The organism is Rhodopseudomonas palustris (genome assembly GCF_003226555.1).
Lineage (GTDB): Bacteria > Pseudomonadota > Alphaproteobacteria > Rhizobiales > Xanthobacteraceae > Rhodopseudomonas > Rhodopseudomonas palustris_I.
The window spans coordinates 1,171,316-1,227,139 of the sequence record NZ_QKQS01000023.1; the positions used below are offsets into that span (position 1 = coordinate 1,171,316).

General features: G+C 64.9%; 55 protein-coding genes, 1 tRNA gene and 1 other RNA gene (2 of these 57 only partly in view). 32 read left to right on the forward strand and 25 right to left on the reverse strand.

All coding sequences use genetic code 11. The annotated features are described in order from the left end of the window. Positions 1-253, reverse strand: partial view of a TetR/AcrR family transcriptional regulator gene (locus DNX69_RS17940; RefSeq protein WP_110787277.1) — the beginning only. The gene continues 428 nt to the left of window position 1, outside the view; the window shows 253 of its 681 coding nt (coding positions 1-253); it begins with the start codon at positions 251-253; its stop codon lies off the left edge, out of view. A 95-nt stretch (positions 254-348) separates the two neighbouring features. Here DNX69_RS17940 and DNX69_RS17945 point away from each other — a divergent pair, with 95 nt between their 5' ends. Next, complete coding sequence (locus DNX69_RS17945; RefSeq protein WP_110787278.1) at positions 349-2,022, forward strand: isovaleryl-CoA dehydrogenase; 1,674 nt, start codon at positions 349-351, stop codon at positions 2,020-2,022. A 153-nt stretch (positions 2,023-2,175) separates the two neighbouring features. Here the strand turns inward: DNX69_RS17945 and DNX69_RS17950 are convergent, their stop codons facing one another. Both DNX69_RS17950 and DNX69_RS17955 read right to left on the reverse strand, forming a co-directional pair. Beyond that, positions 2,176-3,516, reverse strand: a complete 1,341-nt coding sequence (locus tag DNX69_RS17950) for a S41 family peptidase (RefSeq protein WP_110787279.1) — start codon at positions 3,514-3,516, stop codon at positions 2,176-2,178. 163 nt (positions 3,517-3,679) lie between these two features. Further along, a complete protein-coding gene (locus DNX69_RS17955; protein WP_110787280.1) occupies positions 3,680-6,481 on the reverse strand; it encodes a [protein-PII] uridylyltransferase in 2,802 nt (933 codons plus the stop codon). 223 nt (positions 6,482-6,704) lie between these two features. Between DNX69_RS17955 and argJ the strand changes: the two genes are divergently transcribed. Then, positions 6,705-7,946, forward strand: a complete 1,242-nt coding sequence (gene argJ, locus DNX69_RS17960) for a bifunctional glutamate N-acetyltransferase/amino-acid acetyltransferase ArgJ (protein WP_110787281.1) — start codon at positions 6,705-6,707, stop codon at positions 7,944-7,946. Between the two features lie 184 nt (positions 7,947-8,130). After that, positions 8,131-8,532, forward strand: a complete 402-nt coding sequence (locus DNX69_RS17965) for a (deoxy)nucleoside triphosphate pyrophosphohydrolase (protein ID WP_110787282.1) — start codon at positions 8,131-8,133, stop codon at positions 8,530-8,532. 102 nt (positions 8,533-8,634) lie between these two features. Here the strand turns inward: DNX69_RS17965 and DNX69_RS17970 are convergent, their stop codons facing one another. Both DNX69_RS17970 and DNX69_RS17975 read right to left on the reverse strand, forming a co-directional pair. Beyond that, positions 8,635-9,465, reverse strand: coding sequence for a methyltransferase domain-containing protein (locus tag DNX69_RS17970; RefSeq protein WP_110787283.1), 831 nt, complete (start codon positions 9,463-9,465; stop codon positions 8,635-8,637). Between the two features lie 29 nt (positions 9,466-9,494). Next, the gene (locus tag DNX69_RS17975; RefSeq protein ID WP_110787284.1) at positions 9,495-9,797 is read right to left on the reverse strand and encodes a hypothetical protein; all 303 of its coding nucleotides are present in this window, start codon (positions 9,795-9,797) and stop codon (positions 9,495-9,497) included. A 147-nt stretch (positions 9,798-9,944) separates the two neighbouring features. Between DNX69_RS17975 and DNX69_RS17980 the strand changes: the two genes are divergently transcribed. The 5 genes from DNX69_RS17980 to DNX69_RS18000 all read left to right on the forward strand — a co-directional run bounded on the left by DNX69_RS17980 (position 9,945) and on the right by DNX69_RS18000 (position 13,001). Next, positions 9,945-10,703, forward strand: a complete 759-nt coding sequence (locus DNX69_RS17980) for a ComF family protein (protein ID WP_110787693.1) — start codon at positions 9,945-9,947, stop codon at positions 10,701-10,703. Between the two features lie 42 nt (positions 10,704-10,745). Next, entirely contained in the window at positions 10,746-11,021 is a 276-nt protein-coding gene (grxC, locus tag DNX69_RS17985) for a glutaredoxin 3 (protein WP_110787285.1), read from the forward strand. Continuing rightward, positions 11,018-11,893, forward strand: coding sequence for a carbon-nitrogen hydrolase family protein (locus DNX69_RS17990; RefSeq protein WP_110787286.1), 876 nt, complete (start codon positions 11,018-11,020; stop codon positions 11,891-11,893). The genes grxC and DNX69_RS17990 overlap by 4 nt, the downstream gene beginning before the upstream one ends. Beyond that, positions 11,890-12,384 (forward strand): DUF1178 family protein, encoded by a 495-nt coding sequence (locus DNX69_RS17995; RefSeq protein ID WP_110787287.1) that lies wholly within the window; start codon positions 11,890-11,892, stop codon positions 12,382-12,384. Before DNX69_RS17990 ends, DNX69_RS17995 begins: the two co-directional genes overlap by 4 nt. Before the next feature lie 179 nt (positions 12,385-12,563). Continuing rightward, a complete protein-coding gene (locus DNX69_RS18000; RefSeq protein WP_110787288.1) occupies positions 12,564-13,001 on the forward strand; it encodes an EamA family transporter in 438 nt (145 codons plus the stop codon). Here DNX69_RS18000 and DNX69_RS18005 read toward each other — a convergent pair whose 3' ends face one another. After that, the gene (locus DNX69_RS18005; protein ID WP_110787289.1) at positions 13,002-13,901 is read right to left on the reverse strand and encodes an EamA family transporter; all 900 of its coding nucleotides are present in this window, start codon (positions 13,899-13,901) and stop codon (positions 13,002-13,004) included. It abuts the gene before it with no gap. 163 nt (positions 13,902-14,064) lie between these two features. On the opposite strand from DNX69_RS18005, the gene DNX69_RS18010 reads away from it, so the two are divergent. Further along, positions 14,065-14,886, forward strand: coding sequence for an MBL fold metallo-hydrolase (locus DNX69_RS18010; RefSeq protein ID WP_110787290.1), 822 nt, complete (start codon positions 14,065-14,067; stop codon positions 14,884-14,886). 105 nt (positions 14,887-14,991) lie between these two features. On the opposite strand, the gene ubiG is transcribed toward DNX69_RS18010, so the two are convergent. Further along, positions 14,992-15,753 (reverse strand): bifunctional 2-polyprenyl-6-hydroxyphenol methylase/3-demethylubiquinol 3-O-methyltransferase UbiG, encoded by a 762-nt coding sequence (ubiG, locus tag DNX69_RS18015; protein WP_110787291.1) that lies wholly within the window; start codon positions 15,751-15,753, stop codon positions 14,992-14,994. A 209-nt stretch (positions 15,754-15,962) separates the two neighbouring features. Between ubiG and DNX69_RS18020 the strand changes: the two genes are divergently transcribed. The 5 genes from DNX69_RS18020 to DNX69_RS18040 all read left to right on the forward strand — a co-directional run bounded on the left by DNX69_RS18020 (position 15,963) and on the right by DNX69_RS18040 (position 22,981). Continuing rightward, positions 15,963-17,216, forward strand: a complete 1,254-nt coding sequence (locus DNX69_RS18020; protein WP_110787292.1) for an aspartate kinase — start codon at positions 15,963-15,965, stop codon at positions 17,214-17,216. Between the two features lie 336 nt (positions 17,217-17,552). Next, complete coding sequence (ptsP, locus tag DNX69_RS18025) at positions 17,553-19,820, forward strand: phosphoenolpyruvate--protein phosphotransferase (RefSeq protein WP_110787293.1); 2,268 nt, start codon at positions 17,553-17,555, stop codon at positions 19,818-19,820. A 53-nt stretch (positions 19,821-19,873) separates the two neighbouring features. Further along, a complete protein-coding gene (gene prfA, locus DNX69_RS18030) occupies positions 19,874-20,959 on the forward strand; it encodes a peptide chain release factor 1 (RefSeq protein WP_110787294.1) in 1,086 nt (361 codons plus the stop codon). Further along, the gene (gene prmC / locus DNX69_RS18035; protein ID WP_110787295.1) at positions 20,956-21,825 is read left to right on the forward strand and encodes a peptide chain release factor N(5)-glutamine methyltransferase; all 870 of its coding nucleotides are present in this window, start codon (positions 20,956-20,958) and stop codon (positions 21,823-21,825) included. The genes prfA and prmC overlap by 4 nt, the downstream gene beginning before the upstream one ends. 451 nt (positions 21,826-22,276) lie before the next feature. Continuing rightward, positions 22,277-22,981, forward strand: coding sequence for a DUF4167 domain-containing protein (locus DNX69_RS18040; RefSeq protein ID WP_110787296.1), 705 nt, complete (start codon positions 22,277-22,279; stop codon positions 22,979-22,981). A gap of 83 nt (positions 22,982-23,064) precedes the next feature. Here the strand turns inward: DNX69_RS18040 and DNX69_RS18045 are convergent, their stop codons facing one another. Beyond that, the gene (locus tag DNX69_RS18045; RefSeq protein WP_110787297.1) at positions 23,065-23,835 is read right to left on the reverse strand and encodes a class I SAM-dependent methyltransferase; all 771 of its coding nucleotides are present in this window, start codon (positions 23,833-23,835) and stop codon (positions 23,065-23,067) included. Positions 23,836-24,009: 174 nt separating this feature from the next. Here DNX69_RS18045 and gloB point away from each other — a divergent pair, with 174 nt between their 5' ends. Together gloB and DNX69_RS18055 are read left to right on the forward strand one after the other, a co-directional pair. After that, positions 24,010-24,777: a hydroxyacylglutathione hydrolase gene (gloB, locus tag DNX69_RS18050; protein ID WP_110787298.1), complete on the forward strand. Its 768-nt coding sequence runs from the start codon at positions 24,010-24,012 to the stop codon at positions 24,775-24,777. Beyond that, complete coding sequence (locus DNX69_RS18055; RefSeq protein WP_110787299.1) at positions 24,774-25,229, forward strand: cupin domain-containing protein; 456 nt, start codon at positions 24,774-24,776, stop codon at positions 25,227-25,229. The genes gloB and DNX69_RS18055 overlap by 4 nt, the downstream gene beginning before the upstream one ends. A gap of 296 nt (positions 25,230-25,525) precedes the next feature. Here the strand turns inward: DNX69_RS18055 and DNX69_RS18060 are convergent, their stop codons facing one another. From DNX69_RS18060 to DNX69_RS18080, 5 genes are all read right to left on the reverse strand, one after another. Then, entirely contained in the window at positions 25,526-25,864 is a 339-nt protein-coding gene (locus DNX69_RS18060) for a type II toxin-antitoxin system RelE/ParE family toxin (protein WP_110787300.1), read from the reverse strand. After that, complete coding sequence (locus DNX69_RS18065; RefSeq protein WP_110787301.1) at positions 25,864-26,124, reverse strand: CopG family ribbon-helix-helix protein; 261 nt, start codon at positions 26,122-26,124, stop codon at positions 25,864-25,866. Before DNX69_RS18065 ends, DNX69_RS18060 begins: the two co-directional genes overlap by 1 nt. Before the next feature lie 191 nt (positions 26,125-26,315). After that, entirely contained in the window at positions 26,316-27,254 is a 939-nt protein-coding gene (locus DNX69_RS18070; RefSeq protein WP_110787302.1) for a sugar kinase, read from the reverse strand. Next, positions 27,251-28,183 carry an NAD(+) diphosphatase gene (gene nudC, locus DNX69_RS18075; RefSeq protein ID WP_110787303.1) on the reverse strand — a complete coding sequence of 311 codons (933 nt, stop codon included), beginning with the start codon at positions 28,181-28,183 and terminating at the stop codon, positions 27,251-27,253. Before nudC ends, DNX69_RS18070 begins: the two co-directional genes overlap by 4 nt. 4 nt (positions 28,184-28,187) lie before the next feature. Then, a complete protein-coding gene (locus DNX69_RS18080; RefSeq protein WP_110787304.1) occupies positions 28,188-28,607 on the reverse strand; it encodes an HIT domain-containing protein in 420 nt (139 codons plus the stop codon). Between the two features lie 177 nt (positions 28,608-28,784). On the opposite strand from DNX69_RS18080, the gene ffs reads away from it, so the two are divergent. From ffs to DNX69_RS18105, 5 genes are all read left to right on the forward strand, one after another. After that, positions 28,785-28,881, forward strand: an RNA gene (ffs, locus tag DNX69_RS18085) — signal recognition particle sRNA small type. Between the two features lie 184 nt (positions 28,882-29,065). Continuing rightward, the gene (locus DNX69_RS18090; RefSeq protein WP_110787305.1) at positions 29,066-30,946 is read left to right on the forward strand and encodes a DNA polymerase III subunit gamma/tau; all 1,881 of its coding nucleotides are present in this window, start codon (positions 29,066-29,068) and stop codon (positions 30,944-30,946) included. Positions 30,947-30,967: 21 nt separating this feature from the next. Further along, complete coding sequence (locus DNX69_RS18095) at positions 30,968-31,288, forward strand: YbaB/EbfC family nucleoid-associated protein (protein WP_110787306.1); 321 nt, start codon at positions 30,968-30,970, stop codon at positions 31,286-31,288. A gap of 97 nt (positions 31,289-31,385) precedes the next feature. Further along, positions 31,386-31,991 carry a recombination mediator RecR gene (gene recR / locus DNX69_RS18100; protein WP_110787307.1) on the forward strand — a complete coding sequence of 202 codons (606 nt, stop codon included), beginning with the start codon at positions 31,386-31,388 and terminating at the stop codon, positions 31,989-31,991. Positions 31,992-32,010: 19 nt separating this feature from the next. After that, positions 32,011-32,427: a hypothetical protein gene (locus DNX69_RS18105; protein ID WP_110787308.1), complete on the forward strand. Its 417-nt coding sequence runs from the start codon at positions 32,011-32,013 to the stop codon at positions 32,425-32,427. A 46-nt stretch (positions 32,428-32,473) separates the two neighbouring features. Here the strand turns inward: DNX69_RS18105 and DNX69_RS18110 are convergent, their stop codons facing one another. Further along, the gene (locus DNX69_RS18110; RefSeq protein ID WP_110787694.1) at positions 32,474-33,847 is read right to left on the reverse strand and encodes an AmpG family muropeptide MFS transporter; all 1,374 of its coding nucleotides are present in this window, start codon (positions 33,845-33,847) and stop codon (positions 32,474-32,476) included. Between the two features lie 258 nt (positions 33,848-34,105). After that, on the reverse strand, positions 34,106-35,332 hold the full coding sequence (locus DNX69_RS18115; RefSeq protein WP_110787309.1) for a DNA recombination protein RmuC: 1,227 nt from the start codon (positions 35,330-35,332) through the stop codon (positions 34,106-34,108). A 149-nt stretch (positions 35,333-35,481) separates the two neighbouring features. Here DNX69_RS18115 and def point away from each other — a divergent pair, with 149 nt between their 5' ends. From def to truA, 3 genes are all read left to right on the forward strand, one after another. After that, entirely contained in the window at positions 35,482-36,009 is a 528-nt protein-coding gene (def, locus tag DNX69_RS18120; protein WP_110787310.1) for a peptide deformylase, read from the forward strand. Between the two features lie 75 nt (positions 36,010-36,084). Then, positions 36,085-37,017, forward strand: a complete 933-nt coding sequence (gene fmt / locus DNX69_RS18125) for a methionyl-tRNA formyltransferase (RefSeq protein ID WP_110787311.1) — start codon at positions 36,085-36,087, stop codon at positions 37,015-37,017. A 174-nt stretch (positions 37,018-37,191) separates the two neighbouring features. Beyond that, the gene (gene truA / locus DNX69_RS18130; RefSeq protein WP_110787312.1) at positions 37,192-37,929 is read left to right on the forward strand and encodes a tRNA pseudouridine(38-40) synthase TruA; all 738 of its coding nucleotides are present in this window, start codon (positions 37,192-37,194) and stop codon (positions 37,927-37,929) included. A gap of 120 nt (positions 37,930-38,049) precedes the next feature. Here the strand turns inward: truA and dapE are convergent, their stop codons facing one another. Further along, the gene (dapE, locus tag DNX69_RS18135) at positions 38,050-39,207 is read right to left on the reverse strand and encodes a succinyl-diaminopimelate desuccinylase (RefSeq protein WP_110787313.1); all 1,158 of its coding nucleotides are present in this window, start codon (positions 39,205-39,207) and stop codon (positions 38,050-38,052) included. Positions 39,208-39,214: 7 nt separating this feature from the next. After that, positions 39,215-40,060, reverse strand: a complete 846-nt coding sequence (gene dapD, locus DNX69_RS18140) for a 2,3,4,5-tetrahydropyridine-2,6-dicarboxylate N-succinyltransferase (protein WP_110787695.1) — start codon at positions 40,058-40,060, stop codon at positions 39,215-39,217. A 312-nt stretch (positions 40,061-40,372) separates the two neighbouring features. Between dapD and DNX69_RS18145 the strand changes: the two genes are divergently transcribed. Further along, on the forward strand, positions 40,373-40,672 hold the full coding sequence (locus DNX69_RS18145; RefSeq protein ID WP_110787314.1) for a GIY-YIG nuclease family protein: 300 nt from the start codon (positions 40,373-40,375) through the stop codon (positions 40,670-40,672). A gap of 70 nt (positions 40,673-40,742) precedes the next feature. On the opposite strand, the gene DNX69_RS18150 is transcribed toward DNX69_RS18145, so the two are convergent. From DNX69_RS18150 to rpmH, 8 genes are all read right to left on the reverse strand, one after another. After that, positions 40,743-41,444: a pyrimidine 5'-nucleotidase gene (locus DNX69_RS18150; protein WP_110787315.1), complete on the reverse strand. Its 702-nt coding sequence runs from the start codon at positions 41,442-41,444 to the stop codon at positions 40,743-40,745. Then, positions 41,441-42,439, reverse strand: coding sequence for a DUF1036 domain-containing protein (locus DNX69_RS18155; protein WP_110787316.1), 999 nt, complete (start codon positions 42,437-42,439; stop codon positions 41,441-41,443). The genes DNX69_RS18150 and DNX69_RS18155 overlap by 4 nt, the downstream gene beginning before the upstream one ends. A 221-nt stretch (positions 42,440-42,660) precedes the next feature. After that, positions 42,661-43,557: an acetylglutamate kinase gene (argB, locus tag DNX69_RS18160; RefSeq protein WP_110787317.1), complete on the reverse strand. Its 897-nt coding sequence runs from the start codon at positions 43,555-43,557 to the stop codon at positions 42,661-42,663. A gap of 113 nt (positions 43,558-43,670) precedes the next feature. Further along, on the reverse strand, positions 43,671-44,045 hold the full coding sequence (locus tag DNX69_RS18165) for a DUF423 domain-containing protein (protein WP_110787318.1): 375 nt from the start codon (positions 44,043-44,045) through the stop codon (positions 43,671-43,673). Further along, entirely contained in the window at positions 44,045-44,695 is a 651-nt protein-coding gene (gene yihA / locus DNX69_RS18170; protein WP_110787319.1) for a ribosome biogenesis GTP-binding protein YihA/YsxC, read from the reverse strand. The genes DNX69_RS18165 and yihA overlap by 1 nt, the downstream gene beginning before the upstream one ends. A 137-nt stretch (positions 44,696-44,832) precedes the next feature. Further along, on the reverse strand, positions 44,833-46,695 hold the full coding sequence (gene yidC, locus DNX69_RS18175; RefSeq protein ID WP_110787320.1) for a membrane protein insertase YidC: 1,863 nt from the start codon (positions 46,693-46,695) through the stop codon (positions 44,833-44,835). 16 nt (positions 46,696-46,711) lie between these two features. Then, positions 46,712-47,053: a ribonuclease P protein component gene (gene rnpA, locus DNX69_RS18180; protein ID WP_110787321.1), complete on the reverse strand. Its 342-nt coding sequence runs from the start codon at positions 47,051-47,053 to the stop codon at positions 46,712-46,714. A gap of 23 nt (positions 47,054-47,076) precedes the next feature. Then, a complete protein-coding gene (gene rpmH, locus DNX69_RS18185) occupies positions 47,077-47,211 on the reverse strand; it encodes a 50S ribosomal protein L34 (RefSeq protein ID WP_006609582.1) in 135 nt (44 codons plus the stop codon). Positions 47,212-47,588: 377 nt separating this feature from the next. Here rpmH and DNX69_RS18190 point away from each other — a divergent pair, with 377 nt between their 5' ends. From DNX69_RS18190 to DNX69_RS18220, 7 genes are all read left to right on the forward strand, one after another. Continuing rightward, positions 47,589-49,067 carry a sensor histidine kinase gene (locus DNX69_RS18190; RefSeq protein ID WP_110787696.1) on the forward strand — a complete coding sequence of 493 codons (1,479 nt, stop codon included), beginning with the start codon at positions 47,589-47,591 and terminating at the stop codon, positions 49,065-49,067. Positions 49,068-49,392: 325 nt separating this feature from the next. After that, positions 49,393-49,469: transfer RNA gene (locus DNX69_RS18195), tRNA-Arg, on the forward strand. 663 nt (positions 49,470-50,132) lie between these two features. Further along, entirely contained in the window at positions 50,133-50,933 is an 801-nt protein-coding gene (gene thyX / locus DNX69_RS18200; RefSeq protein WP_349626981.1) for an FAD-dependent thymidylate synthase, read from the forward strand. A gap of 22 nt (positions 50,934-50,955) precedes the next feature. After that, on the forward strand, positions 50,956-52,359 hold the full coding sequence (locus tag DNX69_RS26110; protein ID WP_133256025.1) for a hypothetical protein: 1,404 nt from the start codon (positions 50,956-50,958) through the stop codon (positions 52,357-52,359). Between the two features lie 94 nt (positions 52,360-52,453). Next, positions 52,454-53,368, forward strand: coding sequence for a phosphoribosyltransferase-like protein (locus tag DNX69_RS26910; protein WP_425327315.1), 915 nt, complete (start codon positions 52,454-52,456; stop codon positions 53,366-53,368). A 9-nt stretch (positions 53,369-53,377) separates the two neighbouring features. After that, complete coding sequence (locus tag DNX69_RS18215) at positions 53,378-55,396, forward strand: hypothetical protein (protein ID WP_110787325.1); 2,019 nt, start codon at positions 53,378-53,380, stop codon at positions 55,394-55,396. A gap of 56 nt (positions 55,397-55,452) precedes the next feature. Beyond that, positions 55,453-55,824, forward strand: partial view of a hypothetical protein gene (locus tag DNX69_RS18220; RefSeq protein WP_133256027.1) — the 5' portion only. It continues 519 nt past the right edge of the window; only the first 372 of its 891 coding nucleotides appear in the window; its start codon is at positions 55,453-55,455; its stop codon lies off the right edge, out of view.

Sequence of the window (55,824 nt, forward strand, 5' to 3'; positions counted from 1 at the left end):
TCGCCAGCAGCAGGTCTTTGGTGCGCAGATGCACGCAGGCCCGCGCCAGCTCGTCCTTGCTGGAGAAATATTCGTAGAAGGTGCCGAGCCCGACTCCGGCCACCAGCACGATTTCGCGGATCGTCACGGCACTGAACGGCTTTTCGTCGAGAAGCCGAACAAATGCGTCGCGGATCGCCCGCGAGGTCTCGTGCGAGCGCGGCTGCACCGGCCTTCGCCGTGATTTTGCTGGAGTTTCCGTGCGCTTCGCCATCCAGGCCCAATCCGAACACCTGCCCGATGCGGCTTGCCTATGATGCCCGCCGAACCATCGCAAGCGCCAGAGGCGCCGCTTCCGGGAGATCTGAAATGCTCAACGCCGCAACGACCACCGCCGACGCCTACGGCGCCGTCACCCACGAGGTGATCAACCAACCGGTCGAACTCGCCGACTACAATCTGTTCAGCGCCGACCGGCCACTGGTCGAGGCGGTGACGCGCGAGGGCGCCGAATGGGCCGCCAACGACATCGCCGATTTCGGCGCCCGGATCGGCGCCGCCGAGTATCTCGAGCTCGGCGCGCTCGCCAACCGGCACCTGCCGGAATTCGACACCCACGACCGCTACGGCCGCCGCACCGATCTGGTGCGCTTCCACCCCGCCTATCACCGCCTGATGCAGACTTCGATCGAGCAGGGCTTGCATTCCTCGCCGTGGACCGATCCGCGCAAGGGCGCGCATGTCGCCCGCGCCGCGCGGTTCTATCTGCACAGCCAGATCGAGGCCGGCCACGGTTGCCCGATCAGCATGACGTTCGCGGCGGTGCCGTGCATCAGCCTGCAACCCGACGTCGCCAAACAGTGGCTGCCGAAGATTCTGGCGCGCAGCTACGATGCGCGCAACGTGCCGGCCGAGCAGAAGCAGGGCATCACCATCGGCATGGCGATGACCGAGAAGCAGGGCGGCTCGGACGTTCGCGCCAACACCACCCGGGCGATCCCGATCGGCCCCGGCGGTCCAGGCGGCGAATACGAGCTGCTCGGCCACAAATTCTTCGTCTCGGCGCCGATGTGCGACGCCTTCCTGGTGCTGGCGCAGGCGCCGGGCGGGCTGTCGTGCTTCCTGGTGCCGCGCTGGAAACCGGACGGCACCAAGAACCCGCTGCAGGTGCTGCGGCTGAAAAAGAAGATGGGCAATGCCTCCAACGCCTCCAGCGAGACCGAGCTGCGCGGCGCGCTCGGCTGGATGATCGGGCCGGAAGGCCGCGGCGTCGCCACCATCATCGAGATGGTGGCGATGACCAGGTTCGACTGCATGATCGGTTCGTCGGCGATCATGCGGGCGGCGCTGTCACAGGCGATCGATCATTGCCGGCAGCGCGCTGCGTTCGGCCGGCTGCTGATCGAGCAGCCGATCATGCAGAACGTGCTGGCGGACCTTGCGCTCGAGACCGAAGCGGCGCTGGCGTTGACGATGCGGATCGCCCGCGCGCTCGATCATCGTACCGATGAGCACGAGGCGCATCTGATCCGCATCGGGTCGGCGATCGGCAAATACTGGATCTGCAAGCGCACGCCGGGCGTCACCGCGGAGGCGATGGAGTGCATCGGCGGCTCCGGCGTGATGGAAGACGGGCCGATGCCGCGTCACTTCCGCGAAAGCCCGGTCAACGCAATCTGGGAAGGTTCGGGCAACGTGCAGTGCCTAGACGTGCTGCGGGCGATGACCCGGACGCCGGAAACGCTCGAGGCGTATTTCGCCGAGGTGGAGCAGGCCAAGGGCGCCGACGTGACGTTCGATCAGCACATTGCGGCGCTGAAGGACGACATGCGCGATGCGTCGGACTTCGAGGAGCGCGCTCGGGATCTCGTCGACCGTCTCGCGACCGGGCTGCAGGCCAGCGTGCTGCTCCGGCACGCGCCGGAAGATGTCGCCGAAGCGTATTGCGCATCACGGCTGGGGCAGCGCGGCGCGCATCATTACGGTGCGCTGCCCAAGGGTGTGAACTTCGCCGCGATCATCGACCGCGCTCGGCCGCGGTGACCATTCCGGTTATGAGCGGCCTCGAATTCGAGCCATCGTGCCGCGCGCTTGTCGCGGACTTGAAGAGCTAGGTCGGATCAAAACGTCGATGCCCGGCGCAAGGCCGGGCATCTTGTGTGTATCAGGCGGACCGCAGCGCTTGCGCGCTGTTCGTTACTTCGACGCGGCGTCCTTCTTCAGCACCAGCGCCAGCGCGGCGTTGAGCTGGGCGTCTTCGGGCTTGCCGATCAGGTCGGCCTTGATCGGCGCCGATGTCGCGGCCTTGATCTTGTCGTCGGCGGGCTCGCCGGGCTTCGGCACCGGCTTGTCGGCAGTGGCGTCCGGCTTGCCGAGCTTGCCCGGATTGGCGATCGCGCCGTGCAGCGCGCTTTCGCGGATCAACGGGCCGCCGCTGATCTGCTGATCCTTGGGCGCTTCCTGGATCACGTCCGGCACGATGCCTTCGTCCTGGATCGAACGGCCGGCCGGCGTGTAGTACAGCGCCGTGGTCAGCCGCACCGCGCCGTGGCCCTTGATCGGGATCACGGTCTGCACCGAGCCCTTGCCGAAGCTGGTGGTGCCCATCACGGTGGCGCGTTTGCGGTCCTGCAGCGCGCCGGCGACGATCTCCGAAGCCGACGCCGAGGCGCCGTTGATCAGCACCACCACCGGCACGCCGGGCAGCTTGTCGCCGCGCGACGGCGCCGAGAACACCCGCTGATCGTCGGATTGACGGCCGCGGATCGACACCACGGTGCCGCCGTTGAGCAGGTCGCCGGCGACCGAGACCGCGGCGTTGAGCAGCCCGCCCGGGTCGTTGCGCAGGTCGATCACCAGCCCCTTGAGGCCGCCGTCCTTGGCGTCGCCCTTCAGTTTGGCGAGCGCGGCGGTGAAGCCCTCGGCGGTGTCCTGGCCGAACTGGCTGATGCGGATATAGCCGACGCCGTCCGGTTTCATCTCCGACTTCACCGACGCGACCTTGATGATCTCGCGGGTCAGGGTGACGTCGAACGGGTCTTCCTTGCCGCGCAGGATGGTGATGGTGACCTTGGTGCCGGGCGTGCCGCGCAGCATGTCGACGACGTTGCGCAGGCTCATGCCCTGGGTGCTGGCGGTGCCGACCTTGATGATCAGGTCGCCCGGCTCGAGCTTGGCGCGCGCCGCCGGGGTGCCGTCGATCGGCGACACCACCCGCGGAATCCCGCCCTGAGCCGAAATCTGCATGCCGAGGCCGCCGAACTGGCCCGACATGTCAGTCTGCATGTCCTTGAATTCCTTCTCGTCCATGTAGTCCGAATGCGGATCGAGCCGGTTCAGCATGCCCTTCAGCGCATCCTTGGTCAGCTCGTCCGAGGCGATCGGATGGACATAGGCGCGCTGCACCAGCTGGATCACGCCGCCGATCAGGTCGAGGTCCGCGGGCGCGGTTTGCTCGCGCTGCAGCGCGAGCGCGGAGACTACGGGAACCGCGACGATGCCGAGAACGGCAAGGGAGCGAACGACGACTTTGCGCATGGGCGAACTCATGTGAAGGGGCGGATAACGGCCGCCGTGGTGGCGTTGCGGAACCAGAACCGACCGCGGCCGCGATCGGTTCCTGCGAGGAGGACACCGGCGCCCGGATAGGACGCCTGATCAGATACGCGCGAAGCGGGCGCGATCAAGGCACCGCGGCCTTTCACGCGGCCGGCTTTTCGGCGGCGTCGCCGTTGGCGAGAAGGTGCACCAGCGCACGTTTGATCGCCGCCTGCCGGGTCGGGGCGGTGATCTGCGCACCTAACAAATCGGTCACGTAGAACACGTCGCGGGCGCGTTCGCCGAAGGTCGCGACATGCGCCGAGGCGATGTTGAGGTTGAGTTTCGAGATCGCGGTCGTGAGCTGATACAAAAGGCCGGGCCGGTCGAGGCCGCTGACTTCGATCACGGTGTAGCGGTCCGACCAGTTGTTGTTGATCTCGACCTCGGGCTCGACCACGAAGGCGCGCAGCTTGGCTTTGCTGCCGCTGGTGGCGCGGCGCGCCACCGCTTCGGGCAGCCGCAGCTTGCCTTCGAGCACTTCCTCGATGGTGTCGCCGATCCGGGTGGCTCTGCGGCCCTCGTCTTCGTCGCGGTCGTATTCGCGGCTGATCGAGATGGTGTCGAGGGCGCGGCCGTCGGTGGTGGTGTAGATCTGGGCGTCGACGATATTGGCGCCGGCGGACGCGCAGGCGCCCGCGATCACCGACAGCAGCCACGGATGGTCGACGGCGAGGATCGTCAGCTCGGTGACGCCTCTGGCCTCGTCGAAGCCGACATTGATCGCCAGCTTGTGGCCGGCCTGTTCGGAGGCGCGCAGGAAGCGGGCGTGGCGGATCTTGCGCTGCAGATCGACCTTCAGCCAATACGCCGGATAGTGCCGGGCCACATAGGCGTTGAGCTCGGCCTCCGACCATTCGGTGAAGGCGGCGCGGAATTCGGCCTGGGCGGCGCGAATCCGCTCGGCGCGGTTCACTTCCGAGAAGCCGCCGGTCAGCACCGGCTCGGTCTCGTAGTACAAGGTTCGGATCAGCTGCGCCTTCCAGCCGTTCCACACCCCCGGCCCGACGCCGCGGATGTCGGCGGTGGTGAGGATGGTGAGCAGTTTCATCTGCTCGACGGTCTCCACCACCGCGGCGAAGTTCTCGATGGTCTTGCGGTCGGACAGATCGCGCGACTGCGCCACGGTGGACATGACGAGATGCTGCTCGATCAGCCACGCCACCAGCTCGGTGTCGGCGGCGCTGAAGCCGAACCGCGGGCACAGCCGGCGCGCCACCTTGGCGCCGGCGGTGGAGTGATCCTCAGGCTGGCCCTTGGCGATGTCGTGCAGCAGCACCGCGACATACAGCACGGCGCGGTGATCGGGCCGGATCTTGCGCATCAGCTCGGACGACAGGATGAACTCGTCGTTGCCGCCGCGCTCGATCTCCTGGACGTTACCGACGCAGCGGATCAGATGCTCGTCCACCGTGTAGCTGTGATACATGTTGAACTGCATCATCGACACGATGCGGCCGAAGGCGCGGATGAAGCGGCCGAGCACGCCGGTCTCGTTCATCCGCCGCAGCACCGGCTCGGCGTTGTCGGACGTGAGAATCTCGATGAACAGCCGGTTGGCTTCGGGATCGTCGCGAAGCTGCGGCGTGATCAGCGACAGCGACCGCGTCACGATCCGCATCGCATCCGGATGGAACGCGAGACTGTTCTTCTGCGCCAGCCGGAAGATCCGAATGAGATTGACCGGATCGTGCTTGAACACGTCCGGCACCGCCAGGTTGATGCGGTTGTTGTCGATGACGAAGTCGTCGCTCTCCGGCACCCGTCGGCGCTTGGCGGCGGGTCGCAGCCGCGCCATCATCCGGGTCAGCGCCGGCGCTGCCTTGGCCTGCTGGTCCTCCAGCTTGGCGCACAGGATCGCGGTCAGGTTGCCGACTTCCTTGGCGATCAGGAAGTAGTGCTTCATGAAACGCTCGACGTCCTGCATCCCCGGATGCGAGGTGTAGCCGAGCCGGACCCCGATCTCGCGCTGCAGGTCGAACGACAGCCGGTCTTCGGGGCGCTTGGTCACGAAGTGGATGTTGCAGCGGACCGACCAGAGGAAGTCTTCGCAGCGCCGGAAGGTGCGCAGCTCGGCCGGGTCGAATACGCCGCGTTCCGACAGCTCGCTGGTCTCGCGCACTCGGTAGACGTATTTGGCGATCCAGAACAGCGTGTGCAGGTCGCGCAGGCCGCCTTTGCCGTCCTTGACGTTGGGCTCGACCAGATAGCGCGATTGGCCTGAGCGGCGGTGGCGCTCCTCGCGCTCGGCCAGCTTGGCGGCGACGAATTCGGCCGCGGTGCCCTCGACCACTTCCTTGTCGAACCGCTCGACCAGCTCGGCGTACAGCGCCTCGTCGCCGGCCAGAAACCGCGTCTCCAGGATCGCGGTGCGGATCGTCATGTCGGCGCGGGCCTGGCGGATGCACTCGTCGACCGAGCGGGTGGCGTGGCCGACCTTCAGGCCGACGTCCCACAAGCAGTACAGGATGACTTCGGCGACTTGTTCGCCCCAGGCGGTCTGCTTGTAGGGCAGGATGAACAGTAGATCGATGTCGCTCTCCGGCGCCATCAGGCCACGGCCATAGCCGCCGGTCGCCACCACTGTCATCCGTTCCGAGCTCGACGGCGTCGGACTGTTGTAGAGGTATTCGGTTGCGGCGCTGAAGAGGAGCCGGATGATCGCGTCCTGGACGAAGCACAGCCGCTCGGCGCAGCGCCGGCCGTGGCGGTCGCGTAGCAGCTGCGCCTCGGCCTCGGTGCGGGCCTTGGCGAGTTCCGCCTTCATCAGCATCGCCAGCGCGGTGCGGAATGCGGCGTCGTTGCCGGCGTGCTTCTCGGCGAGCGTGGCGATCTCGGCTGAGACCCGGGCGCTGTCGAAGCGCTCGTCGGCGGCGGGGCGGGAAGGTGACACGACTTTGTCCATGGCTATTTCCGGATATCGGACGGCACCGCTGCTGTCACGGAATTCCGCGTGCGGGTGACTGCGGAGGCGACGCCGGCCCGAGCCAGCATAGGCGCCCGCAACGGATTGTGACGATGGGATTTTCGTCAGATTCGGCGAATTCTCCTTCTCATCGTCGCGAGCTTGTGAGAGAGGGGAACGCCGCTCCCGCGCCGGCGGGGGTACAACCTGCCGAAAGCGCACGATGTCCAGCAAAGTCTCCCCGCTCGCTCCCACCGATGTCCCCGCCATGCCGATGATCGCCGGCGTGCGCCTCGCGACCGCCGCGGCCGGCATCCGCTACAAGGGCCGCACCGACGTGCTGCTGGTCGAAATGGAGCAGGGCACCACCGTCGCCGGGGTGTTCACCACCTCGAAATGCGCCTCGGCGCCGGTTGAATGGTGCCGCGATAAGCTCAAGGGCGGCAGCGCCCGGGCGCTGGTGGTCAACTCCGGCAATGCCAACGCGTTCACTGGCAAGTCCGGCAAGCAGGCCACCACGCTGACCGCGCAGCTCGCCGCCAAGGCGATCGGCTGCAAGCCGGCCGAAGTATTCCTGGCCTCGACCGGGGTGATCGGCGAGCCGCTCGATGCCACCAAGTTCGACGGCGTGCTCGACGCGCTGGCGCTCGACGCCGGCCCCGACGGCTGGATGGACGCCGCCCAGGCGATCATGACCACCGACACCTTCCCGAAGGTCGCGACCGCCACCGTCAAGCTCGGCAAGGCCAAGGTGACGATCAACGGCATGGCCAAGGGCGCCGGCATGATCGCGCCCGACATGGCGACGATGCTGTCGTTCATCTTCACCGACGCGCCGCTGTCGGCGTCGTGCCTGCAGGCGCTGCTCAAGGCCGGCGTCACCGATACCTTCAACGCCGTCACCATCGACGGCGACACTTCGACCTCCGATACGCTGCTCGCCTTTGCGACCGGTGCGGCGGCCGAGAACGGTGCGCCGAAGATTTCGCGCGCCTCGGACCCGCGGCTGAAGGCCTTCGTCAAGGCGTTCAACGCCGTGCTGGCGGATCTGTCCGAACAGGTGGCGCGCGACGGCGAAGGCGCCCGCAAGCTGGTCGAGATCATCGTCGAGGGCGCCAAGACCAAGCTCTCGGCGCGCAAGATCGCGCTGTCGATCGCCAATTCGCCGCTGGTGAAGACCGCGATCGCCGGCGAGGACGCCAATTGGGGCCGGGTGGTGATGGCGGTCGGCAAGGCCGGCGAGCCGGCCGATCGCGACAAGCTGTCGATCTCGTTCAACGGCATCCGCGTCGCCAAGGCCGGCGCGCGCGATCCGTCGTACAACGAGAAGGAGGTTTCGGCGCAGATGAAGAAGCCGCAAATCCAGATCAAGGTCGCGCTCGGTCTCGGCAAGGGTCGCGACCGCGTGCTGACCTGCGACCTGACCAAGGAATATGTCGCGATCAATGGCGATTACCGGTCGTGAATTCGGTCGTGAGTAGCACGGCGCTATTTCCTTGTAGGCCGTCATCGCCCGCGCATGCGGGCGACCCAGTACGCCGTGCCGCTCGTGGTTTTTCGCAAGCGCTCTGGAATACTGGATGCCCCGCCTTCGCGGGGCATGACGTCGTTAGTGGGAAAGTCGCCGTGCGTCCCATCGGGGGCGCGGCATGAACCTCCTGCTCGTCGTCGCCGTGGCGTTGATCGATGCCGACAACCGCGTGCTGATCGCACAGCGGCCGAAGCACAAGCAGCTCGGCGGGCTGTGGGAGTTTCCCGGCGGCAAGCTCGATCCCGGCGAGCGTCCCGAAGCGGCGCTGATCCGCGAGCTCGACGAGGAGCTCGGCATCACCGTGAAGGAAGCCTGCCTGGCGCCGCTGACCTTCGCCAGCCATGCCTACGAAGACTTTCACCTGCTGATGCCGCTGTATGTGTGCCGGCGCTGGGAAGGCCTGGTGATGCCGCGCGAGGGCCAGGAGCTCGCCTGGGTCCGCGCCAACAAACTCCGCGACTACCCGATGCCGCCGGCCGATATTCCGCTGATCCCGCCGCTGATCGAACTGCTGATGTGAGGCACCGCCTCCACGTCATTGCGAGCGCAGCGAAGCAATCCAGCCTCCGTGCACTGAGCTGGATTGCTTCGTCGGCTTCGCCTCCTCGCAATGACGCCGGAACTACTTCGGCAGACTTCCCCTGACCGCCTGTTCCAGACTCGCTTTCGCTGAACCCGGCTTCAGCGGTTGCTGCTGGCTTTCGTGGGGAGACCAGCCGGACAGCCAGACGATCTCGAAGGTGGCGCGGATACGGCCGTCGGGGTCGCTGAAGCGGTCGGCGTAGATTTGCGCCATCCGGGTCAGCGTGGCGCGGCGCAGCGGCGTCTTGCGGCGCTCGACCAGCAGATTGGTCGCGCCCATCCGTCGCAGATCCTGCATCAACGCGAACGCATGGTCGTAGCGCACCACGACGCGGTCGACGTCGGTGACCGGCAGCGCGAAGCCGGCGCGTTGCAGCAGCGCGCCGAGATCGCGCAAATCCGCCGCCGGCGCGACGCGCGGCGACACCCCGCCTTCGATCTCGGCTTCGGCTTCGGCGAAGGCCTGGCGCAGCTCGGTCAGCGTATCGCCGCCGGTCAGCGCCGCCAGCAGCAGGCCGTCGGGCTTCAGCGCGCGGCGGACCTGCGCCAGCACGCCGGGCAGGTCGTTGGCGAATTGCAGCGCCAGTGCCGAGACCACAAGGTCGAGCGAGCCCGGCGCGACCGGCAGCGCTTCGCTACCCGTCGGGTCGATCGCGATCGGCGTGCAATTTGCAAACCGCGGCAAATTCAGCCCGCCGGGCGTCCACAGGTCGGCGACACGGGTGAAGTCGCGCAGCACCGCGTGCAGCCGCTCGTCCATTTCGTCGATGACGCGGTCGAGCAGGAAGCTGGCGGGGCCGAGCGCCGCGGCGCGTCGCAGCCGCGCCGTCAGCAGGCGGCGATCGAACAGGATCGGCGTGGAACCGTTCATGGCAGATTCGAAATTGTCCGGAGGCGCGATCAGTTCAGCTTCGACGCCGCGGAAGATGGCCCTTCCTGCGAGGCTTCGAACATCTTCAGCACCGCATCCAGCGCATTGCGCAAGTGCTGCGCGCCGGCCTGGCTGCAGCGCAGCCGGGCGGTGGTGACGAATTTCACCTCGACCGAGCCGTCGGCCAGCGGGTTCAGCGTCCGCGCCGCGAGTTCGACCTCGACACCGTTGGCGATCACCCCATGCGCCGGGGCGATATCGAAATACAGATGCGGCGCGGTCGGAATATCCAGATAGGTGATGTCGACGGACTTGTCGGTAGGCTCGGACACGGCGATCTCCCGCAGAAGGACTGGCGATGTTGTGCGCCTTTTTCGTCGCCGGCACTACCCGGTTCTCGGACTTGACGGTTGTGTCGGTGGCGTTAATTTCTCGCAATGCGTGTAGAATTGGCCGAGCTGGCGCCACGCAGCGCCGCCATGGTGAGCCGCCTCCGCCTGATCTGGCGTCGTGCCGCCGGGGCCGCGCTCGATCTGGCGCTGCCGACGCTGTGCGTCGCCTGCCGCGAGCCGGTCGCAGGCGATGGGCTGTGCGCGGCGTGCTGGGCGCAACTATCGTTCATCGCCCCGCCTTATTGCGACAAGCTCGGGATCCCGTTCGTCTACGATCCAGGGCCGGGGATGCTGTCGATGCAGGCGATCGCCGATCCTCCGGCTTACGCGCGCTCGCGCGCCGCGGTGCGTTACGACGAGATCGCCAAGGCGCTGGTGCATGGCCTCAAGTTCCACGACCGCACCGATCTGGCGCCGACGATGGGGCGCTGGATGGCGCATGCCGGGCAGAAGCTGCTCGCGGATGCCGACCTGTTGGTGCCGGTGCCGCTGCATTGGCGCCGCGGTTTCTCGCGCCGCTACAACCAGTCGGGCGTGCTGGCGCAAATGATCGGCCGGCAGGCTGGGCTGCCGGTCGCGGTCGAGGCGTTGCAGCGGGTGCGGCCGACCGCGCATCAGGTCGGGCTGTCGCGCAGCGAGCGCGCCGCCAATGTGCAGGGCGCCTTCAAGGTTCCGAAACATCGCAAGGCCGAGATCCAAGGCCGGCGAATCGTCCTGATCGACGATGTGCTGACCTCGGGCGCCACTGTCGATGCCTGTGCCCGGGCGCTGCTCCGGGCGCGGGTGGCCTCGGTCGACGTGCTGGTCTTCGCGCGGGTTGTCGATACCTTGAAATCTCCCATATAATCCGCTCCTTGCGCCTGTCCTCGGCAACGAAACGGAGCTTGAATGCCCGCTGCGATCGAAATCTTCACCCGCCCCGGCTGCGGCTATTGCAGCGCCGCCAAGTCGCTCCTCAACCGCAAGAAGGCGGCGTTCACCGAATACGACGTCTATGTCGATCCGGGCTATCGGGTGAAGATGGACGAGCGTGCCGGCCCCGGCGCGACCTATCCGCAGATCTTCATCGGCGATTATCACGTCGGCGGCTGTGACGATCTCTATGCGCTCGATCGCGAGGGCAAGCTCGACGCGCTGCTCGCCGGCGAGAAGGCGGCGTCATGACCGCGGTGAGGCCGTTCAATGCCGCCCTGGTGCAGATGCGCAGCGGACTCACCCCCGAGCCCAATCTCGAACAGGGCATCCGGCTGATCCGCGAGGCGGTGAAGGCCGGCGCCGACTACGTGCTCACCCCCGAGGTGAGCAACATGATGCAGCTCAATCGCGAAGCGCTGTTTGCGCAGCTCGCCGAGCAGGACGACGATCTGTCGCTTAAGGCGTATCGCGAGCTGGCGCGCGAACTGAGCATCCATCTGCACATCGGCTCGCTGGCGCTGCGCGCCTCGCCGGAGCGCGCGGTCAACCGCTCGTTCCTGATCGATCCGGACGGCGCGATCCTGGCGAGCTACGACAAGATCCACATGTTCGACATCGATCTCGGCAATGGCGAGAGCTACCGGGAGTCGGCGAACTACCAGCCGGGCGAGACCGCGGTGATCGCCGATCTGCCGTGGGGCCGGCTCGGGCTGACGATCTGCTACGACGTGCGCTTTCCGGCGCTGTACCGGGCGCTGGCGGAGGCCGGCGCGTCGTTCCTGGCAGTGCCGGCTGCGTTCACCAAGCCGACCGGCGAGGCGCATTGGCACGTTCTGCTGCGCGCCCGCGCGATCGAGAACGGCTGCTTCGTCTTCGCCGCGGCGCAAGGCGGCCTGCACGAGAACAAGCGCGAAACCTTCGGCCACTCGCTGATCATCGACCCGTGGGGCAAGGTGCTGGCCGAAGGCGGCATCGAGCCCGGCTTCATCATGGCGCGGATCGATCCGACCGAGGTGACGAAAGCGCGCGGCAAGATTCCCTCGCTGCAGCACGGCCGCCGCTTCACCGTCGCCGATCCGAACGCCGGCCCGGGCCATCTGCATCTGGTTAGGCCGTCATGATCCGCTACAGCCTGCGCTGCGACAAAGGCCATCTGTTCGAGAGCTGGTTTCAGAGCTCGTCGGCCTACGAGTCCCAGGTTCGGCGCAAGCTGGTGAGTTGCCCGCGCTGCGACTCGGTGAAGATCGAAAAGGCGATCATGGCGCCGCAGATCGTCGGCAAGAAGGGCCGCGGCCGCGCGCCAGAACCGGCCGCCGCCGAACCCGCCGCGACCAGCGTCCCGGCCGAGACCGCGTCCGCCGATGCGCCGACGCCGCTGCTGATGGCGCAGGAGCGCGAGCTGCGCGCCAAGCTGAAGGAATTGCGCGACCACATCGTCAAGACCGCCGACAATGTCGGCGAGCGCTTCCCCGATCAGGCGCGCGCGATGCACTACGGCGATATCGAGCACCGCCCGATCTACGGCGAGGCCTCGCCGGCCGAAGCCAAGGCGCTGATCGACGAAGGCATCGAAGTGGCGCCGCTGCCGGTGCTGCCGGACGATCGGAATTGATGCGTGAGCCGCCAAGGACCAACTCTCTCATTCGTCATTCCGGGGCGCCGCGAAGCGGCGAGCCCGGAATCCATACTCGCCGTTAGGGGTTATGGATTCCGGGCCTGCGCGCCAAGGCGCGCATCCCGGAATGACGAGCGAGAGGTTTGATCGGCTGGCAGTCGGCAGCGGTCTTGCCCATGAACCCCGACACCCTTCTCTCCTGGCAATTCTGGGCGGTGCTGTCGGCGGTGTTCGCGGCGCTGACGGCGATCTTCGCCAAGATCGGCGTCGCCGATATCGACTCCAATCTCGCTACTTTCATCCGGACGGTGGTGGTGCTGGTAGCACTCGGCGGGCTGTTGGCGGCGACCGGAAAGCTAGTCACCGACGGGCCGATCAGCGGCAAGACCTGGCTGTTCCTGATCTTGTCCGGGCTATGCACCGGGGCATCGTGGCTGTGCTACTTCCGGGCGCTCAAGCTCGGCCCCGCCAGCCTGGTGGCGCCGATCGACAAGCTCAGCGTGGTGCTTGTCGTGCTGTTCGGCGTGTTGTTTCTCGGCGAGCGGCCGTCCGGCACCGAGTGGATCGGGATCGCGCTGATCGCCGCCGGCGCCGTGATCATCGCGCTGAAGTAATCACACCGCGACCAGCAGCGCGACGCCGAGCACGATCAGGACGATGCCGAGGATCTCGCGCAGCGCCACCGGCTGCTTGAACGAGTAGTAGGCCACGGCCTGCGCGAACAGCACCTCGATCAGCGCCAGGGTGCGGACATTGGCGGCGGCGGTGAGCGCGAACGCCAGGAACCAGAACTGCGACGCTGCGGCGCCGACGAAACCGGCCAACATCGACGGCTGCCACAGCCTCAGGATGTCGCGCAGCACCTGCGGCGCCCGCGCCAAGAGATAGACGGTCAGCACCAGGGTCTGCACGCCGAGCGCAAGCACCAGCGTGAACGTCGCGGCGGTGACGAAGGTCACGTCCGGCACCACGATGATCGCGCCGCGAAACCCGACCGCCGACAGCGCGAAGGCTGCCGCCGCGCTCAGACCGAGCAGCGTCGGCCGCAGGCTGACGAGGCCGCGGGCGGCACCCGGCCGCAGTGCGGTGACCACCACGCCGACAGTGGCGATCAGGATCGCCACCACCTTCCACAGGTTCAGATGATCGCCGAGGAACACGAAGCCGAAGATCGCGGTCTGGATCGCCTCGGTCTTCAGATAGGCGGTGGTGACCACGAACGAGCGTTCGTTCATCGCCGCCAGCATCATGCCGGTGGCGGCGATCTGCGACAGCGCGCCGAGCAGCAGCCACGGCCAGAACTCGAGGCCCGGCGACGGCATCGCATCGCCGGTCGCCACCATCACGCCGGCGAAGAACAGCAGCGAGAACGGGAAGCCGAACAGAAAGCGGATGTTGGTGGCGCCCCAGGTGCCGAGCGGTCCGGTCAGCGAACGCTGCATTGCGTTGCGCGCGACCTGACCGAGCGCAGCGACGAGCGTGAAGGGAATCCAGAGTGAGGCGACGGTGAACATGGCACAGGTGGCAGGAGGGACGCCGCACCCTCGGCGATCCGGTTAGCCGCGGTCAACCGGAACAGGGTCATGCCTGCATTGCGGGGCGCCGGTTTGCCGCTACACTTTGCCGGCGGTCTGCCGGATGATCGCGGGAAACCGGCCGGCCAGGGAGGATCGCACGATGCGGACCTTGTGGTGGATCGTCGCCGTGCTGGCCGCGGCGCTGGGGCCTGCCGGCGCGGCTGCGGCGCAGGACGGCTTCCGCGGCAGCGAATGTCTGGCGATGGCGAATGCGACGCCGCGGGCGACGCCGGTCAGCTTGCGCCGGACTGCTGTGGCCGATCAGGTGACGATCAGCTATCGCGGCCACTCGACCTACACGATCGAAACGCCGGGCGGCGTGATGATCGCGACCGATTACAGCGGCAGCTACGACACCGGCCGGGTGCCCGACGTCGTCACCATGAATCGGGCGCACTCGACCCACTACACGCTGGCCCCCGATCCGGCCATCGCCCATGTGCTGCACGGCTGGGGTGACAACGGCGAGGCGGCGAACATCCGCCTGCGGGTCGGCGACGTGCTGATCCGCAACGTGCCCACCGACATCCGCCGCTTCCGCTTCGACGACGGTTCCGGCGGCATGATCAAGGACGGCAATTCGATCTTCATCTTCGAGGTCGCCGGGCTTTGCATCGGCCATCTCGGCCATCTGCACACCACGCTCGACGACAGCCACATCGCTGCGATCGGCCGGCTCGACATCGTGATGGTGCCGATCGACGGCAGCTACACGCTGTCGCTCGAAGGCATGTCGGAAATCACCCGGCGCCTGCGCGCCTCGGTGGTGCTGCCGATGCACCGCTTCATGACGCCGCTGGATGATTTCATGCTGCGGATCGGCGCGTCCTTCACGGTCGATCAGCGCAGCGAACGCAGCTTGCGCATCTCGCGCGACACCCTGCCGGCGAAGCCGACGGTGATCATCTTGAAGGGTGTGTGAGCATTGGAGGGTGGGTCAGGCGCGTAGCGCCGTAACCCGCCATCTTCGGATCGCGGTGTGGAATTGGTGGGTTACGCGCTGCGCGCTAACCCACCTTACGGATTTCTACGGCACCGGCTCGGCGACCATCATGTAGTTCACGTCCATGTCGGGCGACAGCTTCCAGCGGTCGGCGAGCGGATTGAACACGAGGCCAGACTGTTCGGTGACGGTGAGCTTGAGCCGGTTCAGATGCTGCTCCAGCTCGGCCGGGGTGACGAACTTGTCCCATTGATGGGTGCCGCGCGGCAGCCAGCGCATCACATACTCGGCGCCGACGATGGCGAGCGCGAAGCTCTTCCAATTGCGGTTCAGCGTCGCCACCACCATGATCCCGGTCGGCTTTACCAGCGCGGCGCAGCGCGCCAGAAACGCGCCGACGTCGGTGACGTGCTCGATCACCTCCATCGCCAGCACGATGTCGAACCGCTCACGCGGGTCGATCTCCTCGACCATGATGTTGCGGTAGTCGATTGCCAGATGCGACTTGTCGGCGTGCAGCTTGGCGGCCGCGATGTTGGTGGCGGAGGGGTCGATCCCGATCACCTGGGCGCCGAGCCGGGTGAACGGCTCGCAGAGCAGGCCGGCGCCGCAGCCGATGTCCAGCATCCGCAGCCCCTCGAGGCAGCTCAGGCTCTTGGCGTTACGCTCGAATTTCCGGCAGGCGGCGTCGCGGATGAAGCTGATCCGCAAGGGATTGATCCGGTGCAGCGGGGCCATCTTGCCGGTCGGGTCCCACCACTCGGCCGACAGTTTGGAGAATTTCGCGATCTCGGCCGGATCGACGGTCGATGCCGGAGCGCCGGGGGTGTCGGGTTGCAGTGCCATGGGGTGCGCGGTGCTCCTCAACGTCGGTGCCAGTATGTCTGTGCCTGTCCGTCCCGGCAAACGTCCGGAGCGGGCCTGCGCTTGTTCGGCGGCCGCAATGCCGTTGCTTGCCCGAAACCGCGGCGCTGTGTATGACGCGCCACGCGGCTGCCGACTGGCGGATTCCGCGTCATCCATATCCGTTGTCTGCAAGGATTGCACTATTCGTCATGGGCCGGCTGGTGATGAAATTCGGCGGCACGTCCGTCGCCAATATCGAGCGCATCCAGAACGTCGCGCGCCATGTCAAACGCGAGGTCGATGCCGGCCATGAGGTCGCCGTGGTGGTGTCGGCGATGTCCGGCAAGACCAACGAGCTGGTGGCCTGGTGCACCGAAGCCTCGTCGTTGCACGACGCGCGCGAATACGATGCGGTGGTGGCGTCCGGCGAGCAGGTGACGTCCGGCCTTCTTGCAATTGCGCTGCAGTCGCTGGGTATTCAGTCCCGGTCCTGGCAGGGCTGGCAGATCCCGATCCGCACCAGCGACGCCCATGCGTCGGCCCGCATCGTCGAGATCGACGGCAGCGACATCATCAAGCGCTTCACCGAGCGCAAGGAAGTGGCGGTGATCGCCGGTTTCCAGGGCATCCACGCCGAAACGGGCCGGATCACCACGCTCGGCCGCGGCGGCTCCGACACCTCGGCGGTGGCGATCGCGGCGGCGCTGAAGGCCGACCGCTGCGACATCTACACCGACGTCGACGGCGTCTACACCACCGATCCGCGGGTGGTTCCGAAGGCGCGCCGGCTCGACAAAGTCTCGTTCGAAGAAATGCTGGAACTGGCCTCGCTCGGCGCCAAGGTGCTGCAGGTCCGCTCGGTCGAGCTCGGCATGGTGCACAACATGCCGATCTTCGTCCGTTCCAGTTTCGACAAGCCCGAAGATATCGATCCGCACGGCACGCCGCCGGGCACGCTGATCAGCAGCGAGGAGGACTCCATGGAGAACCACGTCGTCACCGGCATCGCCTTTTCCAAGGACGAGGCGCAAATCTCGGTGCGCCGGATCGAGGACAAGCCGGGCGTGGCGGCGTCGATCTTCGGGCCGCTGGCGGATGCCAACATCAATGTCGACATGATCGTGCAGAACGTCTCCGAAGACGGCAAGACCACCGACCTGACCTTCACGGTGCCGGCCTCCGACTTCGCCCGCGCCAAGCAGACCATCACCTCGGCGCAGGACAAGATTGGCTACGCCCGGTTCGACAGCGAGACCGACGTCGCCAAGGTGTCGGTGATCGGCTCGGGCATGCGCAGCCATGCCGGCGTCGCCGCCCAGGCGTTCACGGCGCTTGCCGCGCGCAACATCAATATCCGCGCGATCACCACCTCGGAGATCAAGTTCTCGGTGCTGATCGATGCCGCCTATACCGAGCTGGCGGTGCGCACCCTGCATACGCTCTATGGACTGGATCAAGTTTAGAACAATTTTTCGGTGATTTAAGAGCGCGCCCGGCTGCGATTGCCGGGTGCGGCTGGCAGGCGTTTTGCTTGGCAAATCAAGCGTCAATTCGCTATACGGCCTGAACGGCGCGGCGCGCTGACAGGCCGGTTGGCAAAGCCGGTGATGTTGCGTTGCGAAGGCACGGCGACGGTTTTCCGCGCGTCATGTCCCGCCGTTCGTTCGTGTGCGCGTGAGCGCTGGGGCCGACGTGCTCGGCCGCGGCCGGACCTGTGCCGGACGGTGATTGTCTTTAGAGCTTTTCCGCTGGTGTCGGTGCGCGCCGGAGGGCAAAGCTCGCAGAGGAGATTGCGACCCATGCGGAGCACGTCGGGCGGCCCCCGCGTCTTGCTGAGACGGCTCCGCGAAACCATGGCGGAGCAAGTCTCCGCGCAGGAACGCCTCGACAAGATCGTGGTGCTGATCGCGGCCAACATGGTCGCCGAAGTGTGCTCGGTCTATGTGCTGCGGATCGACAACACCCTCGAACTCTACGCCACCGAAGGTCTGAACCGCGAGGCGGTGCACCACACCGTGCTGAACGCGCACGAAGGTCTGGTCGGTCTGGTCGCCTCGGAAGCGACGCCGCTGAACCTGTCGGACGCACAGAGCCATCCGGCGTTCTCGTTCCGCCCGGAAACCGGCGAAGAAATCTACCACTCCTTCCTGGGCGTGCCGATCCTGCGCGCCGGCAATACGCTCGGCGTACTGGTGGTGCAGAACCGCGCCAAGCGCACTTATGTCGAGGAAGAGGTCGAGGCGCTGCAGACCACCGCGATGGTGCTCGCTGAGATGATCGCCTCGGGCGAATTGTCGGCGCTGGCCCAGCCCGGTGCCGAGCCTGCAGCGCGGCATTCGATCCACAAGACCGGCGCGGTGCTGTCAGACGGTATCGCGCTTGGCCACGTCGTGCTGCACGAGCCGCGCGTCGTCATCACCAATTACATCGCCGAAGACCTGCCGAAAGAAATCAAGCGGCTCGACACGGCGCTGACCAAACTGCGCTCCGATCTCGACCGGATGCTGGAGCGCGGCGATTTCGCCGAAGGCGGCGAACACCGCGACGTGCTCGAAGCCTACCGGATGTTCGCCAATGACCACGGCTGGTCGCACAAGCTGCACGAGGCGGTCGCCACCGGCCTCACCGCCGAAGCCGCGGTCGAGCGCGTGCAGTCCGACACCCGCGCCCGCATGCTGCGCTCGACCGATCCTTATTTGCGGGACCGGCTGCACGACCTTGAAGATCTCGGCCATCGCCTGATGCGTCAGCTCGTCGGCCAGGATCATGCGCCCTCGCGTGACGAACTGCCCGACAATGCCATCCTGATCGCGCGTTCGATGGGGCCCGCGGCGCTGCTCGATTACGATCGCAAGCGGTTGCGCGGCTTGGTGCTGGAGGAAGGCACCGCCAATTCCCACGTTTCGATCGTGGCGCGGGCGCTGGGCATCGCTGCGGTCGGCGAGGTGCCGAACGCGCCGGGAATCGCCGATCCCGGCGACGCCATCATCGTCGACGCCACCTCGGGTTCGATCTATGTGCGCCCCTCGGCGGAGATCGAATCGGCCTATGCAGAGCGGGTGCGATTCCGCGCCCGGCGCCAGGCGCAATATTCGGCGCTGCGTGATCTGCCTTGCGTCACCAAGGACGGCCAGCCGATCGACCTGATGATCAATGCCGGCCTGACCATCGATCTGCCGCATATCGAAGACACCGGCTCGTCGGGCATCGGCCTGTTCCGCACCGAGCTGCAGTTCATGGTCGGGCAGAGCCTGCCGCGCTCGTCCGATCAGCTCGCGCTGTATCGCGCCGTGCTCGACGCCGCCGGCAGCAAGCCCGTCACCTTCCGCACTCTCGACATCGGCGGCGACAAGGCGCTGCCCTATATGGAGACGGTGGTCGAAGAGAATCCGGCGCTGGGCTGGCGCGCGATCCGGCTCGGGCTCGACCGGCCCGGCCTGTTGCGCAGCCAGATCCGGGCGATGCTGCGCGCCGCTGCGGGTCGTTACCTGCGGGTGATGTTCCCGATGATCTCGGAGGTGGCCGAATTCGATGCCGCCAAGAGCATCATCGAGCGCGAGCTGACTTATCTGCGCCAGCACGGCCACACCCTGCCGGAGCGGGTCGATGTCGGCACCATGCTGGAAGTGCCGGCGCTGCTGTATCAGCTCGACGAGCTGTTCAAGCGCGCCGACTTCGTCTCGGTCGGCTCCAACGATTTGTTCCAGTTCCTGTTCGCGGTCGATCGCGGCAATTCGAAAGTGTCGGAGCGGTTCGACACCTTGTCGGCGCCGATCCTGCGGGCGCTGCGCGACATCGTCCGCAAGGCGCGGGCGGCGAAGCGTTCGCTGTCGCTGTGCGGCGAGATGGCGTCGCAGCCGCTGGCGGCGCTGGCGCTGATCGCGATCGGCTATCGCTCGCTGTCGGTGTCGGCGCTGGCGCACGGCCCGGTCAAGGCGATGATCCTCGGCCTCGACCTCGCCAAGGCCGAGGCGATGATCGGTCCGCTGCTCGACGCGCCGGCCGGCAGCGTTTCGATTCGCGACAAGCTGACCGAATTCGCCGAAGCGCATCAGCTCGCTTTGTAGCGACGCGGCCGTCCGCCGCTCCGTCGTCTTTCTGCGTTTATCCGAGATCGTCCATGTCCACATTGCCCGAAGCCAAGCTCGACGTCCTCCTCGCGCATCATGCCGCGCTCGAAGCGCAGTTGATGGCGCAGGTCGGCGCCGAGGATTACGTCCGCATCACCCGAGAATTGTCGGAGCTCAATCCGCTGGTCGAAGCGGTGAAGAGCTATCGCCAGGTCCGCGACGAGCTCGGCGAGATGGACGAACTGCTCGAAGATCCCGCGACCGAACCGGAGATGCGGGCGATGGCCGAGGCCGAGCGCGACGCGCTCGACGCCCACCGCGACGAACTGATTCAGCAGATCCGCATCGCGCTGCTGCCGAAGGACGCGATGGACGAGCGCAACGTGATGCTGGAAATCCGCGCCGGCACCGGCGGCGACGAGGCCTCGCTGTTCGCCGGCGACCTGTTCCGGATGTACGAGAAGTTCGCTGCGCTGCAGGGCTGGAGCGTCGAAGTGATTTCGGCGAGCGAAGGCACGGTCGGCGGCTTCAAGGAGATCATCGCCGAGGTGAAGGGCCGCGGCGCGTTCGCCAAGCTGAAATTCGAATCCGGCGTCCACCGCGTGCAGCGCGTGCCCGACACCGAAACGCAGGGCCGCATTCATACGTCGGCGGCGACCGTCGCGGTGCTGCCCGAGGTTCAAGAGGTCGACGTCGACATCAAGCCGGACGATCTGAAGATCGACACCATGCGGGCGCAGGGCGCCGGCGGTCAGCACGTCAACAAGACCGAATCGGCGATCCGCATCACCCATCTGCCGACCGGCATCGTGGTGATGATGCAGGACAGCCGGTCGCAGCATAAGAACCGCGCGTCGGCGATGAATATTCTGCGGTCGCGGATCTACGACGCCGAACAGCAGCGGCTCGACGCGGCCCGGTCCGCCGAGCGCAAGGCCAAGGTCGGCTCCGGCGACCGCTCCGAACGCATCCGCACCTACAACTTCCCGCAAGGTCGCGTCACCGATCACCGGATCAATCTGACGCTGTACAAGCTGCCGCAAGTGATCGCCGGCGAAGCGCTCGGCGAACTGATCGACGCCCTCACCACCGAGCACCAGGCCGCACAGCTCGCCGAGCAGGGCAACGCCGCGTGAGCGAGGCGCCGACGATTGCCTCCGCGCGTCGTCGTCTCGCCCGGCAGTTTCAGGATGCGGCGATCGAATCGGCCGCGCTCGACGCCCGGCTATTGGTCGGCGAGGTCACCGGGCTCGATCTCACCGGTCTGCTTGTTCAGGCCGAGCGGGTCCTGACCGCTGCGGAGAACGAGCGACTGCAGGCATTCGCGGCGCGGCGGCTCGGCGGCGAGCCGGTGGCGCGTATTCTCGGTGTTGGCGAATTCTGGGGGCTGCCGTTCGAACTCTCCGCCGACACGCTGGTGCCTCGGCCCGATACTGAAACGATCGTCGAGGCTGCGCTCGCGTTCCTCGAAGAGCGATCCCTACGCGCGCCGCGGATCCTCGATATCGGTACCGGAAGCGGTGCGATCCTGCTGGCGTTGTTGCACGAATTACCAGGCGCGGCCGGCGTCGCCACCGATATCAGCCTCGGTGCGCTCCGCGTTGCGCGCTGCAATGCGAGGCGGCTCGGGCTTGCTGATCGCGCCGCGTTCGTCGCCTGCGACTACACCTCGGCGTTGCACGGCCCGTTCGACCTGATCGTCTCCAATCCTCCCTATATTCCAGGTAGCGAGATTGCGACGCTCGACCGCGAGGTGCGCGAGCACGATCCGCGCCGGGCGCTGGACGGCGGGGCCGACGGGCTCGACGCCTACCGGAAAATTATCCCCGAATCGGTCCGGCTACTGCAACCAGACGGCGCCTTGGTGGTTGAGATCGGACAGGGGCAGGAGGACGACGTCAGCGCCCTGATGCGGACCTCGGGATTATCCCTATCCGACCCGCTCCGGACTGATTTGTCAGGGATTTTCCGGGCCGTCACCGGGCGTCTCGCAGTGCACTGATGTCGGAACAAATTGCAAAAAACCGCTTGGAATATCGACCGAGAGCGACTACGTTCCGCTCCAGATATCGGTAAGAGTGGCTGGCCCCGCGGTGCGGAGTGGGGCATGTTGATCTCGATGAGAGCCCCTGACCGAATAGGTTCCACACGGCGGCTTCGATTAAGCGCGATAGGCTGGGACAGCCGCGCAGCTTTCAGCCGCGGAGCGCACGAAAGCCTGACGACTCACGCTTGAAGAACTCACGCGAGATGAGCTGAGCCCCTTAGCACGGGCTCGATGAATTGATCCGGCCGGCGGTGCGACGGCCGCCGGATTTGGAGAACGCGTCTTTGTTGAGCGCGACACACGGCATTAGCGATTCGAGACTGATGGGCTGTTCGGACGGGCGTGGCCAGACCTGCGCGTAGCGCAGCCATGCCTTGCAAAATGGGGTTCGGTAAGAAGGTAGGACATGAGAAACGGGCAGAACAACAAGCGGCTGCGCAATCGTAACAACGGCGGCAACAACAATAACAACAACCGGCGCGGCCAGAATCCGATGACCCGGGTGTTCGAGTCGAACGGTCCCGATATCAAGATTCGCGGGACCGCCTCGCACATTGCCGAGAAATACGTTCAGCTCGCCCGCGATGCCCGCTCTTCGGGTGACCCGGTAGCGGCCGAGAATTATTATCAGCACGCTGAGCACTACTTCCGTCTGATCGCGGCCGCCCAGGAGCAATTCCGGCAGAACCAACCGCCGCCGCGGATCGACAACGACACGCTGGATAACAACGACGACGGCGAGGACGGTGAGTTCTCCAATTTCGGCGCCGAGCCCGGCCTGGTGCCGGCGCAGCAGCAGCCGCAGCCGTACCAGCAGCGCGAGCAGCCGCAGCCCTACCAGCCGCGCGAACAGCCGCAGCCGCGCGAGCATCGCCCGCAGCCGCAATTCGTGCCGCGCGAGCAGCCGCAGCCGGTGGCCGAAGGGGTCGATCGCCTGCCGTCCTTCATCACCGGCCCGCAGCCGGCGCTCGGTCCCAACGCATTCGAAGCCAATGGCGGCGGCGGTGAGCGCTTCCCGCCGCGCCGTCGGCGCCGTCCGCGCGGCGAACCCGCCGCGGCCCAGGCCGCCGCCCCGGCTCCGTCGGGTGAGGATGCCGGCGCCGGCGATTGATTTCGCCGCGGCCTCTCGAGCAGGGTATTCCGATCAGACGAGGCCGCGCCGTGGGTGCGGCCTTCGTCGTTTCGGGGGGCGCTTCAGCGCAGCAGCGGCGGCGTGTCCGGTTCGTCGGCCTGCAGCGGCGTCGGTGACGGGACCAGTGATGGTTCCAGCGACGGAATCAGCCGGACCCGTTCGCGCTTGACCGGCTGGGCGCGCACCACCTGCTTGGTGGCCTCGACCACATGTACGCCGGCGAACGGTAACGAGGTCGCGGCGCCGATCCGCTCCCACGCCGGCGCCGAGCGCAGCAGCCAGCCCTGCGCCAGCGGCGGGACGAACAGCGCCTCGCTCCAGGCCGTGGGGGTGAACCAGGTGCGCCGCAACAGGTCGGCGATCTGCGAGCGTGAATAGGGCCGGCCGTGTCCGAACGGATTATTGTCGAGCCGCGCCCAAACGCCGCGGCGATTGGGCACCACCGCCAGCAATCGGCCGGCCGGCGCCAGCACCCGCCACACCTCGCGCAGCAGCCGTTCGGGATCGTCCGACATCTCCAGCGCATGCACCAGCAGGATACGGTCGACCGCGGCGTCCGGCAGCGGCAGCGCGTGCTCGTCGACGAGCGACGACAGCGTCGACCGCGCGGTCGGCCATTTTAGCACGCCTTGGGCGGCCGGCATGAAGGCGATGCAGCGTTCGCAGCGGTCGCGGAACAGGCCGAGATAGGGTGTCGGATAGCCGAAGCCGAGCACGCGATCACCGCGCGCATCCGGCCAGCGTGATTGGATGCCGCGGTTGATCAGCCGTCGTGCCGCGATGCCGAGCCGGCTCGTGTAGAATTCCCGCAGGTCCACGACGTCGATGGTCATGACGATTGTTTATCACGGCGTCGCATGGTCCGGCAAAGCCGCCCCCTGACTGGTTTACGAGGCTGTGACCGCTTCATTTCGTCTCGGTCCGCCCCCATGTTAGGGTTCGACTCTGCCGGCGACAGAAACGGCGCCGGGCAGGCTCACGCTGCCTTCAAGTTTCCCGGAGATCTCATGCCCGCCGACATCCGTATCGTTCCGTGTCTCACCGACAATTTCGGCTATCTGATCCACGATCCGGCCACCGGCGCCACCGCTTCGATCGACGCGCCGGAAGCCGCTCCCCTGATCGCCGCGCTGGACAAGGAAGGCTGGAAGCTGACCGACATTCTGGTCACGCATCACCACGGCGATCATGTCGGCGGCATCGCCGAACTGAAGGCGAAGTATCAGTGCCGCGTCCATGCGCCGCACGACGCCAACGCCAAGATCGCCGACGTCGACGTCCGGCTGCAGGAGGGCGACGTCGTCGAGGTCGGCGGCCTCACCGCGCGGGTGTTGGAAACCCCCGGCCATACCCTCGATCACATCTCCTATGTGTTCGACGACGACCGCGCGCTGTTCGCGGCCGACACGCTGTTCTCGATCGGCTGCGGCCGGGTGTTCGAGGGCACCTATCCGATGATGTGGGAATCGCTGCTGAAGCTGCGGGCGCTGCCGGACGATTTCAAACTGTATTGCGGCCACGAATACACCGCCTCCAACGTCAAATTCGCGCTCGGGATCGAACCCGGCAACGCCGATCTGCAGGCCCGGGCCAAGCAGGTCGAAGCGCTGCGCGCCGACGGCAAGCCGACGATTCCGGTGACGCTCGGCGAAGAAAAGAAGGCCAACGTCTTCCTGCGCGCCGACGTGCCGTCGGTCGCAGATGCGGTCGGATTGTCGGGTGCGTCCGCGGCCGAGGTGTTCGGCGAGATCCGCGAGCGCAAGAACAACGGATGAGCGCGATGTCGCTCAGCGCCGCCGAGGTGATCGCGCGCTTTGGTCTGCAGCCGCATCCGGAAGGCGGGCATTATCGCGAGACGTTTCGCGACGCGCGCTGCGACGCCGCCGGTCGCAGCTACTCGACGGCGATTCACTTCCTGCTGCGTGCGGGCGAACGTTCGCACTGGCACCGGATCGATGCGGTCGAGGTCTGGCACTACTACGCCGGCGCGCCGCTCGCGCTACAGATCGCCGGCGACGACGGTGCGCGCGTGGTGATGCTCGGCCCCGATCTCGGCGCCGGGCAGCAGCCGCAGGCGATCGTGCCGCCGCACGCCTGGCAGGCCGCGGAATCGACCGGCGACTGGACGTTGGTCGGCTGCACGGTGGCGCCGGGCTTCGACTTCGCCGGCTTCGAACTCGCGCCGCCGGGCTGGGAGCCGGCGTTGGCTTATGTCGCGCTTGAATAGATCCACCCGATGGGCTCTCGGCTTGGCTGCCATGGAAACGTCGGTCGATCTTTCGTAGCCAAGTTTTGGCGCAACAGGTGTGATCGATCTGCGCTAGTCTTCAGAGCTTTGGAAAGATGGCAACGTTGGTGCGTTAATGACCTGTTTTCAGAAGAACGGTTTTCTGCGGCTGAACTTGCTGCAGCAATCGCCGAAATGATGGTCGAGGAGATGCGTGTAAATGGCCTTCCAGTTTCTGGGTTCCCGCAGATTTCACTTGCGTGGCAACAATCAGATCGGTCCGCCCGACGCGCAGATTAAGATTTGTGGGTAGACGTGGTGTCATCGTCGGCTTCGTAGTCGAAATCCTCTTCGAGGCTGAGAGAGACGTCGGACTGACGGCCGTGGCGAATGGCCGTGATCTCGATGCCGTCCGGTCCTGAATCATAATCGATCAGGTAGTTGCCGACGACCACGCGTCTGCTGCCTTTGATTGGGATGAGTTTGAAACCGATCTCTGGATACTTGCCGATGCGTCGCCGAGCAGACCGGATATCTTCAAGAAATGCAGTCGCGGCTGCCGGGCTTCTTTCGGCCAAGTATTTGGCTTCGCGCAGAAGATAGTCTCGCGCATCGCCGGAAAGCCGGACCTTCATCAAGCTGCCTTCGAATTTACGATGGCTTCGATTTCCCTAATGACGTCGTCCATGTCGTGGGCGCCCCCGGCGGCGATCTGTTCGCGTCCCTTGATGATAGCGAGAATATCTGAGCCCTCGCCTGCCAGGTAAGCCTTCAATGCGCGCACGATCACCCAGCTTCGCTTGCGATCAGAGGCAGCCGCAATCTTCTCGATGTCGTCCAGGACGTCCATGGGAAGCCGAATCGTCAAAGGGTCGGACAGTGGGGCTTTGCTCATCCAATTCTCCCGAATTCATAATACATCGTATTACAAATTTGGGGGGCTTCAACTGGTAGATGACGTTCCTGCGAGGTGCGGGAGAGATCAGGATGGGTCGAGGCGCGACGAAGCCCGAAAAAATAGTGAATTCAACGCGTTGCATTGGAGCGCGATAGCGCCTGATCCATCGTTGCGCCTAACCCATCGCTTCAGAGCGCACCCACCGGTGATTTCGCCAGCAGTTCGTCGACTTCTGCGCGGGTCGGGCAGGCAAAGGCGCCGCCGGAGCGGGTGCATTTCAGCGCCGCCGCGGCTGAGGCGAAGCGCAGCGCGTGGGCGATGTCCTGACCTTCGCCGAACGCCACCGTGAAGCCGCCGTGGAAGATGTCGCCGGCGCCAAGGGTATCGACCGAGTGCACCGGAAACGCCGGGGTCTCGCGGAATTGCTGCTTGTCGTCGAGCCAGAGCGTGCCCTTCGGGCCGCGGGTGACGGCGACGAACGCCTTGGTCAGTCGCGCCAGCTTCTTCAGCGCCTCTTCGTCGTTCTCGGTACCGGCGGTGCCGTGCAGCGCCTCGGCCGAGCAGATCAGATGCGACGCCGCGGTCAGCAGCCCTTCGTTCATCGCCATCGCGTTGTCGACGTCGACCACCACCGGAATGCCGCGCCGGGTCGCCTCGGCGCACAGTGGCGTGACGAAGCTCGAGCACCGGCTCTCGGTGAGGATCGCGTCGCAATCCTTCAGCAGCGTGTCGGCGTCGGGCAGCGCGACCTTCCACAGCCCTGGATCGCGGAAGGTGACGATGGTGCGTTCGCCGGTCGGATCGACCAGCACGGCCGAGATCGGCGTTACCAGCCCGGGCATATGGACGAGGTGGTCCGAGCCGATGCCTTCCTCGGCCAGCTTGTCGAAGATGAAGCGTGCCGCGGCTTCTTCGGCATCGCCCATCGGGCCGCACATCTGCGCCTTGCCGCCGAGCCGGGCGATGCCGATCGAGGCGTTGAGCGCATTGCCGCCGCAGATTTCGCCGAACGCGCTCGCCGGCACCTTGTTGCCGCGGTCCGGTATCGCTTCGATCCGGAAGGTGAGGTCGCGGACCGGGATCCCGATGCACAATACGCGCGGTTTGCGCGTGGCAGTGTCGCTCATGAATTGTCCTCCAGCCAGCGGCCGAGCAGATGGTGCGCGATCGCGAACGGATGCGGTCCGGCCAGCCCGTCCGGATGTTCGCGCTTCAGCATTTGCGCCGCCTCGTCACGGGAAAACCACCGGGCGTCTTCCAGTTCCGTGCGATCGACGGTGATGGCGTCGGTGGTCGCGGTCGCGGTGCAGGCGATCATCAACGACGACGGATACGGCCACGGCTGCGTCATGTAGTAGCGCACGTCGGTGCACAGAATGCCCGACTCCTCGACGATCTCGCGGCGAACCGCGTCCTCGATCGTCTCGGCCGCCTCGACGAAGCCGGCGAGGCACGAATACATCCCGGACGGAAACTGCTTCTGGCGGCCGAGCAGGCAGCGCTCGCCGTCGGTCACCAGCATGATCACCACCGGATCGGTGCGCGGGAAGTGCTCGGCCTTGCACGACGGACAATCGCGCTTCCAGCCGCCCTGCGACATCGTGGTGCGGGTGCCGCAATTGGCGCAATAGCCGTGGCGCTGGTGCCAGTTGACCAGCGATTTCGCCATCGCGATCGCCGAGAGCTGCTCGACCGGCAGCATGCCCTGCATGGCGAGGCCGCGCAGTTCGGCGAGGCCGGCGTCCGTCCGTCCGGCGAGCTTGTCAGCGGCAGGGCCGCCGATTCCCATGCCGAACACTGCAGCGCCATTGCGCAGGCCGAGAAAGATCGTGCCGGCATTGGCGCCGAGCGCCAGCGCTTCCTTGATGGTCAGTTCGGCGCGCGGGCCGTTGGGTTCGTGCTTCACCAGGAGCGAATCCCGATGGACAACGTAAGCGCGGGTGTCGCTGCGCTCCTCCATCGCCATCAGCTTGGCGTCGTTGCCGCGCAGATGCGCGGCGCGGTCGAGCACATGAGTGACGAAAGCCGGCTGGCCGAGCGGAAAGGATGTGCTCATCGGCTCAGCTCAGCCAGATCTTGCGGCGGAGCAGGTTGATGAACTGCTGCACCTCTTCGGCGTCGTGCGCCAGCGGCGGCATCACGCCCCACACCGGTCGCGGCCAGGCGACGTCGCTGGAGCGGCGGGCGATGATGTGAATGTGAAGCTGCGGCACCAGATTGCCGAGCGCAGCGACGTTGAGCTTGTCGCAATGGGTGACGTCCTTGAGCGCGCGGCTGACGCGGGAGATCTCGGTCATCAGCTGCGCCTGCGCGACCTCGTCGAGGTCGATGATCTCGCTGACGTCCGGCCGGCGCGGCACCAGCAGCAGCCACGGATAATGCGCGTCCTTGATCACCAGCACCCGGCTGAGCGGCAGGTCGCCGATGTTGATGGTGTCTTGTTCGAGCCGTGGGCTCAGCGACCAGTCGGAGGAGGACATTGCGGTTCCATCGGCCCGTTGTGGGAGCGTGGGCTCTTGTCTGTGGCGGGGACGGCCGCGCGGCCGCCTCCCAGTCATACCAAGCCGCCCGGACCGGCGGAAGCGCCAGCTAGCCTATGGTCCAAGGCGGGGACCGGCGACTTGCATTCGGTTTGGTTTGGCGCCAAATAGGGACCGGGAGATTGGCGGTGGACGAGCCTCTCGCCAACCGGGTCAGGTCCGGAAGGAAGCAGCCCTAACGAGGTCTGGATCGGGTCGCTCGTCAGTCTCCTACCTCATTTTCGGCCGTGCTGCCCTGGGCTTCGGGGCGCCGCGGCCGGACGAAGGTGGATCAGGGCCGGCCGATGCCGGTCCGGTGTGAGGGGTGTTCCGGGCCAGCCACATGATCCTGCCCCGTCGCGAGCGCCCCGCTCCCTTCCGCAAGCCCGCCCCGTTGACGCAGCATTGCGGACCGACCGATGAGTGACTCTGGCCTTTCCGCGACGCCGCCCGCTGCTCCCGAGCAGCCGGGCAGCACGAGCGCGCCGGCGGACGCCTATCGGGTGCTGGCGCGGAAATATCGCCCCAACAGTTTCGAGGATCTGATCGGCCAGGAAGCGGTGGTGCGCACCGTCTCCAATGCGTTCGATACGGGCCGGATTCCGCAGGCCTGGATTCTCACCGGCGTTCGCGGCGTCGGCAAGACCACCACGGCGCGCATCTTGGCCCGGGCGCTGAACTACGAATTGCCGGACGGCTCGGTGAAGGGGCCGACCATCCACATGCCGGTGCACGGCGTGCACTGCAAGGCGATCATGGAAAGCCGGCACATGGACGTGCTGGAGATGGACGCCGCCTCGCACACCGGCGTCGACGATGTCCGCCAGATTAACGACAGTGTGCGCTATGCGCCGGCTTCTGCGCGCTACAAGGTCTACATCATCGACGAAGTCCACATGCTGTCGACGGCGGCGTTCAACGCCTTCCTGAAGACGCTGGAGGAGCCGCCGGAGCACGCCAAATTCGTGTTCGCCACCACCGAGATCCGGAAAGTCCCGGTGACGGTGCTGTCGCGTTGCCAGCGCTTCGATCTGCGCCGGGTCGAAGCCGACGCGCTGATGAACCACCTGTCGAACATCGCCCAGAAGGAAGGCGTCGAGGTCGAGCCGGAAGCGCTCGGCATCGTGGCCCGCGCCGCCGAAGGCTCGGTGCGCGATTCGCTGTCGCTGTTCGATCAAGCGATCGCGCATGCCGCAGGCGTGGTGCGAGCGGACGCGGTGCGGCAGATGCTCGGGCTCGCCGACCGGACGCGCGTGATCGAACTGTTCGACGCGCTGGCGCGCGGCGACATTGCCGCCGCCTTCGCCGAATTCCGCGACCAGTACGACACCGGCGCCGATCCGGTGGTGGTGCTGTCCGATCTGGCCGAATTCGTCAATTTCGTCACCCGCGTGAAGATTGTGCCGGCGATCGCCGACAACGTCGCATTCGGCGAGACCGAGCGGGTGCGTGGCCGCGAATTCGCCACCAAGCTGTCGATGCGGGTGCTGTCGCGGATGTGGCAGATGCTGCTGAAGGGCATCGCCGAGGTGCAGGGCGCGACCCGGCCGGCGGCGGCGGCCGAGATGGTGCTGGTGCGGATCGCCTATGCGGCGGACCTGCCGACTCCGGACGAAGCGCTGCGGATGCTGCAGCAGAGCGGCGGCGGCGATGCGCCGGCGATTCCAGGCGGTGGCGGCGCGCGCGGCGGCTCGTCCGCGCCGGTCGCCTCGGCCGCATCGTTGTCCGCTCCGAGCGCGGCGATGCCACGTAGCGCACCCAGCATGGGCGCGGCATCCATGAGCGCCGCATCGGCGCCGACGATGCTGCGCGGCGGTCTCGACAATGCGGCGCGCTCACCGGTCAGCGTGCCGGCGCCCGAGCCGGAACCGCCGGCGCTGAAGATCACCACGTTTCCGCAGCTCGTCGCGCTGGCGTCGGAGAAGCGCGATGTGATGACCCGTCTGGCGCTCGAAGCCGACGTGCGGCTGGTGCGGATCGAGGACGGGCGGCTCGAACTGGCGCTGGAGCCCACCGCGTCGCGCAGCCTGATCAACGAACTCGGCCGCAAGCTCGAGCAATGGACCGGGCGGCGCTGGACCGTGATCGTCTCCAACGCGCCCGGCCAGCCGACCCTGCGCCAGCAGAGCCTGGCGCAGCAGAACGAGCGCGAGCGCGCGGCGGAGAACGATCCGCGGGTACAGGAAGTGTTGGCGCGGTTTCCCGGCGCCAAGCTGACGGTGCGGCGGCTCGCCTCCGAGCCGGTGGAGATCGATTCTGATATGGACGATCCCTCCGAGCGAATCGACGACGACGATTAGCGATCTGAAAGGAAACCGGTCATGGCTGACTTTCTCGGCATGATGAAACAGGCTGCGCAGCTTCAGTCGAAGATGAAGGCGATGCAGGCCGAACTCGACCAGATCGAGGTCGAGGGGCTGTCCGGCGGCGGCCTCGTGAAGGTGCGGATGAGCGCCAAGATGGAGGTGCGTGGCATCTCGATCGATCCGTCTCTGATCAAGCCCGAGGAGCGTGAAGTGCTCGAAGACCTGCTGGTGGCGGCGCATGGCGACGCCCATCGCAAGGCGGAAGCGGCGATGCAGGACAAGATGCAGGCGCTGACCGGCGGGCTCGGCCTGCCGCCCGGGCTCGGCCTGGGTTAGTCTTTCCAGCCTTTTCGATTCGCGGCGGACCGCCGCGCCACGGCGGCGGCAACGCTGCCTCGTCGCGTGTGATCAATCCACGGAAGATGGAGACCCGATGGCCGGTGCGGTCGCAGGCCCCGAGATCGAACGTCTGATCCAGTTGCTGGCGCGGCTGCCCGGATTGGGCCCGCGCTCGGCGCGGCGCGCTGCCCTGCACCTGATCAAGAAGCGCGATGCGCTGATGGCGCCGCTCGCCGCGGCGCTGCAGGTCGCGATCGACAAGATCGAAGTGTGTAGCACCTGCGGCAATATCGACTCGCAGAATCCTTGCACGGTGTGCACCGACCCGCGCCGTGATTCCTCGATCATCGTGGTGGTGGCTGACGTCGCGGATTTGTGGGCGCTCGAACGCGCCTCTGCCACAAACGGCCGCTACCACGTCCTCGGGGCTACGCTGTCACCGCTCGACGGCGTCGGCCCCGAGGATCTGACGATCGACGCTCTGGTGAAGCGGGCGCACGATCCCGGCGTCGCCGAGATCATCCTGGCGCTCAACGCCACGGTCGACGGCCAGACCACCGCACATTACGTCACCGACCTGTTGCAGGACGCCAATGTCAAAGTGACCCGGCTCGCGCACGGCGTGCCGGTCGGCGGTGAACTCGACTATCTCGACGAAGGAACGCTGTCGGCGGCGATGCGCCAGCGCACCTTGTTCTGACACAACCGGATTGGACCTGATGACTCGACTCCGCTTCCCGCTCTCGACGATTGCCGCGCTCGCCCTGACGCTCGCCGCCTCCGCGGTGTCGGCTCAAGACTCGGCGCAGGCGGCGCTGCCGAAGCCGACCGCGCTGCGGGTGGGCGACATTCTCAGCGGCGAACTCAACGCGTTGAAGACCCGGGCCAAGGGTAAGAAGGGCCCGGTGTATCAGCTCGTCAGCGATCCGCGTCGGCTGCCGGCGCCGTCCGGACTGTGCAATCTCGAGAACGGCCCGGAGACGTTCCAGATCGTTCCCGCGGACGACGCCCAGGCGACGCAGTTGAAGACCCACCGCGGCAAGCAGGTCGCGCTGAAGGTCGTCTCGGTCTCCTGCGCCAACGAGCCCGGCCAGATGAGCGAAGCGGTGGTGACTAAATGGAGTCTGGTGAAGTAAGCGGCGGGCTCTCGCAGCCGCTGCGAGAAGCGAGCGTTGCCTCCACCTATACTTTAACCGGGCCGAGCGCGGCGAAATGGCCGCGGCGCTGCAAGAAGGCCAGCAGCACCAGACTGGGCGCCGCAACAGCAACGCTGATCATGAAGAACGCCGGCCAGCCCGTGGCTTGCGCCACGTAGCCGGCGCTCGCCGACAGATAGGTCCGGCCGACGGCGGCGAGCGCGGTGAGCAGTGCGTATTGGGTCGCAGTGTGCAGCGGGTTCTGGCACAGCGCCGACAGGTAGGCCACGAAGATCACCGTGCCGATCGCGCCGGTGAAGTTCTCCACCGAGATCGCCAGCGCCAGCGCCCATTGGTTGATTCCGACGGTCGACAGCCAGGCGAACGCCAGATTCGACACCGCCTGCAGAACCGCGCCGATCCACAGGCTGGCGACCAGCGAGTAGCGCCGCGCCAGATAACCGCCGGCGAAGCCACCGATCAGCGTCGCGGCGAGGCCGACGCCTTTGACGATCGCCGCATAGTCGTTGCGCGAATAGCCGAGATCGATCACGAACGGCGCCGTCATGGTGCCGGAGAATGCGTCGGTGAACTTGAACAGCACGACGAAGGCGAGGACGGTAAGCGCATCCTTGCGGGTGAGAAATTCGGTGAAGGCGCCGAGCGCGGCGTGCACCACCCGTTTGAACCCGCTTTCGCCGCTGGTCGCCGCTTCGGCACGGCGCGACTGCTCCGGCTCGGTGGCGACCAGCGCCGTGACGGTGCCGATCAGCACCATCGCAGCCATCGTCACATAGCCCCACATCCAGGCGGTGCTGCGCGCCAGTCCGGTGCCTTCATACGCGCTGACCAGGAACAGCACGCCGGCGGTCGAAATCAGCATGCCGATCCGGTAGGCGGCGACGTAGGACGCCATGCCGGCTGCCTGTTCGTCTTCCGGCAGGCTCTCGACCCGGAACGCGTCGATGACGATGTCCTGGGTCGCCGAGGCGGCGGCGACCAGCAGCGCGCCGATCGCCACATACAGCGGCGATTTCGCCGGATCGGTGAGCGCCAGCAGCAGGATCGCGGCGATCAGCAACAGCTGGACGAACACCAGCCAGCCGCGGCGGCGGCCGAACGCGCGGGTCAGCAGCGGCACATGCAGCGCATCGACCAGCGGCGCCCAGATGAATTTCAGCGTGTAGGGGGTGCCGACCAGCGCGAACAACCCGATGGTGCCGAGATCGACGCCCGACTCCCGCATCCACACCAGCAGCGTCGAGCCCGACAGTGCCAGCGGCAGCCCCGACGCGAAGCCGAGAAACAGCACCACCAGCACCCGCGGCTGCAAATACACCGCAAACGCCTCGCGCCAACTTGGTTTGGGCCTGTCGATCGGCGCGAGTGAGGCGTTCGGTGGGTTGTCGGACGAGGTCATGGCGAAGGCGTAACAGATTCGACGGCGGGCGCGCATGCCGCCGGAGAGCCCGCGCTTTTGGATCATGGCCATCATGTCGCTCGAAGCCGTGACCACGAACCAGACGTCATCGCCCGCGTATGCGGGCGATCCAGTACTCACCGCCCTGCGTGATGAAGCGAGAAGGTTGCGCGGAGGCGCCGCGGCGAAATCGGTGGTGCGCTGGGATACTGGGTCGCCCGCATACGCGGGCGATGACGGTGGGTGCGTGGCGTGGCCTCAGGCCGATGTGACCTCGTCGATCTTGAAGGCGCGGGAGCCGAACAGTTCGGTGCGCTCCGGCGCCAGCGGCGCCTCGTGGCTCGATGCCGAGGTTCGCGCTTCGGCCGACGCGATCGGCGCGGCCGCTTCGGGCGCCGCAAAGTCCAGCTCCTCGATCCGGACGGCGCGGCGCTCGATCTTGTCGGCCGAGATCTGGATCTGGCGGACGTCGTCGTTGACCTGGCCGAAATGGGTCTGCAGCTTGGTGACGCGCTCGCGCAAGCGTGCCAGATCGTCGGACAGGCTGAGCACTTCGGTGCGGATCTGGTCGGCGGCGTCGCGCATCCGCGCGTCTTTCAGGATCTGCTGCATCACCTGGATCGCCAGCATCAAGAGCGACGGCGACACCAGCACGACGCGGGCACGGTAGGCCTTCTGGATCACGTCGTCGAAGCCGTCGTGGATCTCCGCATAGACCGACTCCGACGGCACGAACATCAGCGCAGTGTCCTGGGTCTCGCCCGGGATCAGATATTTCGAGGCGATGTCGTCGACATGGCGCATCACGTCGGTGCGCAGCCGCTGCGAGGCCGATTTTCTCTCCTCGTCGGTCCGCGCCTCGCGCAGCGCGGTGACGGCCTCGAGCGGGAACTTGGCGTCGATGCACAGCGGCGGCTGATCCGGCATCAGCACCACGCAGTCCGGCCGCTTGCCGGTCGACAGCGTGTATTGGAACGCGAACGAGCCTTTCGGCAGCCCGTCCTGCACGATCGTTTCCATACGTGCCTGACCGAACGCGCCGCGCGCCTGCTTGTTGGCGAGCACGTCGCGCAGCGTCGTCACCTGATCGGTGAGTTCGGTGAGGTTGTCGTGGGCGCGGTCGATAATGCCGAGCCGCTCGTGCAGCGCCTGCAGGCTTTGCATGGTGTAGCGGGTCGATTGGGTCAGCGACTGGCCGAACCGGTGGGTGACGCTGTCGAGCCGATCGCTCATCGCCCGCGCCATCTCGGCCTGGCGGCCGGCGAGCGCGCGGCCCATCGCATCGACCCGGCCGTTGGCCTCGTGCTGCGCCCGCATCAACAGCGCCAGCCGTTGGTCGATCTCTGCACCCCGCCGCGCAGCGCTGCCGCGGGCCACCAGCACGGCGATGACCGCCAGCAGCGCCAGCGCCGCGGCCGCAAACGCGGCGGCGGCCATGCCGACGCTGACCGGGAGGTCGCCGAGCCTGAACAGAATCTGATCCATCGCCGCCGGTGTCGCAGATTGTGCCGTCATGGAGAACGAAGATAGAACGCGACGTTGAACAGACCTTTAAGACCGGCCGCACCGAAAGTGGCAGAAGCTCCGGTCGGTCCCGGATTGACCGCAACCTCGCCGCCGCTTAAATCGCCGCCATGGCCCTACGCGAAATCATCATCCTGCCCGATAAGCGGCTGCGTGAAATCTCCAAGCCCGTCGCCGAGGTGACGAGCGAGATCCGCAAGCTCGCCGACGACATGTTCGAAAGCATGTACGAGGCGCCCGGGATCGGACTGGCGGCGATCCAGATCGCCGAGCCGGTGCGGCTGATCACGATGGATATCGTCCGCAAGGAGGGTGACGGAAAAAGCGATCCGCGCGCCTTCATCAATCCTGAGATCGTCGGCGCGTCTGCTGAGATGAACGTCTATGAGGAAGGCTGCCTGTCGATCCCGGAATACTACGCCGAGGTCGAGCGGCCGAAGACGGTGCGGATCCGCTACACCGATCTCGACGGCAACGTCCGCGAAGAGGACGCCGACGGCCTGTTCGCGACCTGCATCCAGCACGAGATCGACCACCTCAACGGCGTGCTGTTCGTCGATCATCTGTCGAAGCTGAAGCGTGCGATGGTGGTCCGCAAGTTCGAGAAGGCTGCCAAGCGCGGCATCAAATACGTCTGAGCGCTCGCGCAGGTGACCGGCCGGCGCGTTGCGGCCGCTCGGCCCGCATCGCCAGATCTGTACGGGACTTATGTCATGCCGCTTCGCCTCGTCTTCATGGGCACACCCGAATTCGCGGTGCCGACGCTGCTGGCGCTGTCGGCCTACGGGCACGACATCGCCGCGGTCTACACCCGCGAGCCGAAGCCGGCCGGCCGTGGCATGAAGCTGCAGGAGACGCCGGTGGCGCTGGCGGCGCATCGGCTCGGCATTCCGGTGCTGACGCCGAAGACGCTGAAGACTGAGGACGCGCAGGCCGAGTTCCGCAGCCACGGGGCCGATGCCGCCGTGGTGGTCGCCTACGGCATGATTCTGCCACAGCCGATTCTCGATGCTCCGCCGCTCGGCTGCTACAATCTGCACGGCTCGCTGCTGCCGCGCTGGCGAGGGGCCGCGCCGCTGAACCGCGCCATCATGGCGGGCGACGCCGAAACCGGCGTGATGGTGATGAAGATGGATATCGGCCTCGACACCGGCGACGTCGCGATGGCCGAGCGCATCGCCATCACCGACGCGATGACCGTGACCGAGCTGCACGATGCGCTGGCGCGGCTCGGCGCCGATCTGATGGTGCGGGCGATGGCGGCGCTGGAGCGCGATCAGCTGCAGCTCACCAGGCAGCCCGACGACGGCGTCACCTATGCGGCCAAGATCGACAAGGCCGAAGCCAGGATCGACTTTTCGCAGCCGGCGCGCGCAGTGCTGCGCCACATCCACGGTCTGTCGCCGTTTCCGGGGGCGTGGTGCGAACTGCCGATCGACGGCGCCCCGGCGCGGATCAAGGTGCTGCGCTGCGCGCTCGCCGAGGGCCGCGGCACGCCGGGCGAAGTGATCGGCGATGATCTCACGATTGCTTGCGGCGACGGCGCGATCCGGATCGCCCAATTGCAGCGCGCCGGCAAGCAGCCGATGACCGCCGAGGATTTCCTGCGCGGCACGCCGATCGCGAAGGGCGTGCGGGTCGCCTAGGGTTCTAGCCGAGGCGCAGCCTCATCCTCAGCCGTCACCACCCGCGAAAGCGGGTGGCCCAGTATCCCAGAGCGTTCGTTATTGGTAACAATCGCTCTGCAATACTAGATCGCCCGGATAAGCCGGGCGATGACGGAAAACTTGGGGCAGCGCTGCGCCTCAAAGACGAGTCGCATGCCCCGCTACAAACTCACCATCGAATATGACGGCGCGCCGTTTTGCGGCTGGCAGTTGCAGCCGAAGTTGCCGTCGGTGCAGGGCGCGCTGGAGGCGGCGGCGCTGGCGACCTGTGGCGAGGCGGTGCGGGTGCACGGCGCCGGCCGCACCGACGCCGGCGTCCACGCGCTCGGGCAGGTGGCGCATCTCGACATTGCCAAGCCGTTCCGCGCCGACAAACTCCGCGACGCGCTGAACGCGCATCTGCGGCCCAATCCGGTCGCGGTGCTGGCGGCCGAGATCGTGCCGGACACGTTCGAGGCGCGGTTCTCGGCGGTGCGGCGGCACTACCGCTATCGCATCGCCAACCGCCGCTCCAACCTGGCGCTCGATCTCGGCAAGGTGTGGCGGGTGCCGAAGCGGCTCGATACCGACGCGATGCACCGCGCCGCACAGGTGCTGATCGGCAAGCACGACTTCACGACGTTTCGCGACACCGAGTGCCAGGCCGCCTCGCCGGAGAAGACCCTCGACGTGCTCGACGTGATTCGCGACGGCGACGCCGTCGATATTGTCACCAATGCGCGCTCCTATCTGCACAGCCAGGTGCGCTCGATGGTCGGCTCCTTGGTGTGGGTCGGCGAGGGCCGCTGGACCGCGGACGATCTCGCCGCCGCGCTCGCCGCCCGCCGCCGCTCCGCCTGCGGCCCGGTCGCGCCGCCGGAGGGGTTGTATCTGGTGCAGGTGGATTACTGAGCCACACGGCCGTCATTCCGGGGCGCGCGGAGCGCGAACCCGGAATCCCGCGGTTCAGAGCACGTCGAGATTCCGGGTTCGCTCGCTTTGCGAGCGCCCCGGAATGACGGGTCGTTGTGATTACTTGAAATACCTCTCCAGCACGCCGCGATAGATCGCGGTCAGCTTGTCGAGGTCGCTGACCGGGGTGCGTTCGTCGATCTGGTGCATGGTCTGGCCGACCAGGCCGAACTCCACCACGGGGCAATATTTGGCGATGAAGCGCGCGTCGGAGGTGCCGCCGCCGGTGTTGAGGTCGGGCGTGCGGCCGGTGACGTCGGCGATCGCGCCGCTGACAACGTCCGTGAACGCGCCGGGCTTGGTGACGAACACGTCGGCGTTCGACGGCAGCCACTCGATCCGGGCGCGGATGCGATTGCCGCACGCTGCCGCGAGCCGCTGTTCGACCAGCGCCTTCAGCGTTTCTTGCGTATGGTGGTCGTTGAAGCGGATGTTGAACTTGGCGCGTGCCTGCGCCGGAATCACATTAGTTGCGGCGTTGCCGACATCGACCGAGGTGAATTCCAGGTTCGACGGCTGAAACTGCGGCGAACCGGCATCGAGCGGCTCGTCGTTCAGCGCGGTGATCAGCCGGGCGATGTCCGGCACCGGATTGGCGGCGCGGTGCGGATAGGCGACATGGCCCTGCGTGCCCTCGACGATCAGCACGCCGGATTGCGAGCCGCGGCGGCCGATCTTGATGGTGTCACCGATCGCCTCGACATTGCTCGGCTCTCCGACGATGCAGTGATCGAATTTCTCGCCGCGCTCGGCCGCCCATTGCAGCAGCTTGACGGTGCCGTTGACCGCGACGTCTTCCTCGTCGCCGGTGATCAGGAACGAGATCGAGCCTTTTGGCTTTCCCTCGTTCGCCGCCAGATAGTCCAGCGTCGCCGCGACCGCGCAGGCGATGCCGCCCTTCATGTCGACAGCGCCGCGTCCGTACAGCACGCCGCCTTCGACGTCGCCCGAGAACGCGCCGTGAGTCCATGCGCCGGCTTCGCCCGCCGGCACCACGTCAGTGTGGCCGGCGAAGCAGAGATGCGGCGCGCTGGTGCCGATCCGCGCATACAGATTGTCGATATCGGCGGTGCCGGCTTCCGAGAAGGTGACGCGATGAACGTCGAAGCCGGCGCCCTTTAGCAGCGCTTCCAGCACGCCGAGCGCGCCGGCATCTGCCGGCGTCACCGATGGGCAGCGCAGCAGGTCTCGCGCGATGTCGAGCGCGGTTGCGGTCACGGTTCGCTTAGTCCCGCAGCAATTCGTTGATCGAGGTCTTGGAGCGGGTGCGCTCGTCGACGCGCTTGACGATCACCGCGCAGGCGGTGGCCGGGCCGGGGGCGCCGTTCTTCATCGGCTTGCCGGGCAGGGTGCCGGGCACCAGCACGGCATATTCCGGCACTTCGCCGATGAAGGTCTCGCCGGTCTCGCGGTCGACGATCTTGGTCGAGGCGCCGAGAAACACGCCCATCGCCAGTACCGCGCCCTTGCGGACAATCACGCCCTCGGCGACCTCGGAGCGGGCGCCGATGAAGCAGTCGTCCTCGATGATCACCGGGCCGGCCTGCAGCGGCTCCAGCACGCCGCCGATGCCGGCGCCGCCGGAGATGTGCACGCGCTTGCCTATCTGCGCGCAGGAGCCGACCGTGGCCCAGGTGTCGACCATCGTGCTTTCATCGACATAGGCGCCGAGATTGACGAAGGACGGCATCAGGACGGCGTTCTTGGCGATGAAGGCGGAGCGGCGCACGATCGCGCCCGGCACGGCGCGGAAGCCGGCGTCGCGGAAACGGTTCTCGCTCCAGCCCTCGAACTTCGACGGGACCTTGTCCCACCAATTGGCGCCGCCGGGGCCGCCGGCGATCACGCCCATGTCGTTGAGGCGGAACGACAGCAGCACCGCCTTCTTCAGCCACTGATTGACCGTCCAGGCGCCGGAGGCGTCGCGCTGCGCCACCCGCACCTTGCCCTGGTCGAGCAGATCGAGCGCATCGTTGACCGCCTCCCGAACCTCACCCTGGGTCGCAGGGGTGACGGTGTCGCGCGCGTCGAAAGCGGCGTTGATGGTGGATTCCAGGGCAGTGAGCGGCATCGACGGATCCTTGGCGTGTGTCGGAAAAGCGTTGCGTGTCAACGCGGACGTTGACGCTTTGTCCGGATTCGCCGCTGCGGAGTCAAGGCGCCGCCTGGTCCCCACGTCGGCATCAGGCTTGTCCGGGGGATGCAGTAATTCCGGGGCGGTGGATGGAAGATCGCGAGCGCTCTGCGATACTGGTTCGCCCGCATGCGCGGGCGATGACGGTTGTGGATGTGGTGGCGCCAGCTTCGATTCTCCCGCGTCATCGCCCGGCTCGTCCGGGCGATCTAGTATCCTAGAGCGTTGGACCCTCGGGGGAGGCCGCCGATGCCGCGGCAGTTCTACGTCTATATCCTGGCCAGCCGGATAGGCGGGACGATCTACGTCGGCGTCACCAACGACCTCGTCCGTCGCGTCGCCGAACACAAGTCCAAGGAGGTCGAGGGTTTCACGCTGCGCTACGGCGTCGATCGGCTGGTGTATTTCGAAGTGTTCGACGATATCGAGAATGCGATCCGGCGCGAGAAGCGGCTGAAGAAATGGCCGCGGGAGTGGAAGGTCAGGCTGATCGAACAGCACAATCCGGATTGGAATGATCTGTACCCGGAGATCGCCGGCCCGCCCTAAGCGGCACTCTGGAATACTGGTTCGCCCGCCTGCGCGGGCGATGACGTCGTGATTGGGGAGGCGCGGTGCCTTACTTCGCGGCGCTCAGCGTCTTTAAAAATCCCGTCAGATCATCGGTGACGTGGTCGACATGGGCGGCGTCGCGGCCTTCGAGTTCCCAGTCTTCGCGCACCACTTCCTGGCTGCCGTCGGGCACCACCAGGACGGTGGTCATGCCGAGCTGGTGCGGCACGGTCAGGTTGCGGGCGAGGTCTTCGAACATCGCGGCGCGGGCGGGGTCGACGCCGTGGCGGTCGAGGAAGCGGCGGTAGGTCTGCGGCGCCGGCTTCGGCTCCAGCTCGGCGGCAATGATGTCGAACACCGCTTCGAAATGGTGACCGATCCCGAGCCGCTCCAGCACCTTGCCGGCGTGCGCGACAGAGCCGTTGGTGAGGATCAGCTTGCGCCCCGGAAGCCGCTGGATCGCATCGCCCATCGCCGGGTTCGGCAGGAGCGGCGAATGGTCGATGGCGTGGACATAAGCGAGGTAATCGTCGGCGTGGACGCCGTGCTCGGTCATCATCCCGCGCATCGTGGTACCGTAGCGCTTGTAGTAATCCTTCTGGATCCGGAACGCTTCCTCCGGCGACACTTTCAGCCATTCGGCAACGAAGTCGCGGATCCGCGCATCGACCTGCTGCCACAGATTGAGGTGATGCGGATAGAGCGTGTTGTCGAGGTCGAACACCCAGGTCTCGACCTGGTCGAATCCGCGTTTGCCGAGCTGCATCATGGTGCCGAGAACCTCAGGGTCTTGCCGCCGGAAAGATCGACCGTGGCAAAGCCGGTGGCGGCAAGGCCGCGCCCGGCGCAGTCGCCCTGTTCGCCGATCTCGAATTTGCTGTCGCGGGTGCACAGTGTGGTGCCGCCGCCCCAATTCAGCGCGCGGCCCTTGATGCTGACCGGCCGGCCGCTGCCGTCGACCGCCTCGGCGAAGCTGAACACCCGCTTCGGCTGTGCGCCGAGGTCGGGGCGCAGGCACTCGCCGGGCGCGACGCCGTACCAGCCGCGGCTGGTGATGGTCTTGCCGTCGTCCTCGCCGACCGCCGCCATGATCTTGTACTTGGTGTCGTTGCACCAGGTCAGGCCGCTTCCGGTCGGCTGCTGCACGGCCTTGATCATCACGTCGAAAAAATCCGGCGCATCGACGATTTCCGGCTTCAGTCCGCGACTCTTGAGAAATGCGGCCAGCGCCGCCTGCGTCTTCGGGCCGTCGACGCCGTCGATCGGCGAAGCGTCGTAACCGGCGATCAGCAGCAGCCGCTGGATCGCGGCGAGCTTGGCCTGCTCGTCGTCGTAGCCGGAATCCTCCGCCAGATATGCGATCTTGTTGCCGTCCTCGGTGTCGGTCGGCTTGATCTCGGTGAAGGAGGCCAGCGTCTGGCTGCCGCGGCATTGCCGCGCGGCGGCGATGACGAAATTGTCCTCGGCGACGCACAGCCGGTCGGTGCCGTTCTGCGGCAGCGGTGAGGCGCCGTACAGCGGCAGCACCCGGGCGTTCAGCATGATCTTGTCGGCGTTGAGCGCGCCCTGCACCACGACGCGGCATTGCGCCGGATCGATCCGCAGCCAGCCGCGCGTGGCCGTGGCGCCGCTCGAATCCACCCCGATCGCCGCCTCGACCACGTAGCTCATGCGGTTGCAGAGCTTGAGATCGGCGTGGGCGGCGGAGGTGATCGTGAGCAAGGTCAGGATAGTCAGCTTGGCCCGCCACGCGCACCACCTCATGGTGAGGAGGCGCGCGCAGCGCGCCGTCTCGAACCATGTTGCCGCGCGGCCATCCTTCGAGACGACTGGCTTCGCCCTTCGGACGCAGCCAGTCTCCTCAGGATGAGGGCTATGGTAGTGGATAGACTGTCGAACGAGTAGCAGAGGGTGCGCCGCGCCGAGCCCCTTCGTCAGGCCGGGACGAGCCCGGCCATGACGGGTCTGATCGTTAGCGCCTCGCATCACTTGTGGATCAGCGTGCCGGTGCCCTGGTTGGTGAACAGTTCGAGCAGCACGGCGTGCGGTACCTTGCCGTCGAGAATGACGACGCCTTCGACGCCCTGTTCGAGCGCGTAGATGCAGGTCTCGACCTTGGGGATCATGCCGCCCGAGATGGTGCCGTCGGCGATCAGCTTGCGGGCGTCCTTGATCGACAGTTCGGGGATCAGCTTCTTGTTCTGATCGAGCACGCCCGGGACGTCGGTGAGCAACAGTAGGCGCTTGGCTTTCAGCGCGCCGGCGACGGCACCTGCGAAGGTGTCGGCATTGACGTTGAAGGTCTGGCCGCTCGACGAGGTCGCCAGCGGCGCCAGCACCGGGATCAGCTCGTGGCCGATCAGCTGGTTGAGCAGGGTGAGGTCGACCTTCTCGGGTTCGCCGACGAAGCCGAGATCGATCACTTCCTCGATCCGCGAATCCGGATCGACCATGGTGCGCGTCGCCTTGGTGGCCGACACCATGTTGCCGTCCTTGCCGCACAGGCCGACCGCCTTGCCGCCGGCCTCGTTGATGTAGCCGACGAGCTGCTTGTTGATCGAGCCGGCCAGCACCATCTCGACGATCTCGATGGTGGCGGCGTCGGTGATGCGCAGGCCGGCGGCGAATTCCGATTTGATGCCGAGGCGCTTGAGCATCTGCGCGATCTGCGGGCCGCCGCCGTGCACCACGACCGGGTTCACCGCGGTCTGCTCCAAGAGCACGATGTCGCGGGCGAACGCCTTGGCGGTGTCCTCGGCGCCCATGGCGTGGCCGCCGTATTTGATGACGATGGTTTCCTCGTCGTAGCGCTGCATATGCGGCAGCGCTTCGGACAGAATCCGGGCCTGATCGAGCGGGCTGATGACGGGCGCGTCGGTCATGAAGCGGTCTTTCGAGCTGAAGGGACGGTCTGAACGGGCAATTCCGAGGCCGGTGCGGCGGGACAGATCGCTAGCACTTCGGCGCGGCCGATCCTAGAGGCCGCGAATGCGGGTCAGGACCCGCGCCGCGGCCACAGCGCGGCGACGGTGAGCAGCAGCCAGCTGCCGATCAGAATCGAGCCGCCGGTCGGTGCCGCCATCGGAAACAGGCCGTGGCCGGCGAATTGCCGCAGCGTCAGGTCGCCGGCGAACAACGCCGTGCCGAACACGAAGCCGAAGATCGCCGCCAGTCCCGGAATCCGGTGGGCGATGCCGCGCTCCACCAGCATCACCACCGCGGCGATCGCGCAGGCGTGAAACAGCGCCATCGACGAAGCCGGGCCGAGCCGTCCGGCATCCGGCACATGGGCGGCGGCGGCGGCGAGCGCCACGCCGGCGGCCCCGTACAGGCCGGCGATCGCAATCAGGAGGCGGAGGGCGGCGGTCATCAGCGGCGCTCGTCGAGCAGGCGGATCATGGCGGCGCGCAGTTCCGGCATCCCGTCGCCGGTGCGCGAGGAGGTGGTGAGCACCTCGGGGAACGCGGCCGGATGCCTGGCCAGCGCCGCGACGGTCGCGGTCACCCGCTCGGCGAGCTCGGCGGCTTTGACCTGGTCGGCCTTGGTCAGAACGATCTGGTAGCTGACGGCGGCCTTGTCGAGCGTCTTCAGGATGTCGAGGTCGACGTCCTTCAGCCCATGGCGGCCGTCGATCAGCACATAGACACGGGCCAGCGTGGCGCGGCCCTGCAGGAAATGGTGGATCAGCGAGGTCCAGGACGCGACCTTGGCCTTGGAGGCGGCGGCGTAGCCGTAGCCCGGCATGTCGACCAGCCGCAGCCCGGCATTGGGCGGACCTTCGAAGAAGATCAGCTCCTGGGTGCGGCCCGGCGTGTGCGAGGTTCGGGCCAGCGCGTTGCGCCCGGTCAGCGCGTTGATCAGGCTGGACTTGCCGACATTGGAGCGGCCCGCGAAGGCGATTTCGACGCTGCCCATCGGCGGCAGCGTCTCGATCGACGGCGACGCCCAGATGAAATGCCAGTCACCGGCGAACATCTTGCGGCCGCGTTCGATCAGGTCGGCATCGATGGCGTCGGTCATGCGGCGTCCGGGCTAGCAACAAATAACGAGGTCATTCCGGGCGCCGCGCAGCCGCGAGCCCGGAGTCTCTTTTCACGCCGAAGCTCAGGATTCCGGGCTCGCGAGCTGACGCTCGCGCCCCGGAATGACCTCGAGGGTCAGGTCGACTTTTTCTTCTTCGCGAAGCTCGATCTCAGATTGTCCCAGAGCTCCACCCTGACGCCGTTGCGCTGCATGATGAAGGCCTGCTGCGCCACCGAGAGGGTGTTGTTCCAGGCCCAGTAGATCACCAGACCGGCCGGGAAGTGCGCCAGCATGAAGGTGAAGATCACCGGCATCCAGGCGAAGATCATCTGCTGGGTCGGATCCGGCGGCTGCGGGTTCAGCTTCATCTGGAACCACATCGTGAAGCCCATCACCAGCGGCCAGGCGCCGAGCACCAGATAGTGGCCGAGCACCGGGATCGCGGTCGGATCGTAGGGGATCAGGCCGAACAGGTTGAAGATGTTGGTCGGGTCCGGCGCCGACAGGTCGTGAATCCAGCCGAAGAACGGCGCGTGCCGCATTTCGATGGTGACGAACAGCACCTTGTACAGCGAGAAGAACACCGGGATCTGCAGCAGGATCGGAAGACATCCGGCGACCGGATTGATCTTCTCCTTGCGGTAGATCTCCATCATCTCCTGCTGCTGCTTCACCTTGTCGTCGGGGTGACGCTCCTTGAGCGCGGCGAGCTGCGGCTGGATCGCCTTCATCTTCGCCATCGAGGCGTAGGACTTGTTGGCGAGCGGCAGGAACAACAGCTTGACCAGCACCGTCACCAGCAAAATGGCGACGCCGAAATTCCCCACCATGTGGAAGAAGAAGTCGAGCGCCAGGAACATCGGCTTGGTGATGAAGTAGAACCAGCCCCAGTCGATCAACAGGTCGAAGTGGTTCAGCCCGAGCTGGCGGTCGTAACCGCCGAGCCCAGCGAACGGAAAGTTGATGCCGACAACGCGCGCTTCCTTGGCGCCGGCGAACAGCCGGGCGTTGGCGGTGGCGGTGCCGCCGATCGGGATGACGCGGGCGTCTTCGAGATAGTCGGTCTGGTAAGTGGTGACTTTGCCGGTCTGGCTCGCCGAAAACCGCGCCTGGAGCTGCGCGTTGGTGTCGGGCAGCAGCGCCGAAGCCCAGTATTTGTCGGTGATGCCGAGCCAGCCGTTGGTAGCCTTGAGGCTCACCGATTTGGCTTCGTCGATCTTCTTGTAGGAGTATTCCTGCAGGCCGTGCTCGCCGAGATAGCCGATCAGGCCTTCGTGTAGGATGTAGTAGCCTTCGACGTGCGGGGTGCCGTGGCGCGAGATCAGCGCGAACGGATACAGCGTCACCGGGGCGCCGCCGGTGTTGGTGACGTCGTCCTTGACGGTGAACAGATAGCGGTCGTCGACGGTGATCTGGCGGCGGAAGGTCAGGCCTTCGCCATTGTCCCAAGTCAGCGTGATCGGATGAGTCGGCGTCAGCGCGCCCGAGCCTTCCTGAGTCCACACTGTGTTGTGGTCCGGCAGCTTGACGTTGGTGCCGGCGGCGCCGACCCAGCCGAACTCGGCATAATAGGGCTTGTCGCTGCCCGACGGCGAGAACAGCTCGATCGGCGGCGATTTCGGATCGACCGTCTCGCGATATTGCGTCAGCGCCAGATCGTCGATCCGGGCGCCTTTCAGCGCGATCGAGCCGGCCAGGCGCGGGGTTTCGACCTTGATCCGCGGCCCGGCGGCGAGCGCCGCTTCGCGGCTGACGGTCGGAGCGGCGGACGGCTGCGGGCTGGACGGGGCAGCGGCGTTAGGAGCGCCGGGAGTTGCCGGCGTCGCGGCCGACGGCGCGGTGCTGTCTTGGGGCTTCGCGGCCTGCTGTTGCTGCTGCTGAGCCTGCTGGGCGGCGCGCTGCTTCTCCATCTGCGGGATGTTGAAGAAGTATTGCCAGCCGAGCAGCACGAGGCCCGACAGAACGACGGCGAGAATGGTGTTGCGATTGTCGGACATCGTCGGGTCTCGTCACTCACGCAGGTTTGGGTGATCGCCGCGACAGTCGCTCGAGCGCGGAGCGCAGATCGCCGAGCATGACGGCAAAGTCGCGGCTCAGTGCCGCGCGGCGTCCGACCAGCACATAGTCGCTGTGCGGCAGCAGAAAACCGCGATCCGTCCGCTTCACCAATTCGCGCAGTCTGCGTCGAATTCGATTGCGTTCGGTCGCGGTGCCGATTTTCTTGGTTACGGTGAAGCCGACCCGGATCGGACCCTGATCTGCGCGGTGCAGGCTTTGCAGCACGAAGGCAGGGGCGTTGATCCGCAGCCCGCCGGCAACGGCGATGAAATCCGCCCGCTGCCGTAACCGCTCCATCAACAGGTTCCGGGCAAGCCCGCTCAGGCGCTCAGACGCTTGCGTCCGCGGGCGCGGCGCGCCGCCAGCACCTTGCGGCCACCGGTGGTGGCGAGACGGGCACGAAAGCCGTGACGGCGCTTGCGCACCAATTTGCTGGGTTGATAAGTCCGCTTCACGGGTCGTTCTCCGTTGCCGGGTCAGTTATTCACCGGGTCAGTTAGTCATCAGTGGTGGGTAAGCCCGGTGATGCCGGCCCACAGATGAGCCGGATGCAGCCCAAAAATGAACCGCCCCGGGCAGAGCCGGGTCATCGCGGACAGTTGGCGCGGCTTATACGGGAGCGTCCTGTTTTCGTCAATTGCGCCCGTCGCCGCTTCGGCGATGTCGAAGCCGGGCGAGGTGCTGCCGCGCGGGCGGTCCCGCGGGCGCCGTGATCACGCATGAGAAAACGGTAATTTGACCTCTTTCCGGCAAAGGAGCATCTTGACTTTAGACAATGTCGCGAATCCGGCCCGATGCGGGCGGCGGGGAGCAGGGCCGAGAGCGAGGTTCGGTGCAGAGCACGGACAGACAGCCGGAGACGCATGCTTGGCGGCGCGGCCTGGAGCCCAAGATCGGGCTGTCCGGCAAGCTGCTGCTGCTGACGATTCCGCTGATCCTGATCGCCGAAATCCTGATCTACGTACCGTCGATCGCCAACTACCGGCTGAACCGGCTGAACGACCGTCTGGCGGCCGCCAATACGGCGGCGCTGGTGCTGGACGCTTCGCCCTCGGGGCGGGTGCCGGACTCGCTGGCCAAGCAGATTCTCGACTCGATCGAAGCACGCGCGGTGGCGATCAAGATGGGGCAGCAGCGCCGGCTGCTCGCCAGCTCCGATCTGCCGACCAAGGTCGATCACGTCGTCGACATGCGCCACGTCACGCCCTGGGGGGCGATCCTGGATTCCTTCGTGGTGATGCTGGAAAGCGGTAATCCGGCGATCCGGGTGATCGGTCCGGCCGAAGGCAATGCCGAATTCATCGAAGTGGTGATCGACGCCGCGCCGCTGCGCAACGCGATGTACCGGTTCTCGTCCAATCTGCTGCTGGTGTCGCTGACCATCACCAGCCTGACCACGGCGCTGATCTATCTGGCGCTGCACTTCCTGTTCGTGCGGCCGATGCGGCGGCTGACCGCCAATATGGTGAACTTCCGCCGCGATCCGGAAAGCCCGGCCTCGATCGTGGTGCCGGGGCCGCGCGGCGACGAGATCGGCCTCGCCGAGCGCGAATTGTCGGACATGCAGCGCGATCTGGTGTCGATGCTGCATCAGAAGAGCCGGCTCGCCGCGCTCGGGCTGGCGGTATCGAAGATCAACCACGATCTGCGCAATTTGCTGGCGTCGTCGCAGCTGCTGTCCGACCAGCTCTCCAGCTTGCCGGACCCGCGGGTGCAGCGGTTCGCGCCCAAGCTGGTGCGCTCGCTGGAGCGGGCGATCGCGTTCTGCCAGTCGACGCTGTCCTACGGCCGCGCCCAGGAGGCGGCGCCGGACCGTCGCTCGATCCTGATCGAGCCGTTGGTCAACGACGTCCGCGAAACCGCCGGGCTCGCCGACGAGGCTGCGATCACCTGGGTGAGCGCGATCGAGCGCGGCCTGACCATCGACGCCGACCCCGATCAGCTGTTCCGGGTGCTGCTCAATCTGGTGCGCAACGCTGCGCAGGCGCTGGAAAGCCTGCCGCGCGGCGACGCCAATCTGCTGCAGATTCGCATCACCGGCCGCCGCGAAGGCTCGGTGACGGTGCTGGAGGTCTCCGATACCGGCCCCGGCGTCCCGCAGAAGGCGCGCGACCACCTGTTCGAGGCGTTCCACGGCTCGGTGCGGGCCGGTGGGTCGGGGCTCGGCCTTGCGATCGCGGCCGAGCTGGTACGGGCCCATGGCGGCGAGATCAACCTGGTCGAGGGCACCATCGGCGCCACCTTCCGGATCTCGATCCCCGACCGCCCAGTCGATCTGCACAGTTTGCGCAACGAACGCGCCCGCGCCTGACCCGAGTTCGTCTTCTCGGATGGAAGCGCCGGTCCATGCGGAATTTGGGGCGGTCTGCGCGGGCAGGCTGCGCCGCCGCGATCCGGAGCCGTCTCCGGGCCGACGCTTTCGCGCACTGTGCGGCCCCGCCCAGTGCTGAAGCCAACGGTTTTTCCCGGCGGGAATCGCAGCGCCGCAGGCGTCGTCGTCAATCCGTCAGAAAAGAGCTGCCGCGGCGCTTGCCAATCCGGATCGGAGCCGCTAGCTATGGCGGCCTTCGCAGCGCTTCGCCGCTGCGGAACGCCGGCGGCTCCAGGCCTCAACGCCAAGCGAGCCCGCGGCAGACGCGCCCGTAGCTCAGCTGGATAGAGCACCAGACTACGAATCTGGGGGTCAGAGGTTCGAATCCTTTCGGGCGCGCCATTAATGGATTGATCGGAAAGGCGTTTTTTATGCCTCCGAGGCCCCCTTCTAGCTTTGGCACGACGATCTTCGATCCTATACCAACTTCATACCAATCCCGTCGATCAACGCTTTTTGGCTCCAAGCGCGCTGCGTCTCTGGGGCAAAAAGCGGCCGCGGCGGGTAGCGTTGCAAAAAGTTGCTGCGGCTGAAGGCTGTGCGGCGTGACCTCCCGAATGCTGGGTGTGGCCACGAAATTACGGTCCTTCCGGCAAAAATGCCGAATCCACTTTGATGCACCACCTGTTGGTTGGCCCCGGCGCACCCACGAATTTCAGTCCTTAATGCGTTCAGGCCGAGTTGGTCCAAAGTCGGCTTTCTGCAAAACGGATCACCGCTCTCAAAGGCGCTGGACACGTGTATGGGGTGCAGGGAGTTTTGGGGCGAGGAAGCAGCGAAGCATCGGTGGATCGCTGCCGTCTCCTCGAAGGAACAACTATAAAGAGTTTAACGCCTAGACTAAACTCTTGCGGGGGGCGAACCTTGTCAATCTCACCAGAAAATCAATCGGAAATCGAGTCAGCTAGATCGCGTCTATACGAAACGCGACGGCCGACTGTTCCAGCTTTAGAAGCGGTACTCCAAAACGCTTACCCAGTACTGGACCACGGGTTTGTCCGGGTCGTGGACTATATGGGAGACGACGCCGCAATCGTTCAGGCCGCACGCGTATCATATGGGAAGGGCACCAAGCGCGTGAACGAAGATGCAGGACTCATTCGCTATCTGCTTCAGCACCAGCACTCGACGCCATTCGAGATGGCGGAGATCAAATTTCACATAAAGCTGCCGATCTTTGTTGCTCGGCAATGGATCAGGCACCGGACGGCCAACGTAAACGAATACTCGGCGCGTTACTCAGTCCTAGATAATGAGTTCTATATTCCAGATTTAGGCGACTTGGCGGCGCAGTCAGCCTCTAATCGCCAAGGTCGGGGCGATCTACTCAACACAGATGCCGCAGACAAGGTGCTCTCAATCTTAAAGACTGAGGCCGCTCGCGCCTACGAAAACTACCTGTGGTTACTCGGAGAGCATGAGTTGGCCGATGCGGCCAAGTTGGAAGTTGGTCTTGCGAGAGAGTTGGCCAGAATCAGTCTTCCACTTAGCGTTTATACTCAATGGTACTGGAAGATTGACTTACACAACTTGTTGCATTTCCTAAAACTGCGAGCCGATCCACACGCACAGAAGGAAATACGAGACTATGCAAAGGTCATTGCGGAGATCGTCCGGCTCTGGGTTCCTTCAGTATTTGACGCATTCATTGACTTCAAGCGCGATGCAATCGTCCTCTCCGCGCCAGCCGTAGCCGTACTAAAGCGGATGTTGTCGGGCGAAGCGGTTCGTCGCGAAGACAGCGGCTTATCGAGACGCGATTGGGATCAGCTATTAAGCGCTTTCGATCTGCCGACGCAGGAATAGCTAATCGAGGCCAATAACTACGATGAAGGTCGACCTCTCTGCGAACAAACGGTCAGCTCGGCAACCTGCGGCGCCTGGTCGGTTGAGCTCCTCGGTGGCGCGTGCGCAGGCCGCGGGCTCACAGTCGCCGCGGGCATTCCCCGTCGACACATCCGCGGTTTTAGCTCGTTTCTTCGAAGCCTACTCCGAACACGGCAAGCCAATATCCGTTTCATTTCGCGGTCTCGTGAGCTGGATTAGGCCCGGCGAGCGAGCGACCCACTACATCCATCCATATCCTGCAAAGCTCCTGCCGCAGATCGCACACTTCTTTTTGGCCGCGAATGCATTTGTGAAAGCAGACGATGCAGTTCTGGATCCATTTGGCGGAAGCGGCACAGTGGCACTCGAAACAGTCTTGTCTGGACGATCGGCCATCTGCGCTGATGTTAATCCCTTGGCTCAACTGATTGCTCAAGCGAAAACTACACCCGTATGTGACAACAGATTGCACGCGCTCTATGAAGCCGTCTCTCGACGGGCCGATCGCTACAAGACCTTCGAAGAGCCGGATGTAGTCAATCTCAAGCTGTGGTACACACCGGCCGCAATCCGCGACCTAAGCAGAATAAGACGCGCTATCGACTCCGAGTCGGACTCGCCGGAGAAGACCGTATTGCTAACAACGTTTTCGGCGGTTGCGAGGAAGGTGAGCAGAGCTGACCCGCGATTTTCCGTCCCTGTTCGAACGAACAAGCGGCACAAAGCCAACGTCAAACGTCCGAGAATAAGCGTCAAGAGGGCGTTTGAGGAGCAGTATCTTGCAAATGCCAAACGGCTCCGACGACTATCTGAGTTTGGTAGTGAAATCGGGTCTGCCCAATGTGAAATTGCTGATGCAAAATCTCTCGGTTGCATCCCCGACGAGTCCGTCGGCCTGGTGATAACATCGCCACCTTACGCAGGTGCGCAGAAGTATGTTCGTGCATCCAGTCTAAGCCTGGGATGGCTCGGGCTCGTCGCGAGTAGTCGCCTGCGTGCATTGGAGGACGACACGATTGGTCGGGAGCATTTCAATAGAGCTGCGATTCTCAAAGAGGAGCCGATTGGCATCGTCGATGCTGACGAGTTGATCGCGAGGATATCCGCTAAGAATTCCACCCGCGCGACAATAGTCCGGACCTACTTGAATGAGATGAAGTCCGTCGTTGCGCAGCTGAAGAGAATCTTGCGTCCCGGAGGTCATGTCGTCCTGGTAATTGGTGACAATTGTGTTTGCGGCGAGGTCTTTCCGTCTTCCTCTTTTCTCCGCGAAATATTCGAAGCGTCGGGATTTTTGACGAGACTCGAATTGACCGATGCAATTCATACTCGAGGCCTGATGACAAAACGCGCCGCAACGGCATCCATGATCAGTAAAGAACACATTTTCGTATTTCAAAAGTGAAATCATGACGCGGATCAGTAGCCTGAAGTCTGCCTTTGACGAGGATGATATCCCTCTTAAGGAAAGCTGCCTCGACACCTTGCGAAGGCGAATAATGGTCCTTAACGAGTGGGCTTGGGAAAACCGTGCCCAATGGGAAGTCGTCAGCGCATGGCTGGATAATTTCGATGGTCGAAGCGGCCTTAGCGTGGAAGAAGAAAGGCTGTGCGCTCTCTATATACTTTCGCAGTTTCTCTACTTTGGAAGTCTGGAAATTCGGGTTCTACTCCGTGCTCTATTCCGAGACCTCGTCCTTCTCCCTACGATACAAAGCTCTCGCGCGGCTCTCGGTGGGTCACGAGATGCAAATCTGATCTTGGGTGAAGTTTCACTACGTATTGACAGAACCCGTTTCTTGGGTGTGGGTAATCCATCAGAAAGCGGCGTTCATCTGCTTTACTACTTTCGTCAGGAGAACAGTCTTCGGAAGACGCATTTCTTGGACTCAGCCCAGATATTTATGACCGATGGGGGTGGTCAGCGCGTGTTGCGATACCCCGATGTGGATCGATACATTTTTGTAGATGACGTCTGCGGGTCAGGGGAAACCGCAGTCCGCTATAGTCAATGGTTAGGGGAGCTAAAGGCACTCAAGCCGAGCGTCGAGCTTCATTATCTCGCTCTCTTCGCTACCGAAGTTGGCCTAGATCGCGTTAGACGGTCTAGCATCTTCGAACACAATTCGGCTGCGGTATTTGAATTGGATGGCTCGTACAAGTCCATGTCCGCCAGGTCTCGCTATCTACGCGTTGTCCCTACAGATATCTCCCCTGCCAATGTTCAATTAGTAGCCAATACTTATGGAATGCTGGTTTGTCCTTCGGATCCCCTTGGGTATGAGGATAGTCAGTTGCTTCTCGGGTTTCATCACAACACGCCCGACAATACCCTTCCGATTATCTGGAGAGATCGTGAAAATGGCTCCCCAATCACGTGGCGAGCTGCTTTCAGGCGTTATCCAAAGCTCTGAGTATAGAACATGAAGGTTGATCTCGATCAGAACCCATTTGAGTCTCTCCGCGCATCCGACTATTCGGACGCTGAGGTTATCGAGTATTGGGTTGATATTTCGGCGCAGCAGGGCGGCTTGCTGAACATCCTTAAGCCTAGGCTAGTAATGCCAATGCTGTTGTTGGGCTCTAAGGGCAGCGGAAAAACGCACCTAATGCGCTATTGCTCCGCCTCTGTTCAGGCAACGCTTAACGGCGGCGACCTTTCGAAGGCTGTCACTGCTGGCGGATACATAGGAATTTATATCCGCACAGAGGGGTTGAACATCCATAAGTTCGCAGACAAGGGGCAAGACCTCGAGAGCTGGAGTAGTGTATTCGGCATGTACTTTGAGCTTTGGCTCATAAGTAACTTATTACAAACATGCGCAGCCCTGTTGCCGACGGACGATCAAGAATTTGAAGCGGCTTTCAGTCAGCGAGTTGCCGCGCTCTTCGACGCAGAAGTTGGCGATCACTTTTGCTCCGTAAGCTCGTTCGCGTCATACATTTCAAAAGCTCAAAGACATATAGACTATGTTGTGAACAATGCCGCGCTTACTAGGAGCTTGGCGGACCTCTCAATCACATTTTCTCTTGGGCGACTCGTTTTTGGAATTCCGGAGATTCTCTCCGACCTGGTGCCAACTCTTCGAGGCGTTCTATTCGTCTACCTCATTGATGAAGCGGAAAATCTGACCGAGTGGCAGCAGCGCCTTGTAAATACTCTAATCCGATATCGGCGCGGGAATGCAACGCTGAAAATTGGAGCCCGTCTTTATGGTATTCGTACATACGAGACCCTTGGATCGGGAGAGCCTATCAAGCGCGATGCCGAATACGAGCGCATCGAGCTTGATAGTTTTTTGAGAGAGAATGATGATCAGTTTGGCGCGTTCTGTCGCGAGCTTATTGAGAAACGGCTGAAGCTCCACAATCTGCCTGCGATTCGAGGTGAAGCCATTTCTATTGACGGGTTATTCAAGAAATTGAACTCCGAGAATTACTATCAGGCCGAGACGCTGGAGATCCTGAGCACTTGGGATAAAGCCGGAAGAGAACGGCCTTACTTCTCAAAACTTCGTAAGGAGCTTGAAGAGGCGTTCGACCTGCGCGACAGTGAACTAGATGCGGTGGTGAACTGTTTCAAGTTTCACGATGTGCCGTTGATTGAGAAAGCGTTATTGCTGCTGTTCTATCGGGATTGGCCGAAATCGCGCGATCGGGTTGCGAAGGTTGCCGAACAAATCTCCCGCGAATCTGAGGCGATATTGCCAGCTCATAAAGGGAGCAAATCTCGGGCCGTCAAGCTATTAAAGCATTTTGACTCCGATTTGCTCGCCCAGTTGTTTCGCGATTGTCAAAGAAGAAGCCCGTATGCTGGCCTCGATACGTTAATACACCTATCCCAAGGTGCGCCTCGAAATCTCCTTGCAGTATTGAAGCACATATATCGACGGTCATCATTCGCCGGAGAGCGTCCATTTGCGGGGGGAGTAGTAAGTATTGAATCGCAATCTCAAGGTGTTATGGATAGCGCAGCATGGTTCTGGGAAGACGCTCAGCCAGAAAGTTACGGGACCGAGGTTAGAGAGGGGATTGAAGCATTGGCCGTTCTCTTTAGAACGATCCGATACAGCGAGCGTCCCAGTGAATGTGACCTATGTACGTTTAGCACTACGTACAGCCATCTTACGCCTCAGTCCAAGCGCGTGGTTCAGACGGCAGAAAACTGGTCATATTTGATACGAGTCAAAGTTGATGCGAAGAATCGCAACAGCCAGCAGGTGGATCCAAAGTACCAGCTAGCGCCGATGCTTGCGCCTAAGTGGGGACTGTCCTCGCATCGGAGGGGTTCAATTGAACTTAAGCCCGATTTGGCGAATGCGTTGTTTGATCATGCACTAGGCGAAGGCTTGTTGAAGGCGTTCACCCGTAGAGTGGCTGACATGCGCTTTGATGGCTTCGGAAGGAAGAGGCGGGATCAGTCTGGTCCGTCGATGCTATGACTATTACGCAATTCTCATACCTGATCGACAGTAAGCAGCCTCTCACCGACTCTCGGATGAGGCAGGGGTGGGACCTGTTCCTTTCGGCCTACAACGACAATGAGAGGGTTCAAAAGCCTTTCGAGGGGATTTTCGCTTCCCGAAAGTGTTGGTGGCCATTGCCCGAGTACAATTATCAGTCCCACGAATTGCCGAGCGCCAATGTGATCGAGGTTGCGCAGCAAGCAAACGAATCGGAGTTCATCGGAGAGGGGCTGGCAAGCTCCGGCTTTTCTGCCTCATCGGGGCAAAGCGTCTGCATTGATATCACTGGGTTTATGCGGCCGCATATACTGTATTTTCTTAAGTACCTGAAGGAGGCGGGGCTGAAGCAGATCGACATGATATATACCGAGCCAGAGCACTATTCGCGCAAGGCTGAAACGACA

Coding starts and splice junctions, on each gene's coding strand:
- DNX69_RS17945 (WP_110787278.1), top strand. CDS start 349: ATGCTCAACGCCGCAACGACCACCGCCGACGCCTACGGCGCCGTCACC.
- DNX69_RS17950 (WP_110787279.1), bottom strand. CDS start 3,516: ATGCGCAAAGTCGTCGTTCGCTCCCTTGCCGTTCTCGGCATCGTCGCG.
- DNX69_RS17955 (WP_110787280.1), bottom strand. CDS start 6,481: ATGGACAAAGTCGTGTCACCTTCCCGCCCCGCCGCCGACGAGCGCTTC.
- argJ (WP_110787281.1), top strand. CDS start 6,705: ATGTCCAGCAAAGTCTCCCCGCTCGCTCCCACCGATGTCCCCGCCATG.
- DNX69_RS17965 (WP_110787282.1), top strand. CDS start 8,131: ATGAACCTCCTGCTCGTCGTCGCCGTGGCGTTGATCGATGCCGACAAC.
- DNX69_RS17970 (WP_110787283.1), bottom strand. CDS start 9,465: ATGAACGGTTCCACGCCGATCCTGTTCGATCGCCGCCTGCTGACGGCG.
- DNX69_RS17980 (WP_110787693.1), top strand. CDS start 9,945: ATGGTGAGCCGCCTCCGCCTGATCTGGCGTCGTGCCGCCGGGGCCGCG.
- grxC (WP_110787285.1), top strand. CDS start 10,746: ATGCCCGCTGCGATCGAAATCTTCACCCGCCCCGGCTGCGGCTATTGC.
- DNX69_RS17990 (WP_110787286.1), top strand. CDS start 11,018: ATGACCGCGGTGAGGCCGTTCAATGCCGCCCTGGTGCAGATGCGCAGC.
- DNX69_RS17995 (WP_110787287.1), top strand. CDS start 11,890: ATGATCCGCTACAGCCTGCGCTGCGACAAAGGCCATCTGTTCGAGAGC.
- DNX69_RS18000 (WP_110787288.1), top strand. CDS start 12,564: ATGAACCCCGACACCCTTCTCTCCTGGCAATTCTGGGCGGTGCTGTCG.
- DNX69_RS18005 (WP_110787289.1), bottom strand. CDS start 13,901: ATGTTCACCGTCGCCTCACTCTGGATTCCCTTCACGCTCGTCGCTGCG.
- DNX69_RS18010 (WP_110787290.1), top strand. CDS start 14,065: ATGCGGACCTTGTGGTGGATCGTCGCCGTGCTGGCCGCGGCGCTGGGG.
- ubiG (WP_110787291.1), bottom strand. CDS start 15,753: ATGGCACTGCAACCCGACACCCCCGGCGCTCCGGCATCGACCGTCGAT.
- DNX69_RS18020 (WP_110787292.1), top strand. CDS start 15,963: ATGGGCCGGCTGGTGATGAAATTCGGCGGCACGTCCGTCGCCAATATC.
- ptsP (WP_110787293.1), top strand. CDS start 17,553: ATGCGGAGCACGTCGGGCGGCCCCCGCGTCTTGCTGAGACGGCTCCGC.
- prfA (WP_110787294.1), top strand. CDS start 19,874: ATGTCCACATTGCCCGAAGCCAAGCTCGACGTCCTCCTCGCGCATCAT.
- DNX69_RS18040 (WP_110787296.1), top strand. CDS start 22,277: ATGAGAAACGGGCAGAACAACAAGCGGCTGCGCAATCGTAACAACGGC.
- DNX69_RS18045 (WP_110787297.1), bottom strand. CDS start 23,835: ATGACCATCGACGTCGTGGACCTGCGGGAATTCTACACGAGCCGGCTC.
- gloB (WP_110787298.1), top strand. CDS start 24,010: ATGCCCGCCGACATCCGTATCGTTCCGTGTCTCACCGACAATTTCGGC.
- DNX69_RS18055 (WP_110787299.1), top strand. CDS start 24,774: ATGAGCGCGATGTCGCTCAGCGCCGCCGAGGTGATCGCGCGCTTTGGT.
- DNX69_RS18060 (WP_110787300.1), bottom strand. CDS start 25,864: ATGAAGGTCCGGCTTTCCGGCGATGCGCGAGACTATCTTCTGCGCGAA.
- DNX69_RS18065 (WP_110787301.1), bottom strand. CDS start 26,124: ATGAGCAAAGCCCCACTGTCCGACCCTTTGACGATTCGGCTTCCCATG.
- DNX69_RS18070 (WP_110787302.1), bottom strand. CDS start 27,254: ATGAGCGACACTGCCACGCGCAAACCGCGCGTATTGTGCATCGGGATC.
- nudC (WP_110787303.1), bottom strand. CDS start 28,183: ATGAGCACATCCTTTCCGCTCGGCCAGCCGGCTTTCGTCACTCATGTG.
- DNX69_RS18080 (WP_110787304.1), bottom strand. CDS start 28,607: ATGTCCTCCTCCGACTGGTCGCTGAGCCCACGGCTCGAACAAGACACC.
- DNX69_RS18090 (WP_110787305.1), top strand. CDS start 29,066: ATGAGTGACTCTGGCCTTTCCGCGACGCCGCCCGCTGCTCCCGAGCAG.
- DNX69_RS18095 (WP_110787306.1), top strand. CDS start 30,968: ATGGCTGACTTTCTCGGCATGATGAAACAGGCTGCGCAGCTTCAGTCG.
- recR (WP_110787307.1), top strand. CDS start 31,386: ATGGCCGGTGCGGTCGCAGGCCCCGAGATCGAACGTCTGATCCAGTTG.
- DNX69_RS18105 (WP_110787308.1), top strand. CDS start 32,011: ATGACTCGACTCCGCTTCCCGCTCTCGACGATTGCCGCGCTCGCCCTG.
- DNX69_RS18110 (WP_110787694.1), bottom strand. CDS start 33,847: ATGACCTCGTCCGACAACCCACCGAACGCCTCACTCGCGCCGATCGAC.
- DNX69_RS18115 (WP_110787309.1), bottom strand. CDS start 35,332: ATGGATCAGATTCTGTTCAGGCTCGGCGACCTCCCGGTCAGCGTCGGC.
- def (WP_110787310.1), top strand. CDS start 35,482: ATGGCCCTACGCGAAATCATCATCCTGCCCGATAAGCGGCTGCGTGAA.
- fmt (WP_110787311.1), top strand. CDS start 36,085: ATGCCGCTTCGCCTCGTCTTCATGGGCACACCCGAATTCGCGGTGCCG.
- truA (WP_110787312.1), top strand. CDS start 37,192: ATGCCCCGCTACAAACTCACCATCGAATATGACGGCGCGCCGTTTTGC.
- dapD (WP_110787695.1), bottom strand. CDS start 40,060: ATGCCGCTCACTGCCCTGGAATCCACCATCAACGCCGCTTTCGACGCG.
- DNX69_RS18145 (WP_110787314.1), top strand. CDS start 40,373: ATGCCGCGGCAGTTCTACGTCTATATCCTGGCCAGCCGGATAGGCGGG.
- DNX69_RS18150 (WP_110787315.1), bottom strand. CDS start 41,444: ATGATGCAGCTCGGCAAACGCGGATTCGACCAGGTCGAGACCTGGGTG.
- DNX69_RS18155 (WP_110787316.1), bottom strand. CDS start 42,439: ATGAGGTGGTGCGCGTGGCGGGCCAAGCTGACTATCCTGACCTTGCTC.
- argB (WP_110787317.1), bottom strand. CDS start 43,557: ATGACCGACGCGCCCGTCATCAGCCCGCTCGATCAGGCCCGGATTCTG.
- DNX69_RS18165 (WP_110787318.1), bottom strand. CDS start 44,045: ATGACCGCCGCCCTCCGCCTCCTGATTGCGATCGCCGGCCTGTACGGG.
- yihA (WP_110787319.1), bottom strand. CDS start 44,695: ATGACCGACGCCATCGATGCCGACCTGATCGAACGCGGCCGCAAGATG.
- yidC (WP_110787320.1), bottom strand. CDS start 46,695: ATGTCCGACAATCGCAACACCATTCTCGCCGTCGTTCTGTCGGGCCTC.
- rnpA (WP_110787321.1), bottom strand. CDS start 47,053: ATGGAGCGGTTACGGCAGCGGGCGGATTTCATCGCCGTTGCCGGCGGG.
- DNX69_RS26110 (WP_133256025.1), top strand. CDS start 50,956: ATGAAGGTCGACCTCTCTGCGAACAAACGGTCAGCTCGGCAACCTGCG.
- DNX69_RS26910 (WP_425327315.1), top strand. CDS start 52,454: ATGGTCCTTAACGAGTGGGCTTGGGAAAACCGTGCCCAATGGGAAGTC.
- DNX69_RS18215 (WP_110787325.1), top strand. CDS start 53,378: ATGAAGGTTGATCTCGATCAGAACCCATTTGAGTCTCTCCGCGCATCC.